The organism is Mesorhizobium sp. M0051, assembly GCF_040323235.1.
Taxonomy (GTDB): Bacteria; Pseudomonadota; Alphaproteobacteria; order Rhizobiales; family Rhizobiaceae; genus Mesorhizobium.
The window spans coordinates 111377-167982 of sequence record NZ_JAMYUT010000005.1 but is presented as its reverse complement, the minus strand read 5'-3'; the positions used below and the strand labels follow the sequence as shown (position 1 = coordinate 167982).

Below are 56606 nucleotides of genomic sequence, written 5' to 3'. Positions count from 1 at the left end.
TTCTATTGGCAAGCTCGAACAGGTCGCCGTCCTCGGCGTGGATGATCTGATCGACCTCTCCGAAGGACAGCATCGTGTCGCAGGGCTTGTAGCCGAGCATGTCATACATCGATCGCGACCAGTACATCTTGCCGCGCACCATATCCCAGTCCCACAGGCCGCAGCGGCCGCGAACCAGTGCCATGTCAATGCGCTGATGCGCTTCGAGGTAGATGCGGTCAGCCGCCTGTGCGCGCGCTGCCTGGCCGAAATAGGCATAGAGAATGACGATCAGCACACCGGCCGTCAGCACGAACAGGGTGACGTTCAGCGAAACAGTCTTGCGCCAGGCTTCGAAAACCGCGTCCTGTGGCACCAGGGCCGCCGCAGCACCCTTCTGGCCATTTGCCAGGCTGACCGCCGCATACCAGTCCCGTCCGTCAATGTTAACTTCCATGACGCCGGCGCGATCGCCGAACATGAACAAGGGTTGGCCGCCCTCGACGAGGCCGTCGAGCGAATGGCCTTGCCATGGGGTCGAGCGCGGCGTCACCGCGATGATCTTGAAAGCACCGTCGGTGATGACGAGCACATGGCTGCGGCCCATCGCACCCTGACGGCTTGTGGTCTCCAGCAGATCCTGGATGGCGCCAGGCACCGTGTCCGAGGTGGTGGCGAGCGAACTGGCCAGTTGGCCCGCCGCCAGCGTCAGGATCGCCTTGGCATTGCGCTCGACATCGTCGCGCTCGTTCAGCAGCGACAGTACGCGCAGCGCCGCGATGACGATCAGGAAGGTGATGATGAGGACGGGTATCGATCGGCGCAGCAGCGGTTCGGCGGCCAGAAGTCGTCGGTAGGCCGGTTCGGCGATGAGCCGCGTATTCCCGGCAAGACCGTCGCTGCGCGTCTCGCGATGCGCAAAAGCCGTCCCTTCGGGCGCGCCCCACGCGTCCGCCTTCGCCATAAATGGCACTCCCCGAATTTGCCTATGCTGCTTTGATCCGGCAAACGCCGCACATCCGAATCGTCAGTAAAGAATCAAAGGTGATTCGCCTTGTCCAGTGGCCCGGCGAAAAAAGATTAAAAATCGACTAAAATAATGCCGAAACGGCCGATCCTCCCTCGGGCGCAAGCCAAGTCTAAGCCAGCGTGCGCTCGACGATATCCCTCAGATCCGCCGACAGGTTATCGGCGTTGGCGATCGAAAGCAGCGCCTCCCGGGCTTTGGCCTGCCGCGAAGGTTCAAGCGAACGCCACGATCTGAGCGCCGTCGCCAGCCTTGCCGCCACCTGCGGGTTGCGCTTTTCGACCTCGAGCACTGTTTGCGAAAAGAACCGGTAGCCTTCGCCGTCGGCTCGGTGGAAGCCGGTCTGGTTGGCACTGGAGAAGGTGCCGATCAACGACCGTACCCGGTTCGGGTTGCCCATCGAGAAGGCCGGGTGGTTGGTCAGGGCCCTCACTGTGTCGACGGTTTGCGATCCCGGGACGCTGGCCTGGATCTGGAACCATTTGTCCATGACCAGCGGGTCGGAGCCATAGATCGTCTCGAAAGCCGCGAGCGCCTTGATCGCCTCGGGCGAACCGTGGTGACGATGCGCGAGCACGGCGAGTGCGGCCGCGCGGTCGGTCATGTTGGTCGCAGACTGGAAATGCCCGGCGGCGAGGGCCGCTCCGCCCGGCTGCAGCGATAGATAATCCAGCAGGGTGTTGCGCAAGGCGCGTCGCCCGGCGCTCGCCGCGTCAGGGCTGAACGCTGCCTTGTCGGCAAGGCTGAGGTACAGGCTCGAAAAAGCGCCGCGGTTTGCGGTGCCGATCGCCAGCGCCAGCGCCTCGCGGGCCGCATAGATGGCGTCGGGGTCGATATTTCTGCCGATGTCGCGGGCAATGTCGGCTTCGCCCGGCAGTGCCAGCGCCAGCGCCCGATAGGCCGGTTCGAGCGTTTCGTCGCCGGCGATGCTGCCGGCGAGTTCGGTCAGCCGCGCCGCGAAGTCGGGCTGCTTGCCGCCGAGGATCTCGCGGAAGGCTGATATCAGCGCATCGGTCAGCAATGTGTTGAAGGCCTGCCAGCGCGAGAAGGCGTCATTGTCGTGACGGGCGAGGAAGAACTGGTCATCGGCTTTCTGCTCGACCGACAGCGTCACCGGCGCCGAAAAGCCTCGGTTGAGCGACACGGCCGGGCGTTCGGCGACGCCTGAGAACCGCACCATGTGGCGGCGCTTGCGGACATGGATGACGCCGTCCTCGATGCTGGCGCCCTCGACGCCGCTATACTCCACGGCCTTGCCGCCGGCGCCGATCAGGCCGAAGGCGAGCGGGATGTGCATCAGCCGCTTGCGGCTTTCGGAAGGCGTCGGCGGCACCGACTGCTCGATTTCGAGCGTGAATTCTTGCGCGGCCGGATTGTGCGTCGAACTGATCGTCAGGTTGGGCGTTCCTGCCTGATGATACCAGAGCGCGAACTGCGACAGGTCGCGGCCGGATGCATCCTCGAACACTTTGATGAAATCCTCGATCGTCGCCGCGTCACCGTCGTGCCGCTCGAAATAAAGGTCCATGCCGGCGCGAAAGACCTCGGCCCCGAGAATCGTACGGATCATTCGCACAACTTCGGAGCCTTTCTCGTAGACCGTCGCCGTGTAGAAATTGTTGATCTCGCGGTAGCGGCGCGGCCGCACCGGATGCGCCAGCGGGCCCTGATCCTCGGGAAACTGGTGGGCGCGCAAGGTGCGCACCTCGGCGATGCGCTTGACCGCCCGCGAGCGCTGGTCGGCGGAGAATTCGTGGTCGCGGAAGACCGTCAGCCCTTCCTTCAGGCAAAGCTGGAACCAGTCGCGGCAAGTGATTCTGTTGCCTGTCCAATTGTGGAAATACTCATGCGCGATGATCGCCTCGATATTGGCGAAATCAGCGTCCGTCGCGGTCTCGCGATCGGCCAGCACATATTTGTCGTTGAAGATGTTAAGGCCCTTGTTCTCCATCGCGCCCATGTTGAAGTCGGACACGGCGACGATGTTGAAGACGTCGAGATCGTATTCCCGTCCGAACGCCTCCTCGTCCCATTTCATCGACCGCTTCAGGGCGTCCATCGCGTAGCCGGCCAGCTTCTCCTTGCCGGGCTCGACATAGATGCCGAGCTCGACCGCGCGGCCGGACAGGGTGACGAAACTGTCGGCGAGCTGGCCGAGATTGCCGGCCACCAGCGCGAACAGGTAGGACGGCTTGGGGAAGGGGTCGTGCCATCTGGCATAGTGCCAGCCGTCGCCCAGATCGCCTCTGTCGAGCGGGTTGCCGTTGGACAGAAGCAGCGGCGCCTCGTCACGCAGCGCTTCGATCCGCACCGTGTAGACGGACAGGATGTCGGGCCGATCGAGGAAATAGGTGATGCGGCGAAAGCCTTCGGCCTCGCACTGCGTGCAGTAGACATTGCTCGAGCGGTAGAGGCCCATCAGGGCTTCGTTGCCGGCCGGCGCCAGCTCGGTCTCAATCAGCAACTGGAAGCGATGCGCGGCCGGCGGCTTGAGAATGGTCAGCTGATCTGGGCTCGCCAGCAGATCCGCCGGTTTCACCTCCTTGCCGTCGATCTCGATGCGCTTGAGCGTCAGGCCGTCACCGTCGAGCACCAACGGAGCCGACGCGGATACGCCGTCACGTCGCTCGACGGTAAGCAAGGCGGTGACGCGCGTTGCGTCTGGCGAAAGGCGGAAGGTGAGGTTGGTTTGCGGAATGAGGTAGTCGTTGGGGCGATAGTCTTCGAGCTTGAAGACCTGGCCGGTGTCCGTGCGCATTCCGTGGCTTTCCTGTCGATTGCGTCGGCGGCGGATTGTGTCCGCTGTCCAAGAAATTTGAAGTCCGCGCTCTTTACACGAAACGGCCCCTCGACAAAACTAAGGCAATGCCTATTTCAGGCGTTCTTCTCCCGTCATCATCACGAGGCAACTCATGACCGTCGTCACACCGAAATTCGGCATGGGCGCATCCGTGCTGCGGCGCGAGGATGCCGCCTTCATCCAGGGGCAGGGCCGCTATACCGACGATATCCAGCCGGCTGGGGTCCTGCATGGCTATGTCCTGCGCTCACCGGTCGCCAAGGCCAGCTTCACCATCGGTTCGACCGAGGCCGCGAAGACGGCGCCTGGTGTGCATCTGGTGCTGACCGGCAAGGATCTTGCTCATCTGGGAGATCTCAGGTCCGGCGTCATGCAGGAACAGCCGGACGGCACCAGGGCGCCGACGCGCGACATCCCGATCCTGTGCCGCGACCGGGTCCACTATGTCGGTGATGCCGTTGCCTTTGTTGTCGCCGAGAGTCGCGCCTTGGCGCAGGACGCCGCGGAGCTGATTGACGTCGACTATGACAGCGAAGACGCGGCTTCCGGGACGGCAGCGGCGCTTGCCGAAGGCGCGCCGCTGGTCTGGCCGGAACTCGGTTCCAACCGCGCCTTCAGCTACCACATGGGTGACAAGAAAAAGACCGACGCGGCTTTCGCGAAGGCCGCCCATGTCACGCGTATCGAATTCGTCAACAATCGGCTGGTCTGCAACTACATGGAGCCGCGCTCGGCAATCGGCGAGTGGAACGTGGAGGAGAACCGCTTCGTGCTGACCACGGGGTCGCAGGGCGTGCATTCCATGCAGTACATTCTGGCCGGCCTGTTCAAGATCAAGAAGAATCAGCTGCGCGTCATCACGCCGGATGTCGGCGGCGGTTTCGGGCCGAAGACCTTCGTCTACCGCGAATATCCGCTGGTCCTGGAGGCGGCAAAGCGGCTTGGCCGCCCGGTCAAATGGGCCGGCGACCGCACAGAACACTTCCTGACCGACGCACAAGGGCGCGACAATGTCGTGACGGCCGAGATGGCGCTGGACAAGGATGGCCGATTCCTCGGCATGAAGGTGTACCTGCTCGCCAACATCGGCGCCTATATCTCGCAATACGGCCCGTTCATTCCCTATATCGGCGTCACCATGTCGACCGGCGTCTATGATATCCAGGCGCTCGACGTCTCGGTCACCGGCCTCTACACCAACACCTGCCCGGTCGACGCCTATCGCGGTGCCGGCAGACCGGAGGCAGCGTTCCTGCTGGAAAAGCTGGTCGATGCCTGCGCCCACGATCTCGGCCTGCCTGTCGATGAGATTCGCCGCCGCAATTTCATTCGGCCGGAACAGTTTCCCTACCGCACCCAAACCGGTCGTCTCTACGACACCGGTGAATTCGAAGGCCATATGGAGCGTGCCATCGAACGGTCCGAATGGAAAACGTTCCCGGCGCGGCTGGCGCAGTCGAAAGCCGGCGGCAAGATCCGCGGCCTCGGCATGGCGACCTATATCGAGGCTTGCGCTTTCCCCGGATCGGAACCGGCCTTCGTCGAACTCAACGGCGACGGCACGGTGACGCTGAAAATCGGCACCCAGACCAACGGGCAGGGGCACGCCACTGCCTATGCGCAGTTCCTGTCGGAAAAGCTCAATCTCGACATCGACAAGATCCATGTCCGCCAGGGTGACACCGACGAGCTGAAGGCTGGCGGCGGCACCGGCGGCTCGCGCTCCGTTCCGCTCGGCGGCGTGTCAGCATCGCGGGCCGGCGAAGACCTTGCCAACAAGATCAAGCGCATCGCTGCCGATGAGCTGGAAGCCTCGGCCGGCGACATCGAGCTGTCTGATGGCGCTGCCCGCATCGTCGGCACCGATCGTTCGATCGATTTTTCCACCATCGCCAAGGCCGCCAAGACGCCTGATGATCTCAAAGGCTTTGGCGAGTTCGTGCAGGACGAATGCACCTACCCGAACGGTACCCATATCTGCGAGGTCGAGATCGACCCGGATACCGGCGCCACCGAGATCGTCCGCTACACCATTGTCGACGATTTCGGCGTCACCGTGAATCCGATCCTGCTCGCCGGCCAGGTGCATGGCGGTGTCGTGCAAGGCATCGGCCAGGCACTGATCGAAGACACGATCTACAGCGAGGACGGACAGCTTTTGACGGCGAGTTTCATGGACTACGCCATGCCGCGCGCCGACAATTTCCCGTTCTTCCATTTCGAGACCCGCAACGTGCCTTCGACCACAAATGCGCTCGGCATCAAGGGGGCAGGCGAGGCCGGCACCATCGGCTCGACTCCCGCCGCACTCAACGCGGTCACCGACGCGCTCTGGCGCGCGTATGGCGTCAGGCACATCGACATGCCGGCAACGCCGGCGCGCATCTGGGCAACCATCCGCGAAGCTGTGGGAGCGTGAAAGCCGCCCACGGCAGCCCCACAGTCAGCGACCATGCTGGCGGGCACAACACGCTCACCGGCATCATGCTCAAGATCGTGTCGGTGGCCGTCTTCGTCGGCATGCAGACCTGCATCAAGGCCGCAGGCACCGTTCCAGCGGGCCAGATCGTCTTCTTCCGTTCTTTCTTCGCGATCTTCCCGATTATCGCGTTTTTGACTTTCAAGGGAAAACTCGGCACTGCCTTCACCACCAAGCACCCGCTCAACCACATCGCCCGCGGCCTTGTCGGCGTCGGCGCCATGGGGCTCGGCTTTTTCGCGCTGACCCGGCTGCCGCTGCCGGAGGCGATCACGCTGAACTACGCGCAGCCGCTGCTTGTGGTGGTATTCAGCTCGATCTTTCTCGGTGAAACCATACGCGTCTATCGCTGGAGCGCGGTTGCGGTCGGCCTGATCGGCGTGCTGATCATCTCGTGGCCGGAATTGACACTGCTCAGTTCGGACCAGGCGCTCGACGACCAGGAGGTGCTTGGCGTCATTGCCGCCCTTGTCGCCGCGGCGATCTCGGCGGTCGCCATGCTGTTGGTGCGCAATCTCGTGCAAAGCGAACGCACCGCGACCATCGTGCTGTGGTTTTCGGTGACGGCGAGCGTCATGTCGCTCTTGTCGCTGCCGTTCGGTTGGCGGATGCTGACGCCGCTCCAGGCGGCTCTTCTGGTTGCCGCCGGCTTCTGCGGCGGCCTCGGCCAGATTCTGATGACGGCAGCCTATCGCCATGCCGAGGCCTCGGTGGTGGCGCCGTTCGAATATAGCTCGATGATCCTTGGCCTGGTCGTCGGCTATCTCGTCTTCGGCGACGTTGCCACGGTTCACATGCTTGTCGGCGGCCTAATCGTTGTTGCCGCCGGGATATTCATCATCTGGCGCGAGCGCCAGCTTGGCCTGGAGCGCACTCGCACCCGCAAGGCGTCTTTGCCAGAAGGCTGATTACGACTGTTCTGCCCGCTCCTTCGCCAAGCGTATCAGAACCGTCCTCGTCTGCTCATCGGCCGGGAAAAACGATTCGATCGCCAGTTCCGACAGTGTCACGTCGAGTGGTGTGCCGAACACCGTGATGGTGCTGATGAACGACAGCACCTGATCGCCATGCGCCAGCCTGAGCGGGTGCACGATGGCATTCGGCTCGACCGGCGCCGGCCGGCTGCATTTCAAACCGGACGGGTAGCTGCGCAACTCGCGCTCCAGATCGACCAGCACCGGGTCGCCGCTGGCGTCAATCTGGTGTTTGAGACGCTCGAGCAGATGCGTCCGCCATTCCTGGAGATTGACGATGCGCGGTCCGATGCCGCCGGGATGCAGGCTGAGGCGAAGCACGTTGACCGGCGGCGCCAGCAGCGAAGCCTCGCCGACATCGGCAAGGAAGGGAGCGATGGCGGCATTGGCCGAAACCAGGTTCCAGTGGCGGTCGACAGCGAGTGCCGGGAATGGCTCATGCCCCTTCAGCACGATCTCGACCGCCGCCATCGCCGGCGCCAATGTCTTGTCGGTCAGCGAGCGCTCGCCGAAGCTCGGCGCAAAGCCGGCGGCGAGCAGCAACTGGTTGCGCTGCCGGAGCGGGATCGAAAGCTGTTCGGCCAGATGCAGCACCATATCGCGCGAGGGCGCGGCGCGGCCGCTTTCGACGAAGCTCAAATGCCGCTGTGAGATCTCGGCCTCCATGGCGAGTTCGAGCTGTGACATTCGTCGGCGCGTCCGCCATTCGCGAATGAGGCTGCCGGCGGAATTTTGGGCTGATGTCATGGAGGCATGGTTAGAGCGGCGGACAGCTGATTTCAATTACCTGCGAGGTTATGGTCCTGTCCTTTTCCCACAAGGGAGGGCCGCCAAGCGTCTAGCCAATCGCCCGCAGTTTCGCCTTCACCTCAAGCAAATCCCGCCACGCCAGCTTCTTGTGCGACGGCGTTCGCAGCAGATACGCGGGATGCAGCGTTGGCATGGCGGGAATGGCGACGCCGGATGCCGTCGTGTGGACGCGCCAGTTGCCGCGCAGGCGCAGGATGCCTTCGCTGGTGTTGAGCAAGGTCTTGGCCGACGGACCGCCGAGGTTGATCAGCACTTTCGGATTGACCAGTTCGATCTGCCGCTCGATGAATGGCCGGCAGATCTCGGTTTCGTGCGGCGTCGGCGTGCGATTGCCCGGCGGCCGCCACGGAATAACGTTAGCGATGTAGACCGAGGTCCGGTCGAGCCCAATCGCCGCCAGCATGCGGTCGAGCAGCCGACCCGAGCGGCCGACGAAGGGCACGCCCTCGATGTCCTCGTCGCGCCCCGGCGCCTCGCCAACCAGCATCACGGCGGCTTCCGGGTTGCCGTCGGCGAACACAAGGTTCTTGGCCGTGGCTTTGAGATTGCAGCCGTCGAACGCCGCCATGTGCTGGCGAAGCTCGTCCAGGGTCGTTGCCGTCGTTGCCAACTGGCGGGCCAGCGCCGCCTGCGCTTCGTCGGGAACCGTCGCCGACGGTGCGCGTGCAACGGGTGGTGCATTTGCTCTGTCGATGGCTTCGGGGCGAGACACGGTCGTCGAACGCTGCTGCGCGGCGGTATTGCCCGAGGGCGTCGCCGTCGGCGCACGCTCCATCGGCTTTGGCACGATCTCGGCGAACCGGTTCACCGGCTGGTCTTCAAGCGGCTCGTCGACGCCCACGCTGGCATAAAAGGCCAGCAGGTCGGCAATGTCTGGTCTGTTATGTGAGGAAGCGGCAGTCATGCCGGCACATTCGCCCCCATGACGGCAATTTGCAAGGCTGGCTGCTTGTTCTACCCGGTCGGTATGCGTGGATCCTGCACCAGATAGAAGGTCCAGCGCGGCGTATAGTCGGTCATCAGGAATTCGAATCTGGCGGTCTTCAGCGGGTCGACCTTGCCATTCCGGAACAGCAGTCGGTCATAGGGTTCGAAATCGCGGTCGAAATCGGCGAAATTGCTCGACCAGATGTTATCGGGCGTCTTGTTGCGCTGGTCGAACGAAAGTCCGTCGCCGAACACGCTCGGCTGATTCAGCATCTCCTGCAGCTCGAACTGGAATTCGATCCAGGCCTGGCCGCTGTTGTTGAGCACGTCGATGCGCATATACATGATGCCATTGGCGAATGCGCCGGCCGGGCCGAAAGCCTGGATCGGCTTTGTCGTGCGGATGGTCAGGGTCACCGGCGTTGACGAATTCAGCTCTTCGGTGATGACCAGCGGATCGTCTCTCGTTCCAATGCCTGAAGCGCCGGTGATGTGGAAGCCGCCAAGCTCGTCGGAGAAGGAGTAGGCGCCTGCCGCCCATACTTTCACTTCGTCCGCTGCGGCATGGCCCGGAGCCAGCACCAGAGGGGCCAAAAGGAGCGCCCCGCAGACACGGCCGGGCGTGAAAAGAAAGCGCGTCGGTGAAAAGCCGGCTGGCTCAGGAAAGCGCATGGTTTGAAGTATGGCCGATAAGCAAGCCGTCGAACAATTAAAAACGTGGGCGCGCTGCGCCTCGACGGGGCAAAGCAGCCGCCCCAGCACCGCAATGCGCGACTTTTTGGCCAAAACGGCATTGTCACGTTTGCGCCGGTTTCCTGTCGCCGATTGATGCGCTATGCAGCGCAGGAGCCAGCAAGATGCCGGAATGGGATAAGCCAGTGCGGAGGGGTTGATGAGCGACATCGAACGCGAAAGCATGGAATTCGACGTGGTCATTGTCGGCGCCGGCCCGGCCGGCCTTGCCGCCGCCATCCGCCTCAAGCAGGTCAATCCCGAACTCTCGGTCGTCGTCCTGGAAAAGGGCGGCGAGGTCGGCGCCCATATCCTCTCCGGCGCCGTCGTCGATCCGATCGGCATCGACCGGCTCTTGCCGGGCTGGCGCGACGAGGATGGGCATCCCTTCAAGACGCCGGTCACAGACGACCATTTCCTCGTTCTGGGCCCGGCAGGCTCGTTCCGTCTACCCAACATCCTGATGCCGCCGCTGATGAACAATCATGGCAACTTCATCGTCTCGCTCGGCAATGTCTGCCGATGGCTGGCAGGTAAGGCCGAGGCGCTCGGCGTCGAGATCTATCCCGGCTTCGCCGCGGCGGGCCTGCTCTACAATGACGCCGGCGCCGTTACCGGCGTGGTGACCGGCGACATGGGCGTCCAGAAGGACGGCACGCATGGTCCGGGTTTCGCGCCGGGCATGGCGCTGATGGGCAAATATGTGCTGATCGGCGAAGGCGCGCGCGGCTCGCTCGCCAAGCAGCTGATCGCCAAATACAAGCTTTCCGATGGCCGCGAGCCCGGCAAATACGGCATCGGCCTCAAGGAACTCTGGCAGGTCAAGCCAGAGAACCACAGGCCGGGCCTGGTCCAGCATTCGTTCGGCTGGCCGCTCGACATGAAGACAGGTGGCGGCTCTTTCCTCTACCATCTGGAGGACAACCAGGTGGCGGTCGGCTTCGTCCTCCACCTCAACTACAAGAACCCCTGGCTGTCGCCGTTCGACGAATTCCAGCGCTTCAAGACCCATCCGGCAATCAGGGGCACCTTCGAGGGCGCCAAGCGCCTGGGTTATGGCGCGCGCGCCATCACCGAGGGTGGCTGGCAGTCAGTGCCGAAACTTTCCTTCCCCGGTGGCGCGCTGATGGGCTGCGCGGCAGGTTTCGTCAATGTGCCGCGCATCAAGGGCTCCCACAACGCGGTCCTTTCGGGAATGCTGGCGGCCGAGCATGTCGCCGAGGCGATCGGCGCCGGCCGTGCCAATGACGAGCTTTCCTCCTACGAGGCTGCATGGCGGGACACCGACATCGGCAAGGACCTGAAGAAGGTGCGCAACGTCAAGCCGCTCTGGTCGCGCTTCGGCACCATCATTGGCGTCAGCCTTGGTGGCCTCGACATGTGGCTGAACACGCTGTTCGGCTTCTCGCCCTTCGGCACGCTGAAGCATGGCAAGGCCGACTATGCCACGCTCGAGCCGGCCGCCAAGCACGAGAAGATCGCCTATCCGAAGCCGGATGGCGTGCTGACCTTCGACCGCCTGTCCTCGGTGTTCCTGTCAAACACCAATCACGAGGAAAACGAGCCGGTCCATCTGCTTGTCGGCGACATGGACCTGCAGAAGCGCTCCGAGCATGATGTCTTTGCCGGACCCTCGACACGCTATTGTCCGGCCAGCGTCTACGAATGGGTCGACAAGGACGGCAATGCCGCCGCCGATCCCGCGGCAAAGGACGTGCGCTTCGTCATCAACGCGCAGAACTGCGTCCACTGCAAAACATGCGACATCAAGGACCCGAACCAGAACATCAACTGGGTGCCGCCACAAGGCGGCGAAGGTCCGGTCTACCAAGGTATGTAAGCTACGCGCTGGCTGGACCGTCTCGCCGGCCGCACGCAAAATGCCGGTCATGGCCGGGGTTGCCGGGCATGTGAAATATTAGAACTGTTGAAACTGCCGCGCGCTTGTGGTTCCATCCCCTGACGACAGGGAGATGGCCAATGCGCTTGGCGGTTTTAGTATGCCTTGTGGTGATCGGCGCTGTGTGCGGTTCGGCTTCGATGGCCTCGGCTGGCACCAGGGTGCTGATCAAGACGCGGACCTATGACATCACCGGGAACACTGGCCTGGCGCTGATGAAGGCGATGGACCGCAAGGGGCCGAAGCACGGCTTCATGACGCATGCCATCGCCCAGACGGGCTACACCGTGGATTGGAACCTTGACGCCGGCCAGGACAATGGCTTCTGCCGCCTGCGGCGGGCCGACGGCACGCTCAATCTGTTTTACACGTTTCCGCATCTCGCCTCGGCCACCGCGCCGGCGCTCCAGAAGCACTGGTCGCGGTTCTTCGCCGGCGTCCGCGCTCACGAAGAAACCCATGGTCGCATCGCCAGGGAAATGATGCGGGCCATCGAAACATCCATCTCCGGCCTCAGGATTGCCGACGACCCGTCCTGCTCCAAGACACGTCGCGAGGCGCAGCGGCGCATCAAGGCTACCTATGCCGCGTATGAGGTAAAGCAGATCGCCTTCGACGCCCGCGAGCATCGCGACGGTGGCCATGTCGAGCATCTGATCACCGCTTTGATCAAGCCTTGATCTCTTAACCTGGCGTCCTGCCGGTCTGGACTATCGCTGCGGTCGCGGTTTCATGATCATCGACCGGCTTCTGTTGTGCCCCCCTGAGCGAGAACTCCACCATTACCGGCAGGTGATCCGAGCCAGTGTCCTCCAGCCGTGTTGCGGAATGGATGGTCAGCCCGCCCTTGCTGAAAACCTGGTCGATCGGCAGGCCGGCGAAGCGCCGCACGAAGTCCGGCAGCCTGATTTGGATCCAGGTCGGTCCGGCGGACGGCATGACGGTCAGGCCGCCGAGCGAGGCGACGCGCCGGACGGCAGCACTCCACGGCACGGCGTTGCAGTCGCCCGCCATGATGGCTGTCTCGCCGAGCGCGGAGAGCGATTCAGCAAGTTCGCCGATCTGCCAGTACTGCTCGCGTGGCCACGGCCAGCTGAGATGGATAGCGGCGACATCCACGTCAATGCCGCCGAAGTCGACGGTCGCTGTCGCCATGGCGCCGCGCCGTTCGCAACGCGCCTCGGTGCCGGCGGCAAAGGGCCGCCGCGAGATCAGTGCGACGCCGAATATCCCGTTGGGATAAGGACAGAGGATCCGGTATGGATATGCACTGCTGATATAGCCAAACTCGGTCGTCCACATCGCCGACACCTCGTCGAGGGTGATCACGTCGGGATTGGTCCGGCCGATCAGCGACAGCACCTTCTTCGGCGTCGGATTGTTGTAGCGCAGGTTCATCTGCAGCAACTTATAGATCGCACGATCTTCGACCTTGGCTTCATAGGCAGCCTGAACCGGCCATAGACTGGGCAATGTATTCAAGGTCGTGGCAAAGGCCGCCACGGCAAAAAGCAGTGCCACGGCCGCTTGCAGGCGAAATGTCGTGGCCAGCAGCGGCAGTGCGCAAAGCGCCATCAACACGGCAAGGTGGACGCGGAAATGCGAGAAAGAATCGAAGGCCGGATGCAAGGTACCTAAGAACCCGGCGACCAGCGCAACCGAGAACATCATCAGCGCGATAAATGCCAGTGATGCCGCCATGTGTCGACTGCGTCTCATCGGGTCAGGTCCGCGCGGATGGTCGGAAAATACCGGCTTGGTTATCGGCAGAAATGCGGCCCAATCAAGATGACGAGATGCTCGGGCAGCGCACAGATCATCCTATTGGAACGCGGTCTCCGAAAAACTTCTCAGTTTGCGCGAATGCAGCCGATCCATCGGCATTTCCGCAAGCTTTTCCATCGCCCTGATGCCGATGGTCAGATGCTGCGCCACCTGGCGCTTGTAGAATTCGGTCGCCATGCCGGGCAGCTTCAACTCGCCATGCAGTGGCTTGTCCGAAACGCACAGCAGCGTGCCGTAGGGAACGCGGAAACGGAAGCCGTTGGCGGCGATGGTCGCAGATTCCATGTCGAGCGCGATCGCCCGCGACTGCGACAGGCGCTGCACCGGGCCGCGCTGGTCGCGCAGTTCCCAGTTTCGGTTGTCGATGGTGGCGACGGTGCCTGTGCGCATGATGCGCTTCAAGTCGTAGCCGGACAGGCCGGTGACTTCGGCGACGGCTTCCTGCAACGCCACCTGGATCTCGGCCAGCGGCGGGATCGGGACCCAGACCGGAAGATCGTCGTCGAGGACGTGGTCCTCGCGCACATAGGCGTGCGCCAACACATAGTCGCCCAAAGCCTGGGTATTGCGCAGCCCGGCGCAGTGACCGAGCATCACCCAGGCATGCGGCCTCAGCACGGCGATGTGGTCGGTAATCGTTTTGGCGTTGGAAGGCCCGACGCCGATATTGACCATGGTGATGCCTCCATGGTTCGGCTTCTTCAGGTGATAGGCCGGCATCTGCGGCAGGCGAGGCGGCGCGACCCCGAGACCGGGCGCGCTTTGTCCGGCCAAGGTGATGACATTGCCCGGCTCGACGAATTCGGTATATCCGCCGCCGCCATCGGCCATCAGGTCGCGAGCGCGGGCAACGAATTCGTCGATGTAGAATTGGTAGTTGGTGAACAGCACGAAATTCTGGAAATGCTGTGGCGTGGTCGCCGTATAGTGCGACAGGCGATGCAGCGAATAGTCGATGCGCTGCGCCGTGAAGGGCGCCAACGGCCTCGGTTCGCCCAAGGCCACTTCGAAAGTCCCGTTGGCGATCTGGTCGTCGGTGCCGTCGAGATCCGGCACGTCAAACAGGTCGCGGATCGGCCGCTTGATGCGTTCGGCCGCCGCGCCGTCGACATGGGTGCCTTCGAGAAAGGCGAAATGCAGCGGGATCGGCGTGGTCGATTCCGACACCGTGACCGCAACGCCATGATTGCGCATGATCAGACGCAACTGCTCGACAAGGTAGCTTTCGAACAGGGCGGGCTGGGTAATGGTGGTCGAAAAATGCCCAGGCGTCGGCATATGGCCATAGGCCTGACGCGAGTCGATCTGGGTGAACGAGGTGGTGGTGACGCCGATCTCCGGGTAGAAGGCCCGGTAGCGCTTACCACTGTCGCCGCCCGCCGCCGCCAGTTCAGCAAAGGAGTCGCGCAGGAACTTGGTGTTGCGGTCGTAAAGCAGCCGAAGTGCCGCGACGGCCTTTTCGGCGCGATCAAAGCTTTGCCGGCCAAAAGGCTCCGGCATGACGACAGATTCGATGGCCTGAGGGTAGATTCGCTTTTCCATGACTCAATATAGAGATTTGGATCGGCACTTGGGAGGGGTGTAGCGACCGAAGGCGGCCTAAGGGTCGTTTTTCTTTCCGCGGCATGTCGCCCGAGAGAGCGCAGCGATCTTTTGGGCGACATGCACGAATCGCCGTTATCCGCGCTGCAGGCTGACCAGGAGCACAAAGCCGATCCCGGACTTCTTCAAAGCCGGTGCTTCGATCGTCGAGCCGGCATCGGCGCGCATCATCGGCACGGCCAGAACCGGAGCGGCCAGAACCGCCAGGATAAGCGCCGCCCGCGGCAGAAGCCGAAGGGTCTTTAGTGCGGTGGCGGCGATGCGGTTCATGGTGTTTCAGCTTTTCTTTTTGAGGTCTGGCTCTTTTGTTTAGTTGCGAAGGTGGGTGGGGCAGGCGAGGCGGCAGGTTCTGGAACTGGCTTCGTCCCATTCGCGGGCCGGACGACCCGCTTCAGCGACGAGGATGGCGAAGAACATTCCAAACAGGCTCATCAGCAGGCAGACGATGGTGAAGCGGCGAGCAAGCATTGGTCGGGTCTCCTTCAACACGCCGGAGAATGCCCTGATGCAACTGAACCGGCCCTGATGCCGGCGTTCATCTGCGGTTCAAACTGATTGGCGGGCTTTTGGCGTCGACGGCGCCTGTTTCGGCAGGATGCCGAGGTTAGGGCGTTGCGCCGCGACAAACGAAAACGGAGCCCGTCAGAGCCCCGTCTTCATGTCACAAGGATATATATATCTGTATATAGGTCGATCAGAGCTTGTGCCAAATCTGGCTTTTGCAGATCAGTCCGCCGAGCACGCAGCCGCTCATCTTGAGCGAGCTGCCGGAAAGGGTCGCCTTGCCCGAATAGGTTCTGTCGTTTGCCGGATCGGTGATGTTGCCGGCATATTTGTTGTCGCCAGCCGCCTTGAGCGAGCCGATGGTTTTTCCGGCATACTTGCCGGACTTGAGCGTGATGGAAAACGAGCCGCCGCCAACGATGGCCGCGGTGTCGCCGGCCTGCGTCTTCCAATCACCCTCGATCGGATCGGCCGATGCCGCACCCGCCACGATCAATGTGGCCGCAAGAGCCAGGCTCACTTTTCGAAACATGTCTTCCTCCCTTTGGATGTCCGACCGGATGCTCCGCCCCTCGCCGGTCTGCCGCTTACGCTAACGTAAGCTAATCCAGCTCCTGGCAAAACAAAAGCGGTGCCGCTGCGGAAGACTTTCGGATTCTTGAAAGCGTCCGAATGCGTCCCATCGGCGAGAAAATGAAATGACCGGCGCAGCGCCTTTGTCTCCCGTGGTTAGCAAAGTCTTGACTTGGCAGCGGAGGATTTTTGTCAAATTTGACGCAAGCTCGCTGAATTGCTGGCTTTGTATCCTTAACGAATTTCCGCGTTTACCTCTTGTTTTAGCTTTGTTTTCCTCAAATTAAGCACGCCATTTAACGACGGATTCAAGCCTGCACGGCATTCTCGAAAGCATCGGAAGAGCAGCCGCAAGCACGAAAGAAGGCAGCTCTCAGGAGCCTGACAGGGGCCGGAAAACAGGGGATTGAAATGGCACGTTTTGAAATGCTTGAAGCAGGTTTCGGCGCCATGGGGGCAACTGCCCAGGCCGACATTCTTTTCGAACTGGGCATGATGTATGCGACCGGCCGCGATTGCGAGACCGATGTCGTTGCCGCCCACAAATGGTTCAACATTGCCGCGATCAAGGGCTCGGTCCGCGCCGCGGAACTGCGTTCCGAACTGTCGGCGGCAATGTCGAAGGTCGAGATCGCCAAGGCGCTTCGCGAAGCCCGCGAATGGATGACCATCCACTAAGATCTGCCTACAGACCTATCGAAGACAGGGAAGCTCCGGGATCAAGACCGCACAGACGGCCAGACCCGGCACGACAGAAGGCCGCGCAAGACGGTCGATGACCTCCAGGAAAAGTGTGAAGCGGGTTTCCGTCCGGAATCGCGTCAAAACAAAGAGTTAGAGCGGTTCGCCGTTTCCGTGAGACGGTGAAATGCCCAAAGTGGAATCCGGTTCTCTCCGACAAACGGAAACTGTTTGCCCCGGGATCATGCTCTGAAGAAAGAGAACGCGGCAGGCCGCAAGGTCCAGTCGCGCACGACACGGGGAGGGCGAGCGGGATTTTTAGGCGCGGGGCGCTCGGGAACAGCTCGACAGGCAAAAGCCGCGACCGGCCGGAACAAGGCCGGCGCGGCTTTTGCCCTGTTTGCCGCGGCGCGTTGCAGGCCCAATCGAGTGCCGCCAATGCGCCTAGACAGGTCCAAGGAAGGGTGAAATTGTCCCGCCTCTCTGGAAGAAGTGCGGCCGGAGCGGCCGCGCGTGAGTGGAGGAGTTCTACTGCAATGAAAAAATTGGGTATTTTGAACGCGGCCATTTTCGGCCTGATGATGAGCACGCCGTTCGCATTCGCCGACGACATCACTTTTGCGGTGGTCGGCCCGATGACCGGACAACTCGCCACCATCGGCGATCAGTTCAAGCAGGGCGCGCAGGCCGCTGCTGACGCGATCAACGCAACGGGTGGTGTCGAGGGCCGCCAGATCAAGCTGAGTATCGAAGACGACCAGTGCGATCCCAAGCAGGCAGTGTCGGTCGCCAACCGCATCGTCGCCGACGGCGTCAAATTCATCGACGGCCATGCTTGCTCGGGTTCCAGTATTCCGGCCTCGGCGGTCTATGCCGAAGCCGGTGCTCTGATGATGACCCCAGCTTCTTCCAATCCGGTGCTGACCGACGCGGCGGCCAAGGCCGGCTGGCCGACGATCATGCGGCTTTATACGCGTGACGATGCGCAGGGCGCCTTCATCGGCCCATGGATCGCCAAGAAGTTTGCCGGCAAGAACGTCGTCGTCCTGCATGACAAGAGTGCCTACGGACAGGGCGTGGCTGACGCCGTCAAGGCAACGATGAATGCCGGCGGCCTCAAGGAAGTCTATTATGACGGCATCAACGCTGGCGAGAAGGACTATTCGGCTCTCGTCACCAAGCTCAAGGACTTGAAAGCAGACGTTGTTTATTTCGGCGGCTATCATCCTGAGGCTGGTCTGATCCTGCGTCAGTCGGCGGAACAGAACCTGAAGTTCCAGTTGATCATGCCGGACTCCATCGCTTCGCCGGAATTCTGGCAGGTTGCTGGCCCGGCAGGCGAGGGCACCATGTTCGTGTTCCCGTCGGATCCGCAGGCAAAGCCGGAAGCCAAGGCCGCCGTCGAGAAGATCAAGGCGGGCGGCTTCGTGCCGGAAGGCTTCACGCTGTTCTCCTATGCCGTGATCCAGGCCTTCGCCGAGGGCGTCAAGCGCGCCGGCAGCGACGATCCGGCGAAGGTTGCCGAAGCATTGAAGAATGGCACGCCGATCAGCACCGTCGTCGGCAATGTCACCTTCGACGAAAAGGGCGACCTCAAGAATGCCAGCTACGACATCAACCAGTGGCATAATGGAAAGTACGCGCCGATCGCCCAGTAACCGATCGCCCAGTAATCGTCGCCCTGGCGACTGGATAGGATGGCGAAATGGCCGGGCTCGTCCCGGCCATTTTCTCGTTTGCCCGTCGATAGCTTGCGGCCGTCAGCTCGCTACCGCGCTCGGGTCGTTATGCTCCTCCACGAACCGCACCAGCACCGTCCCGTCGGTGACCTGCGCGCCCTCTGTCGCGATCTCGGCGATCACGCCATCATGTGGCGCGGCGATGGTGTGCTCCATCTTCATCGCCTCGAGGATCAGCAGTGGTTGGCCCTTGATCACTGCATCGCCTCTTTTCACGCGCACCAGCTTGACCAGCCCCGGCATCGGCGCGCGCAAGCTGCCGACGCCTGCGGCTGCCTCATCGGCGCGTGCAAGCGGGTCCGGCACGGCGAAGGTGTAGCCAACGGCGCCTTCGAACACCGTGATGTGGCCTGGCCAGCGGGCGATGCGCGGTGCAGCGCGAAAATCATGCGAATTTGTGCTGTCATAGGGCGCATCGAGCGCCACCTGGAACCGTCCATCCGGCCGCAGCGAAACCTTTGTTACGATATCGTCATCGCCGAATTTCAGCCGTATGCGCCGCGCCACATTGTGGAAATGCGCATAGCCGGCAAGCGACGACCACGGATCGTCGGACGGCGGCGATGCTCCGGCGCCTGACGCTGCGACAGCGGCGGCGGCAGCGGTTTCGCCTGTCGGCGGCGGGACGATCGTCAATGTCTCCTGGTGCCTGCCGATCAGGCTGGTGTCGACGTCGCCCGAGCAAAAATCCCGATCGGCGGCAAGAGCGGCAAGAAAGGCGGTGTTGACGGTGGAGCCGGCGATCTCGGTTCGAGACAGCGCCGCACCAAGCGCTTCAAGTGCAGCCTGCCGGTCCTTCGCATGGACGACAAGCTTGGCAATCATTGGATCGTAATAGGGCGAGATCGCATCGCCCGCCCGCACGCCGGTCTCGATTCGCACCGTGGCGCCTTCGGGGATTGCATCCGGGAATTTCAGATGATGCAACGTGCCAGTCGCCGGCAGGAAACCCTTTGCCGCATCCTCGGCATAGATCCGCGCTTCGAAGGCATGACCGGTCAGCGCGATCTCGCTTTGTGTCTTCGGCAGCTTTTCGCCCGATGCGACCCGCAACTGCCACTCGACCAGATCGGTGCTGGTAACCATTTCGGTGACGGGGTGCTCGACCTGCAGGCGGGTGTTCATTTCCATGAACCAGAAGCGGTCGGCTTTCAGCCCCTGCGAGGCATCGACAATGAACTCGATGGTGCCGGCGCCGGAATAATTGATCGCCTTGGCGGCTTTCACCGCCGCATCCGTCATTGCCTTGCGTATAGCCGGTGTCATGCCGGGGGCAGGCGCCTCCTCGATCACCTTCTGGTGCCGCCGCTGCGCCGAGCAGTCGCGCTCGTAAAGATGCACGACATTGCCAAGACTATCGCCGAACACCTGCACTTCGATGTGGCGCGGCTTGTCGACATATTTTTCGACCAGCACGCGGTCGTCGCCGAAGGCGGCTTTCGCCTCGCGCCTTGCGCCGGACAACGCTTCGGAAAATTCATCGGGATGCTCGACCCGCCGCATGCCCTTGCCGCCGCCGCCGGCGCGCGCCTTGATCAGCACGGGATAGCCGATCTCGCGCGCCTTGGACGCAAGCAGCACGATCTCCTGCGCCTCGCCATGGTAGCCGGGCACCACCGGCACGCCGGCCTTTTCCATCAGCCGCTTGGCGGCATCCTTCAGCCCGATGGCACGGATCGAGCCCGCCGACGGGCCGATGAAGATGAGCCCCGCCGCCGTCACCTGGTCGACGAAATCGGGGTTTTCGGACAGGAAGCCGTAGCCGGGATGAATGGCTTCAGCGCCCGTCGAAAGGGCAGCCGCGATGATCTTGTCACCGCGCAGATAGCTTTCGCCGACAGGCGAGGCGCCGATATGCACGGCCTCGTCGGCCATCTCGACATGCAGGGATTTCGCGTCGGCATCCGAATAGACAGCAACAGTGCGCACGCCCATCGTCCGTGCCGTGCGGATGACACGGCAAGCGATCTCGCCCCGATTGGCGATCAGGATCTTGGTGAACATCGAGCCTCCCGGGACACAGTTTGCTTGAAGCGACGCAGGCGCTCCGTCGCGCCCCCCTCTGTCCTGCCGGACATCTCCCCCACGAGGGGGGAGATTGGCAGCTTCGACCTCGCCGCCTTGCCGTTGACGTAGGCGGACATTCCAGTTTTCCTATGCTGCTGAATCGATTGCGCCATACAGTTCAACCTTCTCGAATGGCAGCAACGGCCTGCCGGTATAGTTCAGCCGTTTGCTCGTCGAAGCAGCAGAAAATGACGATTTCCGGTCTGCTTGTCTCATTCAGGAATGCGTTGACAGTGTTGACGGCGATCCGCGTCGCCTCGTCTTTCGGGTAGCGGTAGACACCGGTCGAGATCGCCGGGAAGGCCACTGTGCGGCAGTCATTGGCGGCGGCGAGTTCGAGCGATCTGATATAGCAGGAGGCCAGCAACTCGGCTTCGCCCTTGCCGCCGCCCTGCCAGACGGGGCCGACTGTATGGATGATGTGTCGAGCCGGCAGCTTATAGCCCTTGGTGATTTTCGCCTCGCCGACCTTGCATCCGTTCAGCATCCGGCATTCGAACTCAAGCTCGCGGCCTGCGGCGCGGTGGATGGCGCCATCGACCCCGCCACCGCCGAGAAGCGACGTGTTGGCGGCATTGACGATAGCGTCGACATCCAGTTTCGTGATGTCGCCGGTGTGGATGCGGATACTGTCCAGCGCCTTGCTCATCTCACATCCTGAACACGCCGAAGCGCGTTTCCTCGATCTCGGCGTTGAGCGCGGCTGACAGGCTGAGTGCCAGCACGTCGCGCGTCTTCGCCGGGTCGATGATGCCGTCATCCCAGAGGCGAGCGGACGAGTAGAGCGGGTGGCCTTCATGCTCGTATTTCATCAGGATCGGCTTCTTGAATTTCGCCTCTTCCTCGGCGGTCCATTCCCCGCCCTTGCGCTCGATGCCCTCGCGCTTGACCATGGCGAGCACGGTTGCCGCCTGTTCGCCGCCCATCACAGAGATGCGCGCATTCGGCCACATCCACAGGAAGCGCGGTGAAAAGGCGCGGCCGCACATGCCGTAATTGCCGGCGCCGAACGAACCGCCGATGATGATCGTCACCTTCGGCACCCGGGCGGTGGCGACGGCCATCACCAGCTTGGCGCCGTCCTTGGCGATGCCGCCCGCTTCGTATTTCCTGCCGACCATGAAGCCGGTGATGTTCTGCAGGAAGATCAGCGGGATCTTGCGCTGGCAGCACAGTTCGATGAAATGCGCGCCCTTCAGCGCGCTTTCCGAAAACAGCACGCCATTGTTGGCGATGATGCCGACCGGCATGCCATGCAGGTGGGCAAAGCCGGTGATCAGCGTGGTGCCGTAGTTCTGCTTGAACTCATCGAACTCGGAACCGTCGACGATGCGCGCGATCACCTCGCGCACATCATAGGGCTGGCGCAGGTCGGTCGGCACGATGCCATAGAGTTCATCCGCCGGATGAAGTGGCGGAATCGACTTCTGTAAGTTCAGGCTTACAGTCTTGTTCCGATTCAGGTTTTTGACGATCCGCCGGCAGATGGCGAGTGCATGGTCGTCGTCCAACGCATAGTGGTCGGCAACGCCGGAAAGCCGCGTGTGCACCTCGGCGCCGCCGAGATCCTCGGCGCTGACGTCCTCGCCGGTGGCCGCCTTCACCAGCGGCGGACCGCCGAGGAAGATGGTCGCCTGGTTGCGCACCATGATCGTCTCGTCCGACATCGCCGGCACATAGGCGCCGCCTGCCGTGCAGGAACCCATGACGCAGGCGATCTGCGGGATACCCGCCGCCGACATGTTGGCCTGGTTATAGAAGATGCGGCCGAAATGTTCGCGGTCGGGAAACACCTCGTCCTGATTGGGCAGATTGGCGCCGCCGCTGTCGACCAGATAGATGCAAGGCAAATTGTTCTGCAGCGCGATTTCCTGGGCCCGCAAATGCTTTTTCACCGTCAGCGGATAATAGGTGCCGCCCTTCACCGTGGCGTCGTTGACGACCACCGTCACCTCGGTGCCCTCAACGCGGCCGACGCCCGCGATCATGCCGGCCGAGGAAATCTCCTCGCCATACATCGACCATGCGGCGAACTGGCCGATCTCGAGGAACGGCGAGCCGGTGTCGAGCAATTGCGCGAGGCGCTCGCGCGGCAGCAGCTTGCCACGCGAGACGTGGCGCTCACGCGCCTCGTCCGAGCCGCCGCGTTCGACGGTGGCGGCCTTTTCGGCAATGTCGGCGACCAAGGCCCGCATGCGCTCGGCATTGGCGCGGAAGGTCTCTGAGGCGGGGGAGATTTGGGTTTGAAGTGCTGCCATATTATACCCCCTCCGCCATGATTTCCCGCCCGACCAGCCAGCGGCGGATTTCGCTGGTGCCGGCGCCGATCTCGTAGAGCTTGGCGTCGCGTAACAGGCGGCCGGTTGGATAGTCGTTGATATAGCCATTGCCGCCAAGCAGCTGTATGGCGTCCAGCGCCATCAGCGTCGCCTTCTCGGCGGCAAACAGCACGCAGCCGGCGGCGTCCTTGCGCGTCGTCTGGCCGCGATCGCAAGCGGCGGCGACGGCATAGACGTAGGCACGTGCGGCGTTCATCGTCGTATACATGTCGGCAAGTTTACCCTGCACCAGCTGGAACTCGCCGATCGCCTGGCCGAACTGCTTGCGCTCATGCACATAGGGGATGGCCACGTCGAGGCACGCCGCCATCAAGCCGATCGGGCCGCCGGCAAGCACGGTGCGCTCATAGTCGAGGCCCGACATCAGCACCTCGACACCGCGGCCTTCCTCGTGCAGCACGTTGTCGAACGGCACTTCGACATCTGAAAAAACCAGCTCGCCGGTGTTGGAGCCCCTCATGCCGAGCTTGTCGAGCTTTTGCGCCACGGAAAAGCCAGCCATCGTGTTCTCGACGATGAAGGCGGTGATGCCGTGTGATTTCAGCTCCGGATCGGTCTTGGCGTAGACGACCAGCGTCTGGGCGTCCGGCCCGTTGGTGATCCACATCTTGGTGCCGTTGAGCACGTAGCGATCATTGCGCTTTTCGGCGCGCAGCTTGAGCGACACGACATCCGAACCAGCGCCGGATTCCGACATCGCCAGCGCGCCGACGCGTTCGCCCGAACACAGCGGCGGCAAGAACTTTTCCTTCTGCGTCGGTGTCGCCCAGCGGTTGATCTGGTTGACACAGAGATTGGAATGGGCGCCGTAGGAGAGGCCGACCGATGCCGAGGCGCGCGAGATTTCCTCGACGGCGATCACATGCGCGAGATAGCCCATGCCGCTACCGCCGAAATCGGGGTCGGCCGTGATGCCGAGCAGGCCAAGCGCACCGAGTTCGCCCCACAGATGCGCCGGGAATTCATTCGAACGATCGATATCGGCGGCGATCGGTGCGATCCTGTCCTGGGCGAAGCGCCGAACCATATCGCGCAGCGCCTCGATCTCCTCGTCATGCCCGAAGCTGAGCGTGTTCGTGTACATGCTTTCCTCCCTGCCGCATGACCCCGAAAATCGACTTCGATTTCCGGAAGGGATCATGCGCGAAATTAAAGTGCTACAGCGTCCTGCGCGCGTCCAAAGGAACGCGCGACGCTGTAGGCGCCGATCTTCGCGCCGACGAGCCGCATGGTCATCGACAGATATGTCGCCGTCACTTCAGCGACCGACAGCCGTTCGCCCGGCCGAAACCAGACGATGACGCCGGTCATCATCTGGATCAGCGCCATGGCCGTCAGCCCGGTGTCGTCGATGCTGAAGGCGCCCACCTCGGCGCCGTCGCGCAGGATGGCGCGCAACTCCTTTTCGTAGGCTGTCCGCATGCGCAGGATCTGCGTCAGCCGTTCGGGCGACAGGCTGCGCAATTCCATGTTCGACACATGCGTGGCGTGCCGACGCTCGATATGAAAGGCGATGTGGTTCTCGACAAAGGCTGACAGCCGTTGCGCGGGATCCACACCCATAGGGCGGGCTGCTTCCCACGCGCCTGTGAGACCTTCCATGTGTTCGCGCATCAGCGTGAACAGAAGCTCTTCCTTGGTTGGAAAATAGCGGTAGAGCGCGGCAGCCTGGACGCCGACTTCGGCGGCGAGCTGGCGCATCGACATCGCCTCGTAGCCGAAACGCGCAATCAGATTGACGGCCGCCTCGCGGATGGCTGCCTCGGTCTTTTCACCATCGGATCCAGTCGTGCGTGCCATTGTCGGCCTCGTTTACGAGGCAATAATAAAACGAACGTTCAATTAATTCAAGGGCGCTGAATCAAATCCGCCATCATGCAACAATCCTGAACTCGACAAATGTGTTTCCGGGTGCCAACTCCTCGACGTCGACCCTGGAAACCAAAGCCCCGGACGGGCCCTTCCACAGTCGTTCGATCATTGTCGAGACCGCCTCGTCGAGGCCAGCAATCCGGGTCGTTACGGAACCGTCAGCTTCATTGCGAATCCAGCCAGCAAGACCGAGGCTAATGGCCTCGTCCCGGGCCCAGATTCTGAATCCGACGCCTTGCACATTGCCGTAGACGCGCGCCCGCACTTCCCTGCCAGCACCAGCCATGACGATCTCCAAGCCTGTCTCCTTGGAATCTGGCGCACTGCGCCGGGAAGGCAACCTGGGCATAGCTCATGACAGCTGTGCTCCCTTGCCTTCGAAATTTAATTGACTCAGTCCACTAATTTTTGAAAAATGCGGCTGCCCTTTGGGAGTTGGACGCAAATGTTGGACGAACGAAAAGCATTGGTGGCCGATATCAGGCGCTTCAATCGCTTCTACACGCGCACCGTTGGTCTTCTCGACGAGACGCTGACACAAAGCGCATTCACGTTGACCGAGGCGCGCGTACTTTTCGAACTCGGCCACCTTAATCGTCCGGCGGCTTCTGAAGCCGCTGGGGAGCGGGGCTTTCTTGCCAAGGCTTTCCATCTGGAGATGGGCCCAACGGCTTCCGATATTGCGAGGCAACTGCGGGTCGATGCAGCGTATCTGACACGAATTCTGCGCAAATTCGCCAGTGGGGGACTGACCGAGACGCGGACTGATCCGGCCGACAAGCGCCGGCGGATTCTGTCGCTCACGGCAAGAGGTGAGGCAGCCCTTTCGGAGCTCCAGGCTGCGGCGGATCGCGATACGGCACGGCTCATCGAGAATTTGCCTGACCACAGATTGCGGGAACTGGGTGGCGCCTTGTGCAAGGTCGGGGAATTGTTAGGTGATGCCTGTGAGAGCAGCGAGGTGACGCTGCGGCCGCACCGGGTCGGCGACGTCGGCTGGGTCGTGGAGCGGCAGGCCCGGCTCTATGCCGAGGAATATGGCTGGAACATCGAATTCGAGGCAATGCTTGCCGAGATTGGCGCCGATTTCATCCGCAATTTCGTGCCCGGCCGCGATTTCTGCTGGATCGCCGAGCGTGGCGAGGAGCCAGTTGGTGCGGTGTTCCTTGTTCATCAGGACGACGAGGTGGCAAAGCTGCGGCTGCTGCATGTCGAGGCGTCTGCGCGCGGCCTGGGCATCGGCAAACGCCTGGTCGCGGAATGCGTGAACCAGGCCCGCGCCTGCGGCTATAGCAGGCTGGTGCTGTGGACCAACGACGTCCTTGTCGCGGCGCGCGCTATTTACGAGCGCGCCGGCTTCAGGCTGGTCTCGCAACAGCCTCACCGCAGTTTCGGCAAGGATCTGACGGGCCAGACCTGGGAACTGGATTTGTAAGCGCGCCTTGTGATCCTGCTTTGCCTACTGGCGAATCCTAGTTCCCCCGCGCTGCGGCGAGTGCGCCCGGCAGATCCTCGGCAAAGATGTCCAACTCGTAATCGAGGCCGACGCTGACCCGGATGCAGCGGTCGAGCCGTGGCACCATCGGTTTGCGGATGAAAACGTCGCGCGACAGCAGGCCTTGCAGCACTTTCAGCGCAAAGGCGCCATCGCCGCCGCAGTCGATGGTGACGAAATTGGTTGCCGAGGCCAGTGGCTTCAATCCGTTCTGCTCGGCGATGCCGGCTATGCGTCGGCGGCCGGCAGCCACCCGCGCCACCACGCTCCTCAGATAGTCCTGATCGGCTAGCGCCTCGACTCCGGCGACCTGCGCCATGCGGCTGACGCCGTAATGGTTGCGGATCTTCTCGAAGTCGCGGATCACCTGGGCCTCGGCGATCGCATAGCCGCAGCGTATGCCGGCGAGCCCATACGCCTTCGAGAAGGTGCGCATTCGGATGACGTTTGGCCGCGAGATATCGATCGGCGGAAGCGCCGAGGCCGGTCCGAGTTCGCCATAGGCCTCGTCGAGCACCAGCATGGTGGTTTCCGGCAGCGCCTCGATGAAGCGGATGAGCTCGTTCGCCTCCCACCAGCTGCCCATCGGATTGTCCGGGTTGGAGAGATAGATCAGCGGCGCCTTGTTCTTGCGCACCGCCGCCAGCAGGCCGCCCAGGCTTTCCCTGTCGTTGTCATAGGGGACCGTGACCAGGCGCCCGCCGACACCGGCAATGTGGAAGTTGAAGGTCGGATAGGCGCCGAGCGACGTGACCACGGCATCGCCGGGCGCTACATACATGCGTGCCACCAGGGCGAGCAGGCCGTCTATGCCCTCGCCGACAACGACATTCTCGGCCTTCACCCCATGATGCGCGGCAACCGCTACCTTCAGGTCGTGATTGTCGGGGTCGCAATACATCCACATGTCGCGGGCAATTCCAGCCATCCGGTCGATGACGCGCGGCGAAGGCCCAAAGCTGCTCTCATTGGCGCCGATGCGAGCCCGAAAGGCGCGGCCACGCTCGCGCTCCTGCGCTTCGGGGCCGACAAAGGGCACGGTCGACGGAAGGGCGTCGACGAGAGGCGTGAGGGTAGGGCGCTGGCGCATGGCGAAGGCTCACTTGAAAAGGAAAAGACCTTCTTGCTAGCCTGCCCGCATGGTCGGTGCAAGTTGCCGACCGAGCCGCAATTCAATCAAAAAAACCCGGCGGTTGCCCGCCGGGTTTTCAATTTCGCCGAAGCGAAATTTATTAGAACGAGCGCTGGAAGCGGAGGAGACCGCCGACGCTGCTCTTCTTGGTGGCGCCAGTCCAGTTGGAGAAGTCGGCGTCGTCGAACTTGCCTGCATTGAGGTAGTCGACTTCGGCCGTGACGGTGAAGCCAGGAACAACATCATAGGCGATGTTCGCTGCGACGCCGAGGTTCTTGCATTCGTCATAAGAGATCTGAGCGTTGAACGAGGTCTTCTCGTTGAACTTGTAGGTGCCACCGCCCCACACTGCCCAGTTGCCGCCCCACTGCTTGAAGAAGCCGCGACCGCCAGCCGGAACGGCCCAGGTCGGATCCGAGAGATTGTCATCGGAACCATAGCCGCCCATGACCCACAGCTGTATGGCGTCGCTGGCATTCACGTCCAAGCGCACCTTGCCGGCGACTTCTTCGTAGTTGCTGTCATAAGCCACGACACCGGTGATGGCGCCCCAGCCCTGCGTGTACTTCACGCCGCCGACGACATGCGGAACATAGCTGTCGATCGTGCCAACCTCGCCTTCGCCTTCTTCGAGAGAGACCACGGCCGAGAAGCCGTTGCCTGCATCGAAGTAGTACTGGACGACGTTGGTGTCGAAATCGCCGTAGGGGACCAGCGTATCCTGGATGACGTTGCCGGCGTAGCCGATGAACGTATCGAAGGCCGATTCGTCCTTACCGACGCGCAGGCCACCAAGCTGGATCCAGGCGAAGTTCAACGAAACGCCCTTCATGCCGGCACTGTTGACAGAGCCGCCATTATCCACGCCCTCACCCAGAGCGCCGCTGCCCAGATCGGATTGGTGATTGCCGAAGTTCCAGCGGGTCTCGGTGTAGGTCTTCAAGGTGCCGAGTTCGGTTTCCTGGCCGGTCCAGGTCTTCAGCGTGAAGCGGGCGTTCTTGTACCAGGTGTCGTTGCTTTTACCACCATCCTCGTGATCGGCGCTTGTCGCTCCGTCGAACGAGCCTACGTCGCCACCGCCGATGTCGTAACGGACATAGCCGCCGATGCGCAGGCAGGTCTCGGTGCCGGGGATGTAGAAGTAGCCAGCGCCGTAGACGTCGCAAATCTTGACGTATTCAGCGGGTTCCGGCTCGGCGACGACGACGGCGTCGGCGGCGCGCGCACCGGAAACTGCGATCAGGGCCGCAGCGGAGCCGAGGAGAAGGCTCTTAATGTTCATTTTCTGACCTCCAGTCAAAAGTTAAAAAACGGGTCTGGGTATTCTTTGCTGAAGGACAGCGTTCCCTGCCCCATCCCCACTACCGAAAAAGATGCGCACCGCGCCGCTTCCTCGAAACCGACATTACCCATGAGGCGGCGGCGTTCAACCACGATCGTACCGGCGAAAGGGCTGTTCGGCTGCTATCCCCTGGCGTTGTTGCACAAATGACACGATTTGGCCTCACTCGGAAAGCTCTCGTTAACCATCGGGGCCGTCGCAACCCTTGTTTGCCGCCGAATCCGGCGATCGGCTGACGGAATCATGGCCATGTCCCGAGTCGCTAGCCAGGAAACTGCCGCAGAACCGCCGCATCCTTGGAAAGCCGCGCCACGGCGCGTTGCTATTTTTTCAGATAATGGCTTCTTTTTCCGAGATATTGGCTGGGGCTTGTTGATTGTGCCCGCGCTTTTCTTTATCCAGCGGCGCAACGGAGAGGTGGCCGAGTGGTCGAAGGCGCTCCCCTGCTAAGGGAGTAGAGGTCAAAAGCTTCTCGTGGGTTCGAATCCCATCCTCTCCGCCATCCTGCTTCGCGCTGCGCGCTTCGCAGGACAAGCCTCCCCTCCGTATAGCAGGATGCCCTACGAAGCCTCGGCGAAGGAGGGCCTTAAATCCTAGCAAAAACAATGCTTCCTGCTGCTTGGGACACGTCTTCCTTCCGCGAAGCGGGAGGTCTTCCTGTACCCTGGAATCCTTGCAAGACAGGTTTGGCAGTCTGCCTGCCGAGCCAAGGAGGGTGGTTCGCGTGGTATGTATACCTGCTGGAGAGCAAGGCAGTGGGAGGTGAACGCTATATCGGCGTGACTTCCGACCTGAAGCGGCGGATTGCCGAGCATAACGCCGGAAAATCCAGCCATACGTCCAAGTTCCTGCCACGGCGGATCGTCACGTATATCGGCTTCTCGAATCGAGCCAGGGCGACTTCATTCGAGCGTTATCTCAAATCCGGCTCCGGCCACGCTTTCGCCAACAAACATCTGTGGTGATGTCTGCATTGCGCTCTTCGAGGCGGCGAAAAATCCAACCATTCCCAGAGAAAGCCCAGCAATAACAGCCCTTTGCCGCGGAAAAACACGCGGCCGAAGGGCAGTTCTTGTTCGATTCTGACTGGAGGTCAGAAAATGAACATTAAGAGCCTTCTCCTCGGCTCCGCTGCGGCCCTGATCGCAGTTTCCGGTGCGCGCGCCGCCGACGCCGTCGTCGTCGCCGAGCCGGAACCCGCTGAATACGTCAAGATTTGCGACGTCTACGGCGCTGGCTACTTCTACATCCCCGGCACCGAAACCTGCCTGCGCATCGGCGGCTTTATCCGCTATGACATCAGCGCCGGCGAGGAAGGCAGCTTCAATGGTGCTCGCGCCTTCGACCATGAAGACGGCACCGTCAACGACACCTGGCACAAGCAGGCCCGCTTCACGCTGAAGACCTGGACCGGCCAGGAGACCGAACTCGGCACCTTGAAGACCTTCACCGAGACCCGCTGGAACTTCGGCAATGGTGATGGCGGCGTCGCCAGCAACCTCAACGGTGGCGTAAACAACGCCGTTTCGCTGAACTTCGCCTGGATCCAGCTCGGTGGTCTCCGCGTCGGTAAGGATGAATCGGCCTTCAATACGTTCATCGGCTACGCCGGCAACGTCATCCAGGATACGCTCGTTCCCTACGGCGATTTCGACTCCAACGTCGTCCAGTACTACTTCGACGCTGGCAACGGCTTCTCGGCCGTGGTCTCTCTTGAAGAAGGCTCGGGCCTCAAGGGCACGATCGACAGCTACGTTCCGCATGTCGTCGGCGGCGTGAAGTACACGCAGGGCTGGGGTGCCATCACCGGTGTCGTGGCTTATGACAGCAACTACGAAGAAGTTGCCGGCAAAGTCCGCTTGGACGTGAACGTCAATGACGCCATACAGCTGTGGGTCATGGGCGGTTACGGTTCCGATGACAATCTCTCGGATCCGACCTGGGCCATTCCGGCTGGCGGTCGCGGCTTCTTCAAGCAGTGGGGCGGCAACTGGGCGATCTGGGGCGGTGGCACCTACAAGTTCAACGAGAAGACCTCGTTCAACACCCAGATTTCGTATGACGAGGACCAGAACCTCGGCGTGGCGGCGAACATCGCCTACGACGTCGTTCCTGGTCTCACGGTCACGGCCGAAGTCGACTACGTCAATGAAGGCGACTCCAACTGGACTGGCATTCCGGCCGGTGAGGATAGCGCCATTGGCGGCATCCTCCGCTTCCAGCGCTCGTTCTAAGGGCTGGTTCCTTACAGGTGAAATCCAGCCCGGGCGCTTCAACGCCTGGGCTGTTTTTGTTTCGTGACTGGACTTGGTCAAGAAGAAGGAAAAGGGGGAATCGGTAGCTGAAAAGGTCTGAAGGTGATTTCGTGGGATCCCCCTCGGGTGGATGAAATCGACCGTCCGACTTAAAACTCTTGAAAGGACGTCTCCGAGCGGCTAGGTCTGGACCTAATCCACTGGGGGGCGTGGCTCACAATGACAAACGAAGCTATTCAAGAGGGTGTTCCCTCTGATCATTTTGCGGTATTCTCTTCTCAAAATTCGAAGTTTAAATACACGTACAACAAGATAAGAGAAGTAAAGTCGCACAGGGTTGGAGATCTTTTTTCAGCATATCGGGATATATTGTGGGATGACGGGCGGCATAAGTACAATGTCAGCTCGTTCATCGGCGAAATAGATGAAATTCTCCTTGGGGAGCGTTTCAGCGCCTTTGACCAGAGTACCCTGGACAACCTTATCGGCACCTTGCGTCAGCGCGGCAACAGCAACGCGACCATCAATCGAAAGATGGCTGCTCTCAGCAAACTGCTGCGCAAGGCTCATAAAATGGGAGATATCCACAGCCTGCCCGAGTTCCGCCGCCAGAAGGAGCGGGCGGGACGGATTCGTTTCCTCGAGAGGGACGAAGAAGCCAGGCTGTTCGCCGCCATCAAGAGCCGCAGCGAGGATGCCTACAGGCTTTCCGTCTTCCTGGTCGATAGCGGATGCCGTCTCGGCGAAGCACTCGGGTTGATCTGGAACGACATCCAGGAGCATCGCGTCAGTTTCTGGATCACCAAATCCGGCCGCAGCCGCACCATTCCGATGACCGAGCGGGTCAAGGAGGTCATCAAGCTGCCGCCCGCCGAAGGCCGCCGGCCCAAGGGACCGTTCACCAAGCTCAGCCAGGCACAGTTCCGTGCCATCTGGAACGATGCAAAGGCCGAAGTCGGCCTCGGCGCCGACGACCAGGTGGTGCCGCACATATTGCGCCACACCTGCGCCTCGCGTCTTGTCCAGGGCGGCATCGACATCAGGCGCGTGCAAATGTGGCTAGGCCACCAGACGCTGTCGATGACCATGCGCTACGCGCATCTGGCCACCAACGATCTCGACGGCTGTGTCATCGTGCTGGAAACGCCTCGATCGGCCCAGCCGGCCGGCAACTGCGCGCAAGGCTCCGTGTTTTCATCGCCTGTGACGGTGCCTTCGTCGCCGACCGCAGCGCGGAAACCAAGGGGCGAAGCCGCTGCAGCAAAGGAGTTGCCGAAAGCGCCCAGGAAAAGTGCAAAAGCCAAATAGCGACTGGAAGATCCAGCCTATACTATAGTAGCTTTGCCAGGACGCTGTTTCTTCTTGGGCGTTATTCAGGGCTATTCTGCTGTTCGGCCCGGTCGAGAAAAGCTGCAATGTCGTCGGGCAGGCTGCTGGTCTCGAGGAATGGTGCATGGCCCTGACCCGCGACGGTTATCGCTTCCATCTTGGAATGGCGCTCTCTCATCCGTTTCAGCGTGTCTGTGGACAGCAACTTCGAATTGGCGCCGCGTATGGTGAGCAGAGGAATCGCGGCCAACGCCTCGAATTGCGGCCATAGATCAGGCAGCGGCTGCGTCAGGTCGAGACTGGCAACCGTGTCGACCAGGTTCGGGTCGAAATCCGGCACCAGGCCACCATCCGTTTCGCGGTAGAGGGCCCATACCATTCGATCCCAATCCGCCCCGGCAAGGGCAGGGAAGTCCTTGCCATGCACGCTGCGCTGGGCGGCAGTCGCCTGTGCGCCGGTTTTCGGTGTCGGGTGGCGCTCGAGATAAGACTGGATGTGGGCGAGTCCAACCGCCTCGATCACCGGTCCGATGTCGTTGAAAACAATGGCTCTCAGCATAGCCGGCCGCATCATCCCAAGCACATGGATGATCAACCCGCCGCGCGACGTGCCGATGAAGGCCCCCTCGTTGACGCCGAGCGCCGCCAACCCGGCAAGGACGTCGCCAGCCTCGACGCCGACATTGTAGTTTTTGACGTCGGGATCGTAGGCGGATTTCCCGCGCCCGCGATAGTCGAAGGCAACGACCTTTCGCGGATTTGCCGCGCGCGTCGACAGGTAGAGCGCCAGCTCATGAAAATCCCGGGCATTGCGGGTCAGGCCGGCCAGGCAGACGACCGCCCAGGAGCCGGACTTGGTCTCGCCGTAGACCCGGGCATGGAGCTGGAGCCCATCCGTTGAGGCATAGAAAAAATCGGAAAAGCCTTCGTGGTTTGGCATGCGGATTCCTCCGTCGTGTAGATCGTCTGCGACTGCTACAGGCGGCGGCACGGACGGTCAAATTGAAGGAAGTAGCGCCCGAAATTTTGAAATTTGGCGGGACAGCACCCCCCTCTGGCCTGCCGGCCATCTCCCCCGCAAGGAGGGAGATGGAATTCCTGAGATGTCTGCCCGGCACGGAGCCCCACCCCTAACCCCTCCCCACAAGGGGGAGGGAGACTTCCGTTGGCGCTGACCCAGGAGAATCGCCTGTCTTTTCGGCGCCAAGAAGAATTAAACGCACGCGGCAGCGTTCCCTCCCCCTTGTGGGGAGGGTTAGGGTGGGGTTCTTCTTCGCAAGAATTCATACGCGATAGCCCTGCCACTTGCGGGAGGGATGCCCGGCAGGCAGAGGGGGTGTGAAGGGACTCGACTCAAAGATGTAGAGCGCTGGGCAAATACCGCAACAAGAAGGCTGGCACACCTATCATGCCTCAACTCCGCCCGTTCACCAGATCCCCCACAATGTCGTACTTGCCCGAAATACGCATCTTGTAGACCTCGTAATTCTCCATCACGCGCTGCACGTAACTTCTTGTTTCCGTGTAGGGAATCCGCTCGATCCAGTCGACGACGGCATCGATGTCCTTGCCGCGCGGGTCGCCGTAACGGGCCACCCACTGGCTGGCCCGGTTTGGGCCGGCATTGTAGCCGGCGAAAGTCAGTACGTAGGAGCCGTTGAAGCGTTCGAGCTGCTCGCCGAGGAACGCGGCGCCCAGCGTCGCATTGTAACCGGCGTCGGTGGTCAGCCGCATCTGCGAAAACTGCAATCCGGCCTTCTTCGCCAATTGCTTGGCGGTTCCCGGCATCAGCTGCAGCAGCCCGCGCGCGCCTGCGCTCGACACGGCGCCGATATTGAACTCGCTTTCCTGGCGCGCAATCGCATAGGCCAGCGCCTTGCCCGAGCCGGAAATGTCGGCCGAATCGGGAATGACGCCGAGCGGATGCGACAGCGCGCCGACATCGATGCCACGCGCGCCGGCGATCTTGCCGATTTTCAGCGCCATGAAATGGTTGCCTTGCTTTTCCGCAAGGACAGCCAGCAGCGCCAGTTCGCCCGGACTGGTCAACTGCCCGGCAAGGTCGCGATAGAGCGTCTCGGCGTAGCGGTCGTAGCCTGCTTCTTGCAGCCGCTTGATGGCGCTGACCGCCTCGCGGCCGGCAAAAGTCTGCCGGTCGGCGGCACTTGGCGAGGGATAGACGATGTTCAGCGCCTGCCGGCCGACACGTTCGGCGGCAAGCTGGCCGTAAAATGTCGTTCCGTAGGCAGCGGCGCGTGCAAAATAGTCCTTGGCGTTGCCCGGGCCACCGACTTCCGCCGCACGGCCGAGCCAGTAATAGGCACGCGACAGCGTCATTGGCCCCTGCGCTAGGTCGGCGATGCGCTCGAAATGCGTTGCCGCGAGCTTGGGGTCGTTCAGGCCACGCAGCGCGTACCAGCCGGCATGGAATTCGGCGTCCACCGCATTGGTGGCACTTTCGGCGGCGTGGCTTGCGACGATCCGGTAGGCCGTCTTCATGTCGCCCTGGTCGACCAGTTCGCGCGACAACACGCGGCGCTCGACCCACCACGCATCCGGATCGACCAGTGCATCGCGATCGGTCGGTGCCTGCATCACAATGGCTGCGGCGCCGGCAAAATCCTGTTGCTTGCGCCGATATTCAGCTTGCGCGAACAAATAGCCGGCCGAACGTTGTGCCGCCGGCACCGCCTTCAGCAGTTTGGCAGCGCTCTTGTCACTTCTGCCGACCGCTGCCCAGGCGTCCGCAAGCTGGCGCGCGCCGGCGAGATCGGCGATACGCAGTGCGGAATTTGCGCGGTCGGCATAGAACATGCGCTCCATGCGAAAACGGTGATCGGCAGCCGGGATCAGGCTGCCGAACTCCTTGATCAGCGCCGTCTCATCCTTGGCCTCCAGGATCGTGGTGCGCCAGAACGGTGACAGCACCGAACGCGCCGCCTTGACATTGCCCGATGCCACATAAGCGCGAGCAAGCGACATCACACCTTCGAATGTCTGCGGCTGGCTGCCGTCGAATGCCGCAATGATGACGTCTGGGGCAGGGTTCTCGCGATAAAGTGCGCGCTCGCTGTTCTTGCGCAGCGCGACGGTGCCCGGCCAGTTGGGCAGCATCTTCGCCGCGGCGGCAATGTCGCCGCTCGGAACCTTGTCGCCGCCATAAAGCGCGATCGCCCAGGCAAGGATGTGCTGGTCGAGCGAATGGGCGGGAAGGGCATCGCGCACCGCACGGGCGCTGGTACTGTCGCCAGCCGCTAGCGCATCCAGCCCGCTCTTCAAAAGGGCGACGCCGGGCGAGGTATCTTCTTGCGCTTTGTCCCGCAGATCGGGCATCGGAATGGCCGAGCTTGGCAACGGAATGGCCGAAGTGAGCTGTACATCGACGCTACCGCCGATCGCCATGCCCGGCATCAGCGAGAGCGTGGCGCCAAGCAGCGCGAAGAGGTGAGGCCTACTGGCCAGCATGATCTTTACGTCTTTCCCTGTCCTGGCATTCTACCAGCAGGCCGAGAAGGCTCGAAGCCTAAACTTAGGTCGTGAAGAGCTCGTAAACAAAGAGTTAGCGAGGCCGTTCGAATTGCGCTGCTGGCACCATCGCAATGCTTGCCGCGCAACAATGTCGAGACTATGGTGCGCCGCTTCGCTTTCGGCTAGAAGGCGCGCACGACAAAACACCGATGCATGTCGCCCAAGAACTGGATACCGGTTTTGGGACGATGGCCTGCATAAACAATGAAGTCCCAAGGAGTTGGACGATATGCTGAGAGGCTCGCTTACTGCGCTCGTGACACCGTTCGAAAAGAGCGGGCGTTTCGACGAGAAAGCCTTTCGCGCGTTCGTCGAATGGCAACTCGCCGAGGGCACGGCGGGACTGGTTCCCGTGGGCACGACCGGCGAGTCGCCGACGCTGTCGCATGACGAGCATCGCCAGGTCGTCAAGGTGTGCATCGAGGTTGCCAAGGGACGCGTTCCGGTCGTCGCCGGCGCCGGTTCCAACAATACCGAGGAAGCCGTCGGCCTGGTACAATATGCCGAGAAGGCCGGCGCCGATGCCGCCCTGGTCGTCACGCCCTATTACAACAAGCCGACACAACGCGGCCTGTACGAGCACTTCGCGGCTGTCGCCAGGGCGACCAAGCTGCCGATCATCATCTACAACATCCCGCCGCGCTCGGTGATCGACATGATGCCGGAGACGATGGGCCGGCTCGCGCACGACTTCAAGAACATCGTCGGCGTCAAGGATGCAACCGGCAAGGTCGAACGGGTCTCCGAGCAGCGCGCGACATGTGGCAAGGATTTCATCCAGCTTTCGGGCGAGGACGCTTCGGCGCTTGGTTTCAATGCGCATGGCGGCGTCGGCTGCATCTCGGTGACCTCGAACGTCGCGCCGCGGCTGTGTGCCGAATTCCAGGAGGCGACCCTGTCCGGCGACAGCGCGAAGGCACTGGAACTACAGGACCGTTTGCTGCCGCTGCACAAGGCGATCTTCGTCGAGCCTGGCGTTTCCGGCGCGAAATATGCGCTCTCTCAACTGGGCAAGGTCGAGAATGTGCTGCGCTCTCCGCTGGTCACGATCGAACAATCGACCGCAGAGAAGATCGATGCGGCGATGAAGCACGCCGGCTTGATTAATTAGCGATGAGGCGCCACCTCTCCACATCATGAATCAAGTCAGAAAAGCCGATCCCAACAACAAGACCGTTTCGGAAAACCGCAAGGCGCGGTTTTCCTACGAGGTGCTCGACACGATCGAGGCCGGCTTGGTGCTGACCGGCACCGAGGTCAAGTCGCTGCGCCAGGGCCAGGCCAACATCCAGGACAGCTATGCCTCGGTCGAAGGCGGCGAGATCTGGCTGATCAACTCGTATTTGCCGGAATATCTGCAGGCCAACCGGTTCAACCACGAGCCGCGCCGGCGCCGCAAGCTGCTGCTCAACAAGCGCGAGATGGCGAAACTGGCGCAAAGCGTCGACCGCGAAGGCATGACCCTGGTGCCGCTGAAAATCTATTTCAACGATCAGGGCCGCGCAAAGCTGCTGCTCGCGGTCGGTCGCGGCAAGAAGTTGCACGACAAGCGCGAATCCGAGAAGCAGCGCGACTGGTCGCGCGAGAAGGGTCGGCTCTTGAAAGAGCGCGGGTAGGTAAAACAGCGCGGGTAGGTTGGGGCCATTCGTTTGAAGAACCGGATTGTCCTCGTGGGTTTGGCCAGCCTTGCCGTGGTATGTTTGGTCGCAGCGGGCGGCTATCTCTATTTCAGGTCATTCTCGCCGGACCGCAATAGATATCCGGTCAGGGGCATCGACGTCTCCCATCATCAGGGCCGGATCGACTGGCGGCGCGTTGCCTCCGACGACGTCGCCTTTGCCGTCATCAAGGCGACGGAAGGTGGTGACCACATCGACGATGCCTTCGCGAGGAATCTGGAAGAGGCCCGGGCTGCCGGTCTGGCTGTCGGCGCCTATCATTTCTTCACCTTCTGCCGGCCAGGTGGCGACCAGGCGAAGAATTTTATCTCGGTGGTACCACGCGATCGGCCCTTGCTGCCGCCGGTCGTCGACATCGAGTTCGGCGGCAACTGTCCGCAGCGGCCAACGCCGGAGCAACTGAGCGCCGAACTGGCGGCGTTCCTCGCCCCTGTCGAGGCGGCGTTCGGCAAGCCGGCGATCATCTATCTGACCGACGAGGCCGCGCGGACCTATGCCGGGCGCATCACTGCGCGCCCGCACTGGCTTCGCTCATTGCTTCAGGAGCCGGACCGCGACGACTGGATCTTGTGGCAATACCACAACAGGGGTCGCGTCGACGGCGTCGAAGGCGATGTCGACCTGAATGTGCTGCAGGGTGGGCCTGCGATGTTGAACGTGCTGTCTGCGCCGCTGCGCTGACAAGTCCGCCGACGCCAGATTCTGTTCCCGCAGAACATCCGCTACGTCCGCAGGAATTTCGCTATCTGGCTGAAAACACCAACGAACATCGCCTCGGTCAGCACGCCGGTATTGGTATTGTAGCGTGAACAGTGATAGCTCGAAAACAGCGTGATGTTCCCGGCCGGCAGTTGTCCGCCATGCTTGAACGGATAGGCGGCGACACGCCTACCCAGTGCCCGCACGGTCGACTGGTGCGCGATCGATCCCAGTGCCAGCACGGCGCGCAAATTGGGGAACCGGGCAATTGTCGGCACCAGGAACGTCCGGCATGTGGCGATTTCGGCGCCCGCCGGCTTGTTCTCCGGCGGGACGCAGCGCACCGCATTGGTGATCGCCGTGCCGACCAGTTCCAGTCCGTCATCTGGCCGAGCCTTGAACTCGCCGCGTCCAAAGCCGTGCAAAATCAGGGTCGAGTAGAGCAGGTCGCCGGCAAAGTCGCCGGTGAAAGGGCGTCCGGTACGGTTGGCACCGCGCAAGCCAGGCGCCAGTCCGACGATAAGCAACCGAACCGTGGCATCGCCTTCCGGCGGCAGGAAAGTCGGCACCGGCGCATTGAACCAGGACGGTTCGCGCTGCCGCCACTCGGCGATGAAATCATGCAGCCGTGGGCAGAGCGGGCAATCGCGATCGGGTTCGGATGCGGAACGGGCGGTCAAAGCGACCGGCCTCAATAGTCGTCCTCGTCGACTTCGGCCGGCTCTGGCCGGCGCACCGGCCGCTCGGACGGATCGCGGCCAACCTCGTTCTTCAGTGTCGTCAGGTCGATGAAATGGTCGGCCTGGCGACGCAGATCGTCGGAGATCATCGGCGGCTGAGAGGCCATGGTCGAGACGATCGACACCTTGCGGCCACGCCGCTGCAGCGCCTCGACCAGTGTGCGGAAATCGCCGTCGCCGGAAAAGATGACGTAGTGGTCGACGACATCGGCGAGTTCCAGCGCATCGACCGTGAGCTCTATGTCCATATTGCCCTTGATCTTGCGGCGGCCCGTCGAGTCGGTAAATTCCTTGGCCGGCTTGGTAACCACCTTGAAGCCGTTATAGTCGAGCCAGTCGATCAGCGGACGGATCGAGGAGTATTCCTGATCCTCGACCAGCGCCGTGTAATAATAGGCGCGCAGCAGATAACCACGCTTCTGGAAGCTCGCCAGAAGCTTGCGATAGTCGATGTCGAAGCCTAGCGCGCGCGACGTCGCATAGAGATTGGCGCCGTCGATGAATAGGGCGATTTTTTCACGAGGGTCGAACATGGAAAATTATTCCTTCTCGAAATAAATGGCCGTCTTAACGAAATGCGATAGCGACGTTCGGTCAGGCTCATAATAAACCGGCTGACCTCTATGCCATCCGAGATAGCGCCAGTTTCGCGGCAATCCAAGGGCGTGTTGCAGCACAGCAAGCAATTGTGATCGGCACACCGAACGCATACGTGCAGGCTGATTTTGCGGAATCGGGTGTTTGACCCAGAGAATGAGCGCCCTGCAGCCCCGCCATTGCCATGATGCTTGTATTTTGGCGGCGTTCGGGTTATGGACCGCGCCTGTTTTCCATCAAATCCATCGCATGAAAGGGGCATCCATGGCCCGCGTAACCGTTGAAGATTGCATCGACAAGGTCGACAACCGCTTCGAGCTGGTGCTGTTGGCCGGCCACCGCGCCCGGCAGATCAGCCAGGGCGCACCGATCACCGTGCCGCGTGACAACGACAAGAACCCGGTCGTAGCGCTGCGCGAGATCGCCGACGAGACCCTGTCGCCCGACGACCTCAAGGAAGATCTGATCCATTCGCTGCAGAAGCATGTCGAGGTCGACGAGCCCGAAGCTGATGGCGAGGCGATTGCCGATCAGACCGGCGCCGCTGTCGCGGCCACCGACGCCGACGACACCGAGGAGAACATCACCTTCGATCGCATGACCGAGGAAGATCTCCTGGCCGGCATCGAGGGCCTGGTACCGCCGGAAAAGAGTGACGACTACTAAGCGAGCGCTCTGGACCTGCCTGGAATACGTTTCCGGCACTTCCGTCCAGTCAGTTCCGTGGCTATCTATGAGGTGCGCCGTACGCTAGTGCGGCGCATCAATCATTTCACCGCTGCGAGATCCCGCCCATGATGCGTCAGTATGAGCTTGTCGAGCGCGTCCAGCGCTACAAGCCTGACGTCAACGAGGCGTTGCTCAACAAGGCTTATGTCTACGCCATGCAGAAGCATGGCCATCAGAAACGCGCTTCCGGCGATCCCTATTTCTCGCATCCGCTCGAAGTCGCTGCCATCCTCACCGAAATGCATATGGACGAGGCGACGATCGCGGTCGCCCTGCTGCACGACACGATTGAGGACACCACGGCGACACGGGCCGAGATCGATGAGCTGTTCGGGCCCGAAATGGGCAAGCTGGTCGAGGGACTGACCAAGCTGAAGAAGCTCGACCTCGTGTCGAAGAAGGCCGAGCAGGCGGAAAACCTGCGCAAGCTTCTGCTGGCGATTTCGGAAGATGTCCGCGTGCTTCTGGTCAAGCTCGCCGACCGCCTGCACAACATGCGAACCCTCGACCATATGCCGGAGGCCAAGCGCCTGCGCATCGCCGAGGAGACGATGGACATCTATGCGCCGCTGGCCGGCCGCATGGGCATGCAAGGCATGCGCGAAGAGCTCGAGGAGATCGCCTTCCGCTTCATCAATCCGGAGGCCCATCGCGCCGTCACTGCCCGGCTCGCCGAAATCTTCGAGCGCAATAAGGGTGTGCTGTCCGAGATCGAAAAGGCGCTGTCAGGGCTGTTCGAGAAGCATGCGATCAATGCCAGCGTGAAAAGCCGTCAGAAGAAGCCGTGGTCCGTGTTCCGCAAGATGGAGGCCAAGGCGCTGTCCTTCGAGCAGCTGTCGGACATTTTTGGCTTCCGCGTCGTCGTCGACACCATCGAGGACTGTTACCGGGCGCTTGGCGCCATTCACACGACATGGTCGATGGTGCCGGGCCGCTTCAAGGATTACATTTCGACGCCGAAGCAGAATGATTACCGATCGATCCACACCACGATCGTCGGGCCTTCGCGTCAGCGCGTCGAGCTGCAGATCCGCACCCGAGAGATGAACAAGATTGCCGAATACGGCGTTGCGGCCCATTCGATCTACAAGGATACCGGCGGCAAGACGAACGGTGCCGCCCATGCGATCTCGAAAGAGACCAACGCATACGCCTGGCTGCGGCGCACCATCGAGCAGCTTGCCGAGGGTGACAATCCCGAGGATTTCCTCGAAAACACCAAGCTGGAGCTGTTCCAGGACCAGGTATTTTGCTTCACCCCGAAAGGCATGCTGATTGCGCTGCCGCGCGGCGCGACACCGATCGACTTTGCCTATGCGGTGCATACCGATGTGGGTGACACGTGCGTCGGCGCCAAGGTCAACGGGCGCATCATGCCGCTGATGACAGAACTGAAGAACGGCGACGAGGTCGAGATCATCCGCTCCAAGGCACAGGTGCCGCCGGCGGCGTGGGAATCGGTCGTCGTCACCGGCAAAGCGCGCTCGGCCATCCGCCGTGCCACCAAGAACGCCATCCGCAAGCAATATTCAGGTCTCGGCATCCGCATCCTGGAACGCGCCTTCGAGCGCGCCGGCAAGACTTTCACCAAGGAGAGCCTGAAGCAGGTGCTGCACCGGTTGGCGCGCAAGGACGTCGAGGATGTGCTGGCCTCAGTTGGGCGTGGCGAGCTTGCCTCCGCCGACGTCATGAAGGCAGTATTCCCCGACTACAAGGACGAGCGCATCACCACGGCTGCACCCAAGCCCCGCGAGGAGGGCTGGTCGAAGATCCGCAATGCCGCCGGCATGCTGTTCCAGATTCCGGGCCGCGCCGCGCGCAAGGACAAGGACCAGCCACGTGATGGCGCCGTGCCGATCCGCGGCGTGCGCGGCGACCTGCCAGTGCGTTTCGCGCCCGAAGGTGCGGTCCCTGGCGACCGCATCGTCGGTATCGTCCAGCCGGGCACCGGCATCACCATCTATCCGATCCAGTCGCCGGCGCTGCAGGCTTTCGACGATCAGCCAGAACGCTGGATCGACGTGCGCTGGGACATTGACGAGCGCACCAAGGAACGCTTTCCGGCGCGCGTCTCGGTCACCGCCATCAATGCACCGGGTTCGCTCGCCGATATCGCCCAGGTGGTGGCGTCGAACGACGCCAACATCCACACGCTGTCGATGGTGCGCACCGCGCCCGACTTCACCGAAATGCTGATCGATCTCGAGGTCTGGGATCTGAAGCATCTGAACCGGCTGCTGTCGCAGCTCAAGGACAATACGAGCGTCAGCGACGCACGGCGTGTGAATGGGTGAATAGTGAATAGTGAATAGTGAATAGTGAATAGTGAAAGAAGGTGCTCGCTACCATTCACCATTCACCGCATGGAGCAAACAATGAACACTGATGAAGTGCTGGACATTTTCCGCGAGGCCGGTGCTGTTCTGGAAGGGCATTTCATTTTGACCTCGGGCCTGCGCAGTCCGGTCTTCCTGCAGAAGGCGCGCGTGTTCATGCATGCCGACAAGACCGAACGGCTGTGCACGGCGTTGGCCGAGAAGATCCGCGCGGGCGTGCCCGGCAAGATCGACTACGTCGTCGGCCCGGCAATCGGCGGGCTGATCCCGGCTTACGAGACTTCGCGCCATCTCGGCGTGCCGGCGATCTGGGTCGAGCGGGAAGGGGGCGAGTTCCGCCTGCGCCGCTTCGAGATTACCAAGGGCGCGCGCGTCGTCATCGTCGAAGACATCGTCACCACCGGCCTGTCGATCCGCGAGACCGTCGCGTGCCTGCGCGAGCTTGGCGCCGAAGTGGTTGCCGCGGCCTGCATCATCGACCGTTCGGCCGGCAAGACGGATGTCGGCGTGCCGCTGATCGCACTCGCCGAATATGAGGTTCCGGCCTATCCGGCCGACCGGCTGCCGCCGGAGCTGGCCGCCATCCCGGCGATCAAGCCCGGCAGCCGCAACATCTGACCATCCATGTCGCCCAAAAGTGTGGAGCGGTTTTGGGGTAACGAGATGCATGAAAACAAATTGGATATGATTGCCGGCATCGATCATTTCGTGTTGACGGTCGCTTCGCTGGAAGTGACCTGTGACTTTTATCAGCGCGTGCTGGGCTTTGAACGCATCGATACGCCGGGCCGGCCGACAGCACTGGCTTTCGGCACCCAGAAGATCAATGTGCATGAGGTTAGCCGCACCTTCGAGCCGAAAGCCAAGGCGCCGACGCCGGGCTCGGGCGACTTCTGCTTGATCACAGACCGGCCGTTGGGCGAAGTCAGCACCCATCTTGCTGCCAATGATGTGGTGGTGGAACTAGGTCCGGTCGAACGTGTCGGGGCCCGAGGACCGATGATATCGGTCTATTTTCGCGACCCGGACGGCAATCTGATCGAGGTCAGCGAATACCTCCCGTAGCCGCAGGCCAGGCTACGCCTTTCGGCGATCCGACTGTCCGTTCCTTAAATTCGCCGCTATTGTCCAATGTTCGAAGCAAGGACTGCCACCGCGAAGGCGGCAACAAGCGCGCACGAAAGGTGTTTGGTTGTTCTCCCGCCGGCGCGTGGCTATATCAAAGTTGCGATTGCCATAGGGTGATCGTCAAGCGCAAGATGTGGCTGTCACGTCCGGCTGAAAGTGCCGGCGCGGAAGCTGTGGAACGGGAACAGAGTGCTTTTTCGACGCCGCAAGCCTGATGGCCTATTCGAACGGGTGCGCACCTACCTTTGGCCGCGCCGCTCGTTTTCGCGCTCGCTTCAATATTTTTCCAAACGCATCCTGCGGCTGAAGGCCACACCGCACGCGGTGGCGGCCGGCGTCGCTGCCGGCGTCTTCGCTTCGTTCTTTCCCGTCGGCTTCCATTTCATCATCGCCGCCGTCCTTTGCTGGGTGATTGCCGGCAATCTGGTCGCGGCGGCACTCGGCGCGGTGTTCTTCGGCAATCCGCTGACATTTCCTCTGCTGTGGGGCGCCTCCTGGGAAACAGGCAAGCTCATCCTGCATGATCGCCTGCCGCAGCACGGGCCGCCGGCACATCTGGGCGAGATGCTGCATAGCCTGTCCTTTGCGCAATTGTGGAAACCTATCCTTGAGCCGATGCTGATCGGCGCGGTTCCGCTCGGGTTGGTGTTCGGACTGCTGTTCTATGGCGTCACGCGCTGGGGCATGAACGCTTTCCGCGAGCAGCGGCGCAAGCGCCTGGCCGAGCGTGCACGCCGACATCAGCAATCGTCTCATCCTGGCGCCAGCATCGGTTCCGCCGCACGATGATCATCGGCATCGGCAGCGACCTGATCGATATCAGACGCATCGAGAAGTCGCTGGAACGTCACGGTCGGCGTTTCATCCAGAGAATCTACACCGAGGTCGAAGAGGCCCGCTCCGAGAACCGCCGGGCGCGTGCGGCGTCCTACGCCAAGCGCTTCGCCGCCAAGGAGGCCTGCGCCAAGGCGCTGGGCACCGGTCTGGCGCAGGGCGTGTTCTGGCGCGACATGGGTGTCGTCAACATGCCCAGCGGCGCGCCGACCATGGCGCTGACGGGAGGCGCACAGGCGCGGCTGGCCAAAATCCTGCCAAACGGTCATCGGGCGGCAATCCATCTCACAATCACGGACGATTTCCCGCTCGCCCAAGCCTTTGTGATCATCGAGGCGTTGCCCGTCGAAGAAGCGCCACATTGATTGCATCTGACGACCGGCATTGACGTTGCCCAGCGCGCGCCGAGACTCTATACCATCCAACGCACAATCGAGGACGACATGAGCGTGGCTGAAAAAACTGTGAAGAAATCCGGCGGCCTTGGCGAGACCGTCAGCGTCATCGTGCAGGCGCTTTTGCTCGCCCTGGTCATCCGCACGCTCTTGTTCCAACCCTTTTCGATCCCATCGGGATCGATGCGGCCGACGCTTCTGGAAGGTGATTATCTGTTCGTCACCAAATGGTCCTACGGCTATTCGCGCTATTCGCTTCCTTTCGGTCCCGACATCTTTTCGGGTCGCATCTGGGGCTCCGAGCCCAAGCGCGGCGATGTGGTGGTGTTCAAGTTCCCGCCGGACCCGTCCGTCGACTACATCAAGCGCGTTATCGGCCTGCCCGGCGACAAGATCCAGGTCAAGGACGGCCAGCTTTTCATCAACGGCGAAGGCGTGCCGCGCGTGAAAACCGGCCAGATCGACAATCCCGACATTACCGAGGAATCGCGCCCTATCGACGTCTATCGCGAGACCTTGCCCAATGGCGTCAGCTATGACACGCTCGACTTGAATTCGAATTCGATCGGCGACAATACGCGCGAATTCGACGTGCCGCCCGGCCATTATTTCATGATGGGTGATAACAGGGACAATTCCGCCGACAGCCGTTTCACTGTCGGCTACGTTCCCGCAGAAAATCTGGTTGGTCGCGCCAATCTTGTTTTCTTCTCTATCGCCGGCAAGGCGAGCCCGCTCGAAATCTGGGAATGGCCGTCGCTGATGCGTGCTTCGCGCCTGTTCCACTTCGTCAATTGATGGCTTTGAAGCGCCCGACAGGCGAAACACTGGCCGGTTTGGTGAAGGCCAAGACCGGCCACGTCTTCAAAGATATCCGGTTGCTTGAAACCGCCTTGACGCATTCCAGTGCGGTCAAGGCGGCAAGCAACAATCAGCGTCTGGAATTCCTTGGCGATCGCGTGCTTGGGCTTGTCGTCGCCGATATGCTTTTCGAAAAGTTCCCTGACGCCCCGGAGGGTGAAATCGCGCCGCGCTTCAACGCGCTGGTCGATGCGAAGACATGCTCCGAGATCGGCATCGAAATGCAGCTCGAGGATCTGGTCCGGGCCGACGCTGCCTTGAAGATGCGGTCGCGTGGCTCCGGCGGAAACTATCTGGCGGATGCGGTCGAAGCTCTGATCGCGGCGGTTTACGTCGACGGCGGCATCGAGGCCGCGCGGCGGTTTGTCCTGCGTTACTGGGAACCGCGCTCGCGGTCGGTGGTGACAAAGCCGCTCAATCCGAAATCCGATTTGCAGGAATGGATTGCCAAGACCAGCGATGCCCGCCCCGAATATGTGATCGAAAGGCGCGAAGGCCCGGACCATCAACCTGTCTTCACGGTGTCCTTGCAGGTCCGCGGCTTTGCACCGATAAGCGGCACCGGCGGCTCACGCAGGGCCGCCGAAGAAGCAGCGGCTTCGGCGTTTCTTTTGCGCGAAGGCGTCTGGGACACCGCATCGGCTCAAAAAACGGAGGGCGCGGGGCGCTCTAGAGAAGGGAGCGCGGCATGACCGCTACCGAAGAGCCGGCAACGGAAGCTACCCCCACGCATTCCGGCTTCGTCGCTCTGATCGGCGCGCCCAATGCGGGCAAGTCGACGCTGGTCAACCAGCTGGTCGGCGCCAAGGTGTCGATCGTCACGCACAAGGTGCAGACGACCCGTGCCATCGTGCGCGGCATTGCCACTCATGACAATGCGCAGATTGTATTCGTCGACACGCCCGGCATTTTCAAGCCGAGGCGGCGGCTCGACACGGCGATGGTGACTACCGCCTGGGGTGGCGCGAAGGACGCCGATATCGTGCTGCTTTTGATCGACGCCGAGCGCGGTATCCGGGGCGACGCGGACGCCATCCTCGAACGGTTGAAAGATGTGCGCCAGCCTATGGTGCTGATCCTCAACAAGGTCGACCGCGTCAAGCACGAGGCGCTGCTGGCCTTGTCGGCGGCGGCCAACGAAAGGGTGCCGTTCAAGCGCACCTTCATGGTTTCGGCGCTCACCGGCTCCGGTTGCAAGGACGTGCTCGATTATCTGGCTGAGGCTCTGCCGGCCGGCCCATGGTACTATCCGGAAGACCAGATCTCGGATCTGCCGATGCGCCAGCTCGCCGCCGAGATCACCCGCGAAAAGCTTTATCTCAGGCTGCATCAGGAACTGCCCTATTCCTCGCATATCGAAACCGAGAAATGGGAAGAGAAGCCGGACGGCTCGGTGCGTATCGACCAGACGATCTATGTCGAGCGCGACAGCCAGAAGAAGATCGTGCTCGGCCACAAGGGCGAGACCATCCGCGCGATTGGCCAAGCGGCGCGTATGGAGATAGCCGGCATCCTCGAACAGAAGGTGCACCTGTTCCTGTTCGTCAAGGTGCGCGAGAACTGGGGCGACGACCCCGAACGCTACCGCGAGATGGGGCTCGAGTTTCCGCGCTAATGCGGGATCCCGACCCGAAGGTCCACGCAACGAAAAGCGGGAACCGGAAAAGACGATGCTCAACAAATCCGCTCCCGGTCCATGGTCAGCAGGCTGAACATCGACACAGCGCTTGTCAGCCGACTGGTCGCCACGCAATTTCCCCGCTGGAAGGACCTTGCGGTCAGGCCGGTCGAGTTTGGCGGCTGGGACAACAGGACCTTCCATCTTGGCGACGAGATGACCGTGCGGTTGCCCAGCGCCACGGCCTATTCCCTGCAAGTGGAAAAGGAGCACCGCTGGCTGCCAAGGCTGGCGCCATTGCTGCCGCTGCCGATCCCCGTGCCGTTGGCGATGGGAGTTCCGGCTGAAAATTATCCCTGGCCTTGGTCCATCTACCGCTGGATCGAAGGCGAGACGGCAAAGCGGGAGCGTATCGCCAGCCTGCCGCAATTCGCGACCGATTTGGCCGCGTTCCTGGTTGCCTTGCAGCGTATCGATCCCACTGGCGGCCCGGCGCCGGGACAGCACAACTTCTTTCGCGGCGGACCGCTCAACGTCTACGATGGCGAAACCCGGGAAGCGATTGCCGCCCTCGACGGCAAGATCGATTCGGATGCCGCGAACGACGTGTGGGAGGCGGCGCTTGCCTCGAGATGGCACGGTGAGCCGGTCTGGTTCCACGGTGACGTCAGTTGGGGAAACCTGCTGGTCAGGCAAGGCCGGCTGAGCGCGGTGATCGACTTCGGAACTTCTGGTGTCGGCGATCCGGCCTGCGATCTGGCGATCGCATGGACGCTGTTTGAAGGCAAAAGCCGGGAAGCGTTCCGCGCCGGCGTTCCGGCCGATCAGGCGATGTGGGCGCGCGGTCGTGGCTGGACGCTTTGGAAGGCGCTGATCACCGTTGCCGGGCAGATAGACGTCAATCCGGTCGAGGTTGAAAAATCCCGATATGTGATCGACGAAGTGCTTGCCGACCACGTGCAGCGGGCCTGACGCGCCAGGGCGATGCGGCCAAAAATCCCGATCGGTGTCTGAAAGATTCCGTTATTTCGATAGGACGGGCCGATATTGTTCGGCAGTCTCTGCCTGAAATATATGGTTAGCCACGAAACTATCGGAGTATATATTGAATACATGACGTTGTGCCGATTGTGCCATCGAGATATGCATAAGTGTTATTTGTGCAACATGGACTTAAACTGTTTCAAGGAATTGCCGTTATTCCAGAAATCGTCATTGAAGGCAGAAGATCGATGGGTATGTTCGCCCTCGAAAAGGGGGCGCGGTGCGAGCCTTTTTCGTTGTGGGGATGAGGCGGGAAAACATTGCCGCCAGCCACAAATCCGAAAAAACCATTTTGAAACTATGACTGGAGAGGTCAGAAAATGAACATCAAGAGCCTCCTTCTCGGCTCAGCCGCGGCACTGATCGCGGTCAGCGGCGCGCGCGCCGCGGACGCTGTCGTCGTCGCCGAACCGGAACCGGCCGAATACGTCAAGATCTGCGACGTCTACGGCGCCGGCTACTTCTACATTCCGGGCACCGAGACCTGCCTGCGCATCGGCGGCTATGTCCGTTATGACATCGGCGTCGGCGATGCCGGCTCGCTTGATGGTGTCAACCATGTCCCTGACCATCAGAGCGACAGCACTCATTCGACCTATTACAAGAACACACGCTTCACACTGAAGACCTGGACCGGTCAGGAGACCGAGCTCGGTACCCTTAAGACCTACACCGAGACCCGCTTCAACTACGGCAACAGCAGCGGCGACTATTCTGATCAAAGCGCCACCAACGCGAACGACTGGCAAGGCCGTAACAAGTCTCTCTCGCTGCGTTTCGCTTGGATTCAGCTCGGCGGCCTGCGCGTCGGCAAGGACGATACTGCTTTCGATACGTTCATCGGCTACGCCGGCAACGTCATCCAGGACACGCTGGTTCCGTATGGCGGGCAGGAGAGCAACGTCGTTCAGTACTACTTCGACGGAGGCAACGGCCTCACGGGGTTGGTCTCTCTTGAAGAAGGCGCCGGCAAGATCGGCACCATCGACAGCTATGTTCCGCATGTCGTCGGCGGCTTGAAGTACAAGGGCGACTGGGGTGCGGTCACGGGCGTCGTCGCCTATGACAGCAATTACGAGGAAGTGGCCGGCAAGGTTCGTTTGGACGTCAACGTGAGCAAGGAACTGACGTTGTTCATCATGGGCGGCTACGGCACGGACGACAATCTCAATGACAATGCGGGCAACGCCATCGATGCCAGTGGTCGCGGCTTCTACAAGCAGTGGGGTGGCAACTGGGCAGTCTGGGGCGGCGGCACCTACAAGTTCAACGAGAAGACTGCGTTCAACGCCCAGGTCTCTTATGACGACTGGAAGAACCTCGGCGTCGCCGCTAACGTTGCCTATACCGTTGTCCCCGGCTTTACGGTCACGGCTGAAGTCGACTACCTCAATGCTGGTAAGTTCGAGGACGCCGACTTCAACAACTGGACCAAGGCTAACAAGAAGAGCAGCGTCGGCGGCATTCTCCGCTTCCAGCGCTCGTTCTAACGGATCGACTGACCTTACCAGCCCGCCCGCAGCGATATGCTGCGGGCGGTTTTTTTTATGCGCTGTGCCGGCATCAGCGCGTCAAGCACCAAACCCAACCCTTGATTTCGCCATCCAACCGGTGAAATGCTTAGGGCATGGAATGGCGCGACGAGGGAATCATTCTCGGCACCCGCAAGCATGGCGAAACCAGCGCCATTCTCGAGGTGATGACGCGTACGCATGGCCGTCACCTCGGCCTCGTTCGGGGCGGCCGTTCGCGCAAGCAGCAGCCTGTCCTCCAACCGGGCAATCGTGTCGACCTGTTGTGGCGGGCGCGCCTTGACGAGCATCTCGGCACGTTCCAGGCCGAAGCGATAGAGATGAACGCGGCCCGCCTGATGGACAGTGCCGTAGCCGTCTACGGGCTGCAGACCATGGCCGCGCATCTGCGGCTGTTGCCCGAGCGCGACGCGCATGAAGGTCTCTACGAAACGCTTGCCGTGATGATCGCCCATCTCGACGATGCCGATGCCGCCGGCGAACTGGTGGCGCGCTTCGAGCTTCTGGTTCTGGACGAACTCGGCTTTGGCCTCGATCTCAGTCAATGCGCCGCTACCGGCACGCGGCAGGACCTGGCCTATGTCTCGCCAAAATCGGGTCGCGCTGTATCGCGTGAAGCAGGCGCACCATGGCGCGACAAGATGCTGGCTCTGCCGGCCTTCTTGCAGCGCGGCTCCGGCCTGCGCGCGGATCCGGCTGATGTCGAAGACGCCTTCCGGCTGACCGGTTTCTTCTTCACCCGCCACGTCTATGAGCCGCGCGGCATAGAGCCGCCCGACGCTCGCGCCGGCTTCCTCGCCGCATTGCGCAAACACCATGCGCGCGGCAAGACCATAGCCGGCGAGGATGCGGCCAGAGAAATCATCACATGAGCGAGGTCGAGCTTTATCCGGGCCGGGTCTCGCTGCTCGGCCTCGGCACCATTCCGCATGCCGACATCCTGAAATACAGCGGCTTGGAATTGCTGCAGCGCATCGTCGACGGCAAGTACCCTGCGCCGCCAATCTCCTTCCAGCTCAGCTTCGCGCTGACCGAAGTGTCGGAAGGCCGTGCCGTGTTTCGCGGCGTACCCAATGAGCGCCATCTCAACCCGCTGGGCGGCGTACATGGCGGCTGGGCGGCGACTCTGCTCGATTCGGCCCTGGCCTGCGCGGTGCAGACGCTGCTCGAAAAGGGCGAGGCCTACACGACGGCGGAGTTCAAGGTGAACTTGACGCGACCCATCACGCCGAAAACCGGCGAGGTGGTCTGCGAGGGCAAAGTCATTCACAAAGGTCGCACATTGGCCGTATCGGAAGCGACGTTGAAGGATGCCGGCGGCAAGCTGCTGGCTTTCGGCACCGAAACATGCTCGATCTTTCCGGCCGCCAATCTGACGGTAGTTTGAGTTTTGCGGCCGTTTGGCCGCCGCATTTGAGTGTCATTGAGACTGTCAGCGAAAAACGGCCTGGTTTGGGGGAACCGCCATGTTTGAGAGCCTGATCGGCCTTGTCGCCATCATCGCCTTGTTTGTCATCGTTTCGCGCCAGCAAAGCCGCATCGGCCTGGTCGAGCGCGAGCTTGGCGCGCTGCGCAGCCTCGTGCTTTCAGGCGTCGTGCCGTCCAAGGCCAGGCCGTCCGAACAGGCCTCACCCGACAGCGCGCGTGCCGATGTGGCTCCGGTCGCGGCCGACATTTCCTCGCCAGCGATAAGCGAGCCTGTGGTCGCACAAGCGCCGCCCGCCACGGAAGCGGAAGCCCCGATTGATGAGGCCGGGCCATGGGCGCCAAGCAAGACGGCACCCAAGGCAGCGGAACCTTCCGCGCCGGCCGCTCCGGCGAGAGCCGCCCGCCAGTCGGATGTCGAAACGGCACTCGGCACCCGCTGGGCGGTCTGGGTAGGCGGCATCGCGCTGGCGCTGGGCGGCCTGTTCCTGATCCGCTACACCATAGAGGCCGGTATTTTCGGCCCCGGCGTAAGGCTGACCATGGCCGCGGTGCTCGGCCTGGTGCTGGTCGCCGGCGGCGAGTTCATCCGTCGCACAGGCTTTAGAGTGCCGGTGCAAGGCGTTGCCAGCGCCTACATTCCAGCGATTCTGACCGCCGCCGGTGCCTTCATCCTGTTCGGCACCGTCTATGCCGCGTACGGCATTTATGGTTTCATCGGCCCGGCATTCGCCTTCACGCTGCTCGGCGCCATCGGCGTCGCGACGATCGCCGCCGCCCTTGTCCATGGTCAGGCGCTGGCCGGCATCGGCCTCGTCGGCGCCATGGTGACGCCGGTGCTGGTCGCCTCGCAGGCGCCCAATCCCTGGGCGCTGTTCGGTTATCTCGCGATCGTGCTTGCCGCCACCGGCGTCATCGCCCGCATGCGCGACTGGAAGGCGCTGATGGCGGCCGCCTTTTTCGGCACCGGTGCCTGGACCATCCTCTACATGACCGATGCGCCGCAGGCGAACCTCTCCGCCATCCTGTTCATCGACGCCGTCACGCTGGCCGTGCTCGCCCTTGTCTGGCTCGGCCGCCGTGGCGATGAAAGCGTGCAAGCCAGGGTTTTCGACTGGCCGTCCATCGTGCCTGGCCTTTTCGTTGCATTTTCGGCGCTGGGCCTGTCGGTCGACCCGGTCTTCATCGCCGCCGGCGATGCCTTGCCGGGCGCGGTGGTGATCGCCGCATTGGTGGCCGTCGCGCTCTATCGCCCGCTGGCGCTGCCGCTGCTTTATGCCGCCGGACTGATCACCGTGCTGATCTACCTCGGCATTATCCCCCCAACATCGATCGTTTCCGACCTTTCGGGCGGGGCGCTGGGCGTCGATGGACTGCCAGTGGCCATGTCCAATGCGCTGACAATGCGCATAGGCATCGCACTTGGCTTGGTCTTCATGGGCGCCGGCTTCTGGGCCGCGCGCAGGTTCGCCGCCGGAACGCAGATCCGCCCCGCCTCATGGGCGGCATGGGGCGTCATCGTTCCGCTGGTCATCTTGGTGGCGCTCTGGTTCACCTTCGGCAATCTCGACCGCGACTTTGTCTATGCCGCCGTCGCGGCACTGCTGGTCGTCGTTTTCGCCGGCGGCGGCGAGTGGATCGCGCGGGCCGAGGATCCGCCCCTCAAGGGTGGTATCGCGGTGTCGTTTGCCTTGGGCGGCGCGGCCGTCGCCGGTCTCCTGATGCTGCATATGGCTTTCGATTCCGGCTGGACCACCATCCTGCTCGGTGCGGCGGCCATCGTGCCGGCGCTGGCGACGCGCTGGCGCTCCTATCCGGTGCTCGGCTGGATTTCGGTCGGCGCGGTGATCGCAGTGCTTGGCCGCGTCGCCTTCGATCCGACCATTGTCGGTGCGGAGTTCCTCTCCAAGACACCGGTGTTCAACTGGCTGCTGCCGGGCTACGGCGTGCCGGCGTTGGCCTTCGGCTTCGCCGCCTGGCAACTCGCCCGCATGACCAATGGCCGGCCGCGCCTGGCGATGGAAGCAGCAGCGGCGCTGTTTGCGTTGCTCACGCTCGCCATGCTGGTGCGCCATGCCATGCATGGCGGCGTCATCGACACGGGTGCTATGACGCTGGCTGAACAGGCGATCTACACGCTGATCGCCATCGGCGCTGGCGCCATCCTGGTCGCCATCGATATGCGTTCGCCAAGCTCGGTGCTGCGCTATGGTTCGATGGCCGCCGGTGTGATCTCGGTCGCCTTCATCGTTGTCCGGCATTTCGCGGTACTGAACCCTTTATTCACAGACGAATCAACAGGCCGGATCCCGGTGTTCAACCTGTTGTTCCTCGCCTATCTCTTGCCGGCGGTCGCCGCCGGCGGGCTAGCGCTCTATGCCAGGGACAAGCGGCCGAAATGGTATGCGCAGATGCTGGCCGTGGTGGCGGCCGTGCTTGCCCTGGCCTATGCCACACTGTCGGTCAGGCGGCTGTTCAAGGGCGAGTTCATCAGCTTGTGGAGCGGGCTCGGCCAGTTGGAGACCTACACCTATTCGGCGCTCTGGCTGATCATCGGCGTCGCACTGCTCACCGCCGGCGTATGGCTGAAGTCGCAGGTGCTGCGCATTGCCTCCGCCGCGCTGATCGCGATCGCCGTGCTGAAGGTTTTCATCTTCGACATGTCGGAGTTGGAGGGAGTGCTCAGGGCGCTGTCCTTCATCGGCCTCGGCGCGGTGCTGATCGGCATCGGACTGTTCTATCAGCGGCTGCTGACGCGGGCGACCAAATCTGAAGTCGGGTAGGGCTCAAGCCAGGTCGGTCTGCGAGAAATCGTTGCCCTTGTAGAGCAGCGGTATCCGGTGAGCCTTGGCACACGCGTAACTGAAGCAATCTCCGAAATTCAGCTTGGCGGGATGGCCCACATATCGGCCATAGTCGCGAGCGGCTTTGATGGCGAGTTCGCGGATGCGTGCATCTATTGGTATCTCTACAGCTCTAAGCTCGGCCAGGAAGCCTACAACGATCGTTTGGCACCGATCGATTAAGACTGCTGGTGTCAGGGCTTGGTCGCCGTTTTCCGCCAGGGATGTACTGCGGGCTATCCCAATGATCGCTTCGAATGCGGAGCTCGGAGAAAAATAGAGCTTGTCGGCACGTTCAGCTTTTTCTAGCAGACTGTCCGCATCTGCCTCCTGCAGGAGGATCGCGATGATAGCCGAAGCATCAAGGAACATCAGGTTCTCCCCATCCTTCGTCCATGAATTTTTTCATGTCGAAGTTCGGGTCACGAGGACCAAGCGCGCTTGCAGCGTCCTGAAACTTCTTGATGCGCTCGCTCAATGGAAGGACGGCGTTCGTCCGTTCAAGCTCGCGCTTGAGGGCAATCCGGACCGCTTCCGTCTTTGTCGGCGCCTTGATCGCAGACTGCAACTGGCGAGCCAGCGCGTCGACCTCGTCATCACGGATGTAAAGCGACATACTCGGCTTCCTCGTCAGACGTATATCTTAAGTTGAATATACAGAATATACGATTTTGAATATACATTTTCCCGGGCGGATTTTCAATTCTGCCGGATGCGTTTTCGTCTATCGTGCGGAAAGACGAGATACCCTCTCAGTTTTCTGCCGGGAATAATTTAGCCGGTCATGTCGTTATCTCATTGCTTGGGTGACCGGGGCGGCGGACCGCTTCGCGCTGGCCGCTTGCGCCGCGCTCGGAAGGCGCGTTCAATCGCTATCAACAATGGTGACCTCAGAAACAGCGGTCATGGACGAAAAGAAGGCAGCAATCCTTGGCGAAATACCGCGCCTGCGCCGCTACGCACGCTCGCTTAAGCGCGACCGCCACCCTGCCGAAGATCTCGTCCAGGATTGCCTCGAGCGGGCGCTTGTGCGGCTCGACAACTGGCAGACAGGAGAAAGCCCCCGTAGGTGGCTGTTTACGATCATGCATCATTTGTTCATCGACCAGATGCGCAAGGTGAACCGCCGCGGCGAGGCGGCGATGCTGCCATTAGCGGCCGCTGAGGCAGTCGCCCAGCCGTCCGAGCAGATGGAGAGCATCGCCTCGCGCGAGATCATCGACGCGTTGCAGGCGATCAGCCCCGACCGCCGCGCAGCCCTGGTCATGGTTGCCATCGAAGGCTTCTCCTATGCCGAAGCCGCCAGCATTCTGGCCGTGCCCGCCGGCACGCTGATGTCGCGCATCGCGCGCGGGCGTGAGGAATTGCGCGGATTGCTGGACGACACGGCGCGTCGCCGCGCGATAAGGATCGTCGAGAAATGATCCGCCGCGACTTTTCCGAACGTGACATCCACATGGCGCTCGACGGCGAACTGCCCGCCGACGAGCGCGCCGCCTACGAAGCCTGGCTCGACGCCAATCCCGAGATGAAGGCCAAGAGTGCCCGCTTCACCGCCGATCGGACGGCATTGCAGGCCGCCTTCGCCGGAGTGCTGGACGAACCCGTGCCTGCGCGGTTGCGCAAGGTCGTGCTCGGCGAGGCACCGGTCAAGGTCGCGATGCCACGCTCGCGCTGGTGGCTTGCCGCGGCCGCTGCTGTGCTTGTGGTCGCCGGCGGGCTTGGCGGCTACCTTGCCGGCATCGATGGCATCGGGCTGGAGAACCCGGCGGAGGATCGGCTGGCCGAGCAGGCAATCGCGGCCCATGTCGTCTTCGCCGCTGAAAAGCGGCATGCGGTCGAAGTGCCGGCCAGCGACAAGGATCATCTGGAGACCTGGCTGTCCAATCGGGTAGGGCTGAAGCTGGTGGCGCCGGACCTGACCGCGAACGGTTTCCAGTTGGTCGGCGGCCGGTTGCTGCCAGCCGGAGAGAGCAAGGCCGCGATGCTGCTCTACGAGGACGACAAGGGCCAGCGCATATCTCTCTTCGTGACGGCACAATCAGCGGAGAACGCCAAGGGAACTTATGCATCGGCGCAGGACGGTCCCCGGGCCGTCTACTGGCTGGACAAGGGCTATGGCTGCGCCGTCGTCGGCTCGCTGCCGCGCGAGCAATTGGCCATCGTGGCAAAGAGCGCCTATGGTCAGCTTCTGGCCGGCCTGGCCAGTTGAAAGGCGCCGCTTTTGATGGCAACACCGATCTATGTTGGTGATCTGGTTCAACGCGTTTTTACA

54 protein-coding genes and 1 tRNA gene (1 of these 55 cut by a window edge) are annotated in these 56606 nt (G+C 61.9%); 31 read left to right on the top strand and 24 right to left on the bottom strand.

Going from position 1 to position 56606, the window contains the following annotated elements; genetic code table 11:
- On the bottom strand, positions 1–943 hold the start of the coding sequence (locus tag NKJ90_RS07575; RefSeq protein ID WP_023760448.1) for a PAS domain-containing sensor histidine kinase. Its footprint begins 1379 nt before the window's first position; the window shows 943 of its 2322 coding nt (coding positions 1–943); it begins with the start codon at positions 941–943; the stop codon falls past the left edge of the window.
- A 175-nt stretch (positions 944–1118) separates the two neighbouring features.
- Positions 1119–3764 carry an aminopeptidase N gene (gene pepN, locus NKJ90_RS07570; RefSeq protein ID WP_023760447.1) on the bottom strand — a complete coding sequence of 882 codons (2646 nt, stop codon included), beginning with the start codon at positions 3762–3764 and terminating at the stop codon, positions 1119–1121.
- 154 nt (positions 3765–3918) lie between these two features.
- On the opposite strand from pepN, the gene NKJ90_RS07565 reads away from it, so the two are divergent.
- The gene (locus NKJ90_RS07565) at positions 3919–6225 is read left to right on the top strand and encodes a xanthine dehydrogenase family protein molybdopterin-binding subunit (RefSeq protein ID WP_023760446.1); all 2307 of its coding nucleotides are present in this window, start codon (positions 3919–3921) and stop codon (positions 6223–6225) included.
- A 65-nt stretch (positions 6226–6290) separates the two neighbouring features.
- A complete protein-coding gene (locus NKJ90_RS07560; protein WP_245266748.1) occupies positions 6291–7193 on the top strand; it encodes a DMT family transporter in 903 nt (300 codons plus the stop codon).
- Here NKJ90_RS07560 and NKJ90_RS07555 read toward each other — a convergent pair whose 3' ends face one another.
- The 3 genes from NKJ90_RS07555 to NKJ90_RS07545 form a co-directional block, all read right to left on the bottom strand.
- Positions 7194–8006, bottom strand: coding sequence for a helix-turn-helix domain-containing protein (locus NKJ90_RS07555; RefSeq protein ID WP_023760444.1), 813 nt, complete (start codon positions 8004–8006; stop codon positions 7194–7196). It abuts the gene before it with no gap.
- A gap of 91 nt (positions 8007–8097) precedes the next feature.
- The gene (locus NKJ90_RS07550) at positions 8098–8973 is read right to left on the bottom strand and encodes a uracil-DNA glycosylase (protein ID WP_023760443.1); all 876 of its coding nucleotides are present in this window, start codon (positions 8971–8973) and stop codon (positions 8098–8100) included.
- A gap of 50 nt (positions 8974–9023) precedes the next feature.
- Positions 9024–9668, bottom strand: coding sequence for a hypothetical protein (locus NKJ90_RS07545; RefSeq protein ID WP_023760442.1), 645 nt, complete (start codon positions 9666–9668; stop codon positions 9024–9026).
- A gap of 220 nt (positions 9669–9888) precedes the next feature.
- On the opposite strand from NKJ90_RS07545, the gene NKJ90_RS07540 reads away from it, so the two are divergent.
- Complete coding sequence (locus NKJ90_RS07540) at positions 9889–11568, top strand: electron transfer flavoprotein-ubiquinone oxidoreductase (RefSeq protein ID WP_023760441.1); 1680 nt, start codon at positions 9889–9891, stop codon at positions 11566–11568.
- 140 nt (positions 11569–11708) lie between these two features.
- Positions 11709–12308, top strand: coding sequence for a DUF922 domain-containing Zn-dependent protease (locus tag NKJ90_RS07535; protein WP_023760440.1), 600 nt, complete (start codon positions 11709–11711; stop codon positions 12306–12308).
- Between the two features lie 4 nt (positions 12309–12312).
- Here the strand turns inward: NKJ90_RS07535 and NKJ90_RS07530 are convergent, their stop codons facing one another.
- The 5 genes from NKJ90_RS07530 to NKJ90_RS07510 all read right to left on the bottom strand — a co-directional run bounded on the left by NKJ90_RS07530 (position 12313) and on the right by NKJ90_RS07510 (position 16051).
- Positions 12313–13347, bottom strand: a complete 1035-nt coding sequence (locus NKJ90_RS07530; protein WP_023760439.1) for an endonuclease/exonuclease/phosphatase family protein — start codon at positions 13345–13347, stop codon at positions 12313–12315.
- Between the two features lie 102 nt (positions 13348–13449).
- Positions 13450–14913, bottom strand: a complete 1464-nt coding sequence (locus NKJ90_RS07525; protein WP_245266732.1) for an AMP nucleosidase — start codon at positions 14911–14913, stop codon at positions 13450–13452.
- Between the two features lie 177 nt (positions 14914–15090).
- The gene (locus tag NKJ90_RS07520) at positions 15091–15285 is read right to left on the bottom strand and encodes a hypothetical protein (protein WP_023760437.1); all 195 of its coding nucleotides are present in this window, start codon (positions 15283–15285) and stop codon (positions 15091–15093) included.
- 39 nt (positions 15286–15324) lie between these two features.
- Entirely contained in the window at positions 15325–15483 is a 159-nt protein-coding gene (locus NKJ90_RS07515) for a hypothetical protein (protein WP_023760436.1), read from the bottom strand.
- 226 nt (positions 15484–15709) lie between these two features.
- On the bottom strand, positions 15710–16051 hold the full coding sequence (locus NKJ90_RS07510; RefSeq protein WP_023760435.1) for a DUF2147 domain-containing protein: 342 nt from the start codon (positions 16049–16051) through the stop codon (positions 15710–15712).
- Positions 16052–16503: 452 nt separating this feature from the next.
- Here NKJ90_RS07510 and NKJ90_RS07505 point away from each other — a divergent pair, with 452 nt between their 5' ends.
- Positions 16504–16770 (top strand): SEL1-like repeat protein, encoded by a 267-nt coding sequence (locus NKJ90_RS07505; RefSeq protein WP_023760434.1) that lies wholly within the window; start codon positions 16504–16506, stop codon positions 16768–16770.
- 539 nt (positions 16771–17309) lie between these two features.
- A complete protein-coding gene (locus tag NKJ90_RS07500) occupies positions 17310–18431 on the top strand; it encodes an ABC transporter substrate-binding protein (protein ID WP_023760433.1) in 1122 nt (373 codons plus the stop codon).
- A 102-nt stretch (positions 18432–18533) separates the two neighbouring features.
- Here the strand turns inward: NKJ90_RS07500 and NKJ90_RS07495 are convergent, their stop codons facing one another.
- The 6 genes from NKJ90_RS07495 to NKJ90_RS07470 form a co-directional block, all read right to left on the bottom strand.
- Entirely contained in the window at positions 18534–20516 is a 1983-nt protein-coding gene (locus tag NKJ90_RS07495; protein WP_023760432.1) for an acetyl/propionyl/methylcrotonyl-CoA carboxylase subunit alpha, read from the bottom strand.
- A 181-nt stretch (positions 20517–20697) separates the two neighbouring features.
- The gene (locus tag NKJ90_RS07490; protein WP_023760431.1) at positions 20698–21228 is read right to left on the bottom strand and encodes an O-acetyl-ADP-ribose deacetylase; all 531 of its coding nucleotides are present in this window, start codon (positions 21226–21228) and stop codon (positions 20698–20700) included.
- 1 nt (position 21229) lies between these two features.
- Positions 21230–22837 (bottom strand): carboxyl transferase domain-containing protein, encoded by a 1608-nt coding sequence (locus tag NKJ90_RS07485; RefSeq protein WP_352485860.1) that lies wholly within the window; start codon positions 22835–22837, stop codon positions 21230–21232.
- Position 22838: 1 nt separating this feature from the next.
- Positions 22839–24002, bottom strand: a complete 1164-nt coding sequence (locus tag NKJ90_RS07480; protein ID WP_023760430.1) for an isovaleryl-CoA dehydrogenase — start codon at positions 24000–24002, stop codon at positions 22839–22841.
- A gap of 65 nt (positions 24003–24067) precedes the next feature.
- Positions 24068–24718, bottom strand: a complete 651-nt coding sequence (locus NKJ90_RS07475; protein WP_023760429.1) for a TetR/AcrR family transcriptional regulator — start codon at positions 24716–24718, stop codon at positions 24068–24070.
- A gap of 73 nt (positions 24719–24791) precedes the next feature.
- Complete coding sequence (locus NKJ90_RS07470; RefSeq protein ID WP_023760428.1) at positions 24792–25076, bottom strand: acylphosphatase; 285 nt, start codon at positions 25074–25076, stop codon at positions 24792–24794.
- 159 nt (positions 25077–25235) lie between these two features.
- On the opposite strand from NKJ90_RS07470, the gene NKJ90_RS07465 reads away from it, so the two are divergent.
- Positions 25236–26225 (top strand): bifunctional helix-turn-helix transcriptional regulator/GNAT family N-acetyltransferase, encoded by a 990-nt coding sequence (locus NKJ90_RS07465; protein ID WP_023760427.1) that lies wholly within the window; start codon positions 25236–25238, stop codon positions 26223–26225.
- A 37-nt stretch (positions 26226–26262) separates the two neighbouring features.
- Here the strand turns inward: NKJ90_RS07465 and NKJ90_RS07460 are convergent, their stop codons facing one another.
- Positions 26263–27375, bottom strand: coding sequence for a pyridoxal phosphate-dependent aminotransferase (locus NKJ90_RS07460; RefSeq protein WP_023760426.1), 1113 nt, complete (start codon positions 27373–27375; stop codon positions 26263–26265).
- A gap of 142 nt (positions 27376–27517) precedes the next feature.
- On the bottom strand, positions 27518–28699 hold the full coding sequence (locus NKJ90_RS07455; protein WP_352485859.1) for a porin: 1182 nt from the start codon (positions 28697–28699) through the stop codon (positions 27518–27520).
- A 309-nt stretch (positions 28700–29008) separates the two neighbouring features.
- Between NKJ90_RS07455 and NKJ90_RS07450 the strand changes: the two genes are divergently transcribed.
- The 5 genes from NKJ90_RS07450 (at position 29009) to NKJ90_RS07430 (ending at position 32322) form a co-directional block, all read left to right on the top strand.
- Positions 29009–29209: a hypothetical protein gene (locus NKJ90_RS07450; RefSeq protein ID WP_156938582.1), complete on the top strand. Its 201-nt coding sequence runs from the start codon at positions 29009–29011 to the stop codon at positions 29207–29209.
- Positions 29171–29261: transfer RNA gene (locus NKJ90_RS07445), tRNA-Ser, on the top strand. The genes NKJ90_RS07450 and NKJ90_RS07445 overlap by 39 nt, the downstream gene beginning before the upstream one ends.
- Positions 29262–29364: 103 nt before the next feature.
- Positions 29365–29724, top strand: a complete 360-nt coding sequence (locus NKJ90_RS33475; protein WP_084025499.1) for a GIY-YIG nuclease family protein — start codon at positions 29365–29367, stop codon at positions 29722–29724.
- Positions 29725–29859: 135 nt separating this feature from the next.
- Positions 29860–30993, top strand: a complete 1134-nt coding sequence (locus NKJ90_RS07435) for a porin (protein ID WP_352485858.1) — start codon at positions 29860–29862, stop codon at positions 30991–30993.
- 240 nt (positions 30994–31233) lie between these two features.
- A complete protein-coding gene (locus NKJ90_RS07430) occupies positions 31234–32322 on the top strand; it encodes a tyrosine-type recombinase/integrase (RefSeq protein ID WP_352485857.1) in 1089 nt (362 codons plus the stop codon).
- A 61-nt stretch (positions 32323–32383) separates the two neighbouring features.
- Here NKJ90_RS07430 and NKJ90_RS07425 read toward each other — a convergent pair whose 3' ends face one another.
- Together NKJ90_RS07425 and NKJ90_RS07420 are read right to left on the bottom strand one after the other, a co-directional pair.
- Positions 32384–33283: an alpha/beta fold hydrolase gene (locus NKJ90_RS07425; RefSeq protein WP_023762101.1), complete on the bottom strand. Its 900-nt coding sequence runs from the start codon at positions 33281–33283 to the stop codon at positions 32384–32386.
- Positions 33284–33756: 473 nt separating this feature from the next.
- On the bottom strand, positions 33757–35808 hold the full coding sequence (locus NKJ90_RS07420; RefSeq protein ID WP_023762100.1) for a lytic transglycosylase domain-containing protein: 2052 nt from the start codon (positions 35806–35808) through the stop codon (positions 33757–33759).
- A 292-nt stretch (positions 35809–36100) separates the two neighbouring features.
- On the opposite strand from NKJ90_RS07420, the gene dapA reads away from it, so the two are divergent.
- From dapA to NKJ90_RS07405, 3 genes are read left to right on the top strand one after another with little or no spacing between them, the layout of a single operon-like run.
- Complete coding sequence (gene dapA, locus NKJ90_RS07415; RefSeq protein WP_031261019.1) at positions 36101–36982, top strand: 4-hydroxy-tetrahydrodipicolinate synthase; 882 nt, start codon at positions 36101–36103, stop codon at positions 36980–36982.
- 25 nt (positions 36983–37007) lie between these two features.
- The gene (gene smpB / locus NKJ90_RS07410; RefSeq protein ID WP_023762098.1) at positions 37008–37487 is read left to right on the top strand and encodes an SsrA-binding protein SmpB; all 480 of its coding nucleotides are present in this window, start codon (positions 37008–37010) and stop codon (positions 37485–37487) included.
- 33 nt (positions 37488–37520) lie between these two features.
- Positions 37521–38231 (top strand): glycoside hydrolase family 25 protein, encoded by a 711-nt coding sequence (locus tag NKJ90_RS07405; protein WP_031261018.1) that lies wholly within the window; start codon positions 37521–37523, stop codon positions 38229–38231.
- Positions 38232–38272: 41 nt separating this feature from the next.
- Here NKJ90_RS07405 and NKJ90_RS07400 read toward each other — a convergent pair whose 3' ends face one another.
- Both NKJ90_RS07400 and NKJ90_RS07395 read right to left on the bottom strand, forming a co-directional pair.
- The gene (locus NKJ90_RS07400; protein ID WP_352485856.1) at positions 38273–38929 is read right to left on the bottom strand and encodes a uracil-DNA glycosylase; all 657 of its coding nucleotides are present in this window, start codon (positions 38927–38929) and stop codon (positions 38273–38275) included.
- 11 nt (positions 38930–38940) lie between these two features.
- Positions 38941–39522 carry a LabA-like NYN domain-containing protein gene (locus NKJ90_RS07395; protein ID WP_023762095.1) on the bottom strand — a complete coding sequence of 194 codons (582 nt, stop codon included), beginning with the start codon at positions 39520–39522 and terminating at the stop codon, positions 38941–38943.
- 328 nt (positions 39523–39850) lie between these two features.
- Between NKJ90_RS07395 and rpoZ the strand changes: the two genes are divergently transcribed.
- The 14 genes from rpoZ to NKJ90_RS07325 all read left to right on the top strand — a co-directional run bounded on the left by rpoZ (position 39851) and on the right by NKJ90_RS07325 (position 54271).
- On the top strand, positions 39851–40252 hold the full coding sequence (gene rpoZ / locus NKJ90_RS07390; protein WP_023762094.1) for a DNA-directed RNA polymerase subunit omega: 402 nt from the start codon (positions 39851–39853) through the stop codon (positions 40250–40252).
- A 128-nt stretch (positions 40253–40380) separates the two neighbouring features.
- Complete coding sequence (locus tag NKJ90_RS07385) at positions 40381–42609, top strand: RelA/SpoT family protein (RefSeq protein WP_352485855.1); 2229 nt, start codon at positions 40381–40383, stop codon at positions 42607–42609.
- 81 nt (positions 42610–42690) lie between these two features.
- Positions 42691–43269, top strand: a complete 579-nt coding sequence (gene pyrE, locus NKJ90_RS07380; protein ID WP_023762092.1) for an orotate phosphoribosyltransferase — start codon at positions 42691–42693, stop codon at positions 43267–43269.
- Between the two features lie 66 nt (positions 43270–43335).
- A complete protein-coding gene (locus NKJ90_RS07375) occupies positions 43336–43716 on the top strand; it encodes a VOC family protein (protein WP_031261016.1) in 381 nt (126 codons plus the stop codon).
- 252 nt (positions 43717–43968) lie between these two features.
- Entirely contained in the window at positions 43969–44568 is a 600-nt protein-coding gene (locus NKJ90_RS07370; RefSeq protein WP_031261014.1) for a DUF2062 domain-containing protein, read from the top strand.
- Positions 44565–44978, top strand: coding sequence for a holo-ACP synthase (gene acpS, locus NKJ90_RS07365; protein WP_023762088.1), 414 nt, complete (start codon positions 44565–44567; stop codon positions 44976–44978). Before NKJ90_RS07370 ends, acpS begins: the two co-directional genes overlap by 4 nt.
- A 78-nt stretch (positions 44979–45056) precedes the next feature.
- Positions 45057–45806, top strand: a complete 750-nt coding sequence (gene lepB, locus NKJ90_RS07360) for a signal peptidase I (RefSeq protein WP_031261013.1) — start codon at positions 45057–45059, stop codon at positions 45804–45806.
- Positions 45806–46561: a ribonuclease III gene (gene rnc / locus NKJ90_RS07355; protein WP_023762086.1), complete on the top strand. Its 756-nt coding sequence runs from the start codon at positions 45806–45808 to the stop codon at positions 46559–46561. The genes lepB and rnc overlap by 1 nt, the downstream gene beginning before the upstream one ends.
- Positions 46558–47484 carry a GTPase Era gene (gene era, locus NKJ90_RS07350; RefSeq protein ID WP_023762085.1) on the top strand — a complete coding sequence of 309 codons (927 nt, stop codon included), beginning with the start codon at positions 46558–46560 and terminating at the stop codon, positions 47482–47484. Before rnc ends, era begins: the two co-directional genes overlap by 4 nt.
- Before the next feature lie 81 nt (positions 47485–47565).
- Positions 47566–48459, top strand: coding sequence for an aminoglycoside phosphotransferase family protein (locus NKJ90_RS07345; protein ID WP_023762084.1), 894 nt, complete (start codon positions 47566–47568; stop codon positions 48457–48459).
- 392 nt (positions 48460–48851) lie between these two features.
- A complete protein-coding gene (locus NKJ90_RS07340) occupies positions 48852–50021 on the top strand; it encodes a porin (protein WP_023762083.1) in 1170 nt (389 codons plus the stop codon).
- A gap of 137 nt (positions 50022–50158) precedes the next feature.
- Positions 50159–50935 (top strand): DNA repair protein RecO, encoded by a 777-nt coding sequence (recO, locus tag NKJ90_RS07335; RefSeq protein ID WP_023762082.1) that lies wholly within the window; start codon positions 50159–50161, stop codon positions 50933–50935.
- Complete coding sequence (locus NKJ90_RS07330; RefSeq protein WP_023762081.1) at positions 50932–51450, top strand: PaaI family thioesterase; 519 nt, start codon at positions 50932–50934, stop codon at positions 51448–51450. Before recO ends, NKJ90_RS07330 begins: the two co-directional genes overlap by 4 nt.
- A 79-nt stretch (positions 51451–51529) precedes the next feature.
- Positions 51530–54271, top strand: a complete 2742-nt coding sequence (locus NKJ90_RS07325) for a DUF2339 domain-containing protein (protein ID WP_023762080.1) — start codon at positions 51530–51532, stop codon at positions 54269–54271.
- Between the two features lie 3 nt (positions 54272–54274).
- Here NKJ90_RS07325 and NKJ90_RS07320 read toward each other — a convergent pair whose 3' ends face one another.
- Both NKJ90_RS07320 and NKJ90_RS07315 read right to left on the bottom strand, forming a co-directional pair.
- Positions 54275–54703 (bottom strand): type II toxin-antitoxin system VapC family toxin, encoded by a 429-nt coding sequence (locus NKJ90_RS07320; RefSeq protein ID WP_023762079.1) that lies wholly within the window; start codon positions 54701–54703, stop codon positions 54275–54277.
- Positions 54693–54947, bottom strand: a complete 255-nt coding sequence (locus tag NKJ90_RS07315; protein ID WP_023762078.1) for a type II toxin-antitoxin system VapB family antitoxin — start codon at positions 54945–54947, stop codon at positions 54693–54695. The genes NKJ90_RS07320 and NKJ90_RS07315 overlap by 11 nt, the downstream gene beginning before the upstream one ends.
- A gap of 289 nt (positions 54948–55236) precedes the next feature.
- On the opposite strand from NKJ90_RS07315, the gene NKJ90_RS07310 reads away from it, so the two are divergent.
- Both NKJ90_RS07310 and NKJ90_RS07305 read left to right on the top strand, forming a co-directional pair.
- Positions 55237–55755 carry a sigma-70 family RNA polymerase sigma factor gene (locus NKJ90_RS07310; RefSeq protein ID WP_352485854.1) on the top strand — a complete coding sequence of 173 codons (519 nt, stop codon included), beginning with the start codon at positions 55237–55239 and terminating at the stop codon, positions 55753–55755.
- Positions 55752–56543 carry an anti-sigma factor family protein gene (locus tag NKJ90_RS07305; RefSeq protein ID WP_023762076.1) on the top strand — a complete coding sequence of 264 codons (792 nt, stop codon included), beginning with the start codon at positions 55752–55754 and terminating at the stop codon, positions 56541–56543. Before NKJ90_RS07310 ends, NKJ90_RS07305 begins: the two co-directional genes overlap by 4 nt.
- The last annotated feature ends 63 nt before the right edge of the window (positions 56544–56606 follow it).

Bases quoted from the DNA above. Each gene is read 5' to 3' on its own strand.
- NKJ90_RS07330 (WP_023762081.1), top strand. From the start codon at position 50,932: ATGAGCGAGGTCGAGCTTTATCCGGGCCGGGTCTCGCTGCTCGGCCTC.
- NKJ90_RS07310 (WP_352485854.1), top strand. From the start codon at position 55,237: ATGGACGAAAAGAAGGCAGCAATCCTTGGCGAAATACCGCGCCTGCGC.
- lepB (WP_031261013.1), top strand. From the start codon at position 45,057: ATGAGCGTGGCTGAAAAAACTGTGAAGAAATCCGGCGGCCTTGGCGAG.
- NKJ90_RS07550 (WP_023760443.1), bottom strand. From the start codon at position 8,973: ATGACTGCCGCTTCCTCACATAACAGACCAGACATTGCCGACCTGCTG.
- NKJ90_RS07535 (WP_023760440.1), top strand. From the start codon at position 11,709: ATGCGCTTGGCGGTTTTAGTATGCCTTGTGGTGATCGGCGCTGTGTGC.
- NKJ90_RS07315 (WP_023762078.1), bottom strand. From the start codon at position 54,947: ATGTCGCTTTACATCCGTGATGACGAGGTCGACGCGCTGGCTCGCCAG.
- NKJ90_RS07435 (WP_352485858.1), top strand. From the start codon at position 29,860: ATGAACATTAAGAGCCTTCTCCTCGGCTCCGCTGCGGCCCTGATCGCA.
- NKJ90_RS33475 (WP_084025499.1), top strand. From the start codon at position 29,365: ATGCTTCCTGCTGCTTGGGACACGTCTTCCTTCCGCGAAGCGGGAGGT.
- NKJ90_RS07320 (WP_023762079.1), bottom strand. From the start codon at position 54,703: ATGTTCCTTGATGCTTCGGCTATCATCGCGATCCTCCTGCAGGAGGCA.
- NKJ90_RS07565 (WP_023760446.1), top strand. From the start codon at position 3,919: ATGACCGTCGTCACACCGAAATTCGGCATGGGCGCATCCGTGCTGCGG.
- NKJ90_RS07430 (WP_352485857.1), top strand. From the start codon at position 31,234: ATGACAAACGAAGCTATTCAAGAGGGTGTTCCCTCTGATCATTTTGCG.
- pepN (WP_023760447.1), bottom strand. From the start codon at position 3,764: ATGCGCACGGACACCGGCCAGGTCTTCAAGCTCGAAGACTATCGCCCC.
- NKJ90_RS07345 (WP_023762084.1), top strand. From the start codon at position 47,566: ATGGTCAGCAGGCTGAACATCGACACAGCGCTTGTCAGCCGACTGGTC.
- recO (WP_023762082.1), top strand. From the start codon at position 50,159: ATGGAATGGCGCGACGAGGGAATCATTCTCGGCACCCGCAAGCATGGC.
- NKJ90_RS07375 (WP_031261016.1), top strand. From the start codon at position 43,336: ATGATTGCCGGCATCGATCATTTCGTGTTGACGGTCGCTTCGCTGGAA.
- pyrE (WP_023762092.1), top strand. From the start codon at position 42,691: ATGAACACTGATGAAGTGCTGGACATTTTCCGCGAGGCCGGTGCTGTT.
- NKJ90_RS07490 (WP_023760431.1), bottom strand. From the start codon at position 21,228: ATGAGCAAGGCGCTGGACAGTATCCGCATCCACACCGGCGACATCACG.
- NKJ90_RS07480 (WP_023760430.1), bottom strand. From the start codon at position 24,002: ATGTACACGAACACGCTCAGCTTCGGGCATGACGAGGAGATCGAGGCG.
- NKJ90_RS07325 (WP_023762080.1), top strand. From the start codon at position 51,530: ATGTTTGAGAGCCTGATCGGCCTTGTCGCCATCATCGCCTTGTTTGTC.
- NKJ90_RS07520 (WP_023760437.1), bottom strand. From the start codon at position 15,285: ATGAACCGCATCGCCGCCACCGCACTAAAGACCCTTCGGCTTCTGCCG.
- NKJ90_RS07500 (WP_023760433.1), top strand. From the start codon at position 17,310: ATGAAAAAATTGGGTATTTTGAACGCGGCCATTTTCGGCCTGATGATG.
- NKJ90_RS07545 (WP_023760442.1), bottom strand. From the start codon at position 9,668: ATGCGCTTTCCTGAGCCAGCCGGCTTTTCACCGACGCGCTTTCTTTTC.
- NKJ90_RS07505 (WP_023760434.1), top strand. From the start codon at position 16,504: ATGGCACGTTTTGAAATGCTTGAAGCAGGTTTCGGCGCCATGGGGGCA.
- NKJ90_RS07465 (WP_023760427.1), top strand. From the start codon at position 25,236: ATGTTGGACGAACGAAAAGCATTGGTGGCCGATATCAGGCGCTTCAAT.
- acpS (WP_023762088.1), top strand. From the start codon at position 44,565: ATGATCATCGGCATCGGCAGCGACCTGATCGATATCAGACGCATCGAG.
- NKJ90_RS07540 (WP_023760441.1), top strand. From the start codon at position 9,889: ATGAGCGACATCGAACGCGAAAGCATGGAATTCGACGTGGTCATTGTC.
- rnc (WP_023762086.1), top strand. From the start codon at position 45,806: ATGGCTTTGAAGCGCCCGACAGGCGAAACACTGGCCGGTTTGGTGAAG.
- rpoZ (WP_023762094.1), top strand. From the start codon at position 39,851: ATGGCCCGCGTAACCGTTGAAGATTGCATCGACAAGGTCGACAACCGC.
- NKJ90_RS07515 (WP_023760436.1), bottom strand. From the start codon at position 15,483: ATGCTTGCTCGCCGCTTCACCATCGTCTGCCTGCTGATGAGCCTGTTT.
- dapA (WP_031261019.1), top strand. From the start codon at position 36,101: ATGCTGAGAGGCTCGCTTACTGCGCTCGTGACACCGTTCGAAAAGAGC.
- NKJ90_RS07470 (WP_023760428.1), bottom strand. From the start codon at position 25,076: ATGGCTGGTGCTGGCAGGGAAGTGCGGGCGCGCGTCTACGGCAATGTG.
- NKJ90_RS07460 (WP_023760426.1), bottom strand. From the start codon at position 27,375: ATGCGCCAGCGCCCTACCCTCACGCCTCTCGTCGACGCCCTTCCGTCG.
- NKJ90_RS07475 (WP_023760429.1), bottom strand. From the start codon at position 24,718: ATGGCACGCACGACTGGATCCGATGGTGAAAAGACCGAGGCAGCCATC.
- NKJ90_RS07395 (WP_023762095.1), bottom strand. From the start codon at position 39,522: ATGTTCGACCCTCGTGAAAAAATCGCCCTATTCATCGACGGCGCCAAT.
- NKJ90_RS07450 (WP_156938582.1), top strand. From the start codon at position 29,009: ATGTCCCGAGTCGCTAGCCAGGAAACTGCCGCAGAACCGCCGCATCCT.
- NKJ90_RS07525 (WP_245266732.1), bottom strand. From the start codon at position 14,913: ATGCCGGAGCCTTTTGGCCGGCAAAGCTTTGATCGCGCCGAAAAGGCC.
- era (WP_023762085.1), top strand. From the start codon at position 46,558: ATGACCGCTACCGAAGAGCCGGCAACGGAAGCTACCCCCACGCATTCC.
- NKJ90_RS07555 (WP_023760444.1), bottom strand. From the start codon at position 8,006: ATGACATCAGCCCAAAATTCCGCCGGCAGCCTCATTCGCGAATGGCGG.
- smpB (WP_023762098.1), top strand. From the start codon at position 37,008: ATGAATCAAGTCAGAAAAGCCGATCCCAACAACAAGACCGTTTCGGAA.
- NKJ90_RS07385 (WP_352485855.1), top strand. From the start codon at position 40,381: ATGATGCGTCAGTATGAGCTTGTCGAGCGCGTCCAGCGCTACAAGCCT.
- NKJ90_RS07495 (WP_023760432.1), bottom strand. From the start codon at position 20,516: ATGTTCACCAAGATCCTGATCGCCAATCGGGGCGAGATCGCTTGCCGT.
- NKJ90_RS07485 (WP_352485860.1), bottom strand. From the start codon at position 22,837: ATGGCAGCACTTCAAACCCAAATCTCCCCCGCCTCAGAGACCTTCCGC.
- NKJ90_RS07560 (WP_245266748.1), top strand. From the start codon at position 6,291: ATGCTCAAGATCGTGTCGGTGGCCGTCTTCGTCGGCATGCAGACCTGC.
- NKJ90_RS07340 (WP_023762083.1), top strand. From the start codon at position 48,852: ATGAACATCAAGAGCCTCCTTCTCGGCTCAGCCGCGGCACTGATCGCG.
- NKJ90_RS07425 (WP_023762101.1), bottom strand. From the start codon at position 33,283: ATGCCAAACCACGAAGGCTTTTCCGATTTTTTCTATGCCTCAACGGAT.
- NKJ90_RS07510 (WP_023760435.1), bottom strand. From the start codon at position 16,051: ATGTTTCGAAAAGTGAGCCTGGCTCTTGCGGCCACATTGATCGTGGCG.
- NKJ90_RS07305 (WP_023762076.1), top strand. From the start codon at position 55,752: ATGATCCGCCGCGACTTTTCCGAACGTGACATCCACATGGCGCTCGAC.
- NKJ90_RS07530 (WP_023760439.1), bottom strand. From the start codon at position 13,347: ATGAGACGCAGTCGACACATGGCGGCATCACTGGCATTTATCGCGCTG.
- NKJ90_RS07420 (WP_023762100.1), bottom strand. From the start codon at position 35,808: ATGCTGGCCAGTAGGCCTCACCTCTTCGCGCTGCTTGGCGCCACGCTC.
- NKJ90_RS07455 (WP_352485859.1), bottom strand. From the start codon at position 28,699: ATGAACATTAAGAGCCTTCTCCTCGGCTCCGCTGCGGCCCTGATCGCA.